This window comes from Brevibacillus borstelensis, from assembly GCF_037834415.1.
GTDB classification, from domain to species: Bacteria; Bacillota; Bacilli; order Brevibacillales; family Brevibacillaceae; genus Brevibacillus; species Brevibacillus borstelensis_A.
Window position 1 is genome coordinate 1 of sequence record NZ_JAUMSJ010000029.1, and the last position, 56,646, is coordinate 56,646.

Annotated in this window: 56 protein-coding genes, 2 pseudogenes, 1 riboswitch and 1 other annotated feature (1 of these 60 only partly in view); of the genes and pseudogenes, 14 read left to right on the forward strand and 44 right to left on the reverse strand. The window is 53.3% G+C overall.

Going from position 1 to position 56,646, the window contains the following annotated elements; all coding sequences use genetic code 11:
- Window positions 1-76 precede the first annotated feature (76 nt).
- The gene (lepA, locus tag Q3F21_RS19520; protein WP_340256828.1) at window positions 77-1,894 is read right to left on the reverse strand and encodes a translation elongation factor 4; all 1,818 of its coding nucleotides are present in this window, start codon (window positions 1,892-1,894) and stop codon (window positions 77-79) included.
- A 254-nt stretch (window positions 1,895-2,148) separates the two neighbouring features.
- Between lepA and Q3F21_RS19525 the strand changes: the two genes are divergently transcribed.
- Window positions 2,149-2,598, forward strand: coding sequence for an HIT family protein (locus Q3F21_RS19525; protein WP_340256831.1), 450 nt, complete (start codon window positions 2,149-2,151; stop codon window positions 2,596-2,598).
- Window positions 2,599-2,677: 79 nt separating this feature from the next.
- Here Q3F21_RS19525 and Q3F21_RS19530 read toward each other — a convergent pair whose 3' ends face one another.
- From Q3F21_RS19530 to Q3F21_RS19560, 7 genes are all read right to left on the reverse strand, one after another.
- Entirely contained in the window at window positions 2,678-3,703 is a 1,026-nt protein-coding gene (locus tag Q3F21_RS19530) for a hypothetical protein (RefSeq protein WP_340256835.1), read from the reverse strand.
- Window positions 3,682-4,221, reverse strand: a complete 540-nt coding sequence (locus Q3F21_RS19535; RefSeq protein WP_340256837.1) for a sigma-70 family RNA polymerase sigma factor — start codon at window positions 4,219-4,221, stop codon at window positions 3,682-3,684. The genes Q3F21_RS19530 and Q3F21_RS19535 overlap by 22 nt, the downstream gene beginning before the upstream one ends.
- A 50-nt stretch (window positions 4,222-4,271) precedes the next feature.
- Complete coding sequence (locus tag Q3F21_RS19540) at window positions 4,272-5,321, reverse strand: methyltransferase domain-containing protein (RefSeq protein WP_340256840.1); 1,050 nt, start codon at window positions 5,319-5,321, stop codon at window positions 4,272-4,274.
- Window positions 5,318-6,130: a heme ABC transporter ATP-binding protein gene (locus Q3F21_RS19545; protein ID WP_340256843.1), complete on the reverse strand. Its 813-nt coding sequence runs from the start codon at window positions 6,128-6,130 to the stop codon at window positions 5,318-5,320. Before Q3F21_RS19545 ends, Q3F21_RS19540 begins: the two co-directional genes overlap by 4 nt.
- Window positions 6,127-7,134, reverse strand: a complete 1,008-nt coding sequence (locus Q3F21_RS19550) for a FecCD family ABC transporter permease (RefSeq protein ID WP_340256981.1) — start codon at window positions 7,132-7,134, stop codon at window positions 6,127-6,129. The genes Q3F21_RS19545 and Q3F21_RS19550 overlap by 4 nt, the downstream gene beginning before the upstream one ends.
- Window positions 7,135-7,326: 192 nt before the next feature.
- Window positions 7,327-8,367: an ABC transporter substrate-binding protein gene (locus tag Q3F21_RS19555; protein ID WP_340256846.1), complete on the reverse strand. Its 1,041-nt coding sequence runs from the start codon at window positions 8,365-8,367 to the stop codon at window positions 7,327-7,329.
- Window positions 8,368-8,551: 184 nt separating this feature from the next.
- Window positions 8,552-8,763, reverse strand: a riboswitch (cobalamin riboswitch).
- Between the two features lie 17 nt (window positions 8,764-8,780).
- Complete coding sequence (locus tag Q3F21_RS19560; protein ID WP_340256849.1) at window positions 8,781-9,878, reverse strand: M24 family metallopeptidase; 1,098 nt, start codon at window positions 9,876-9,878, stop codon at window positions 8,781-8,783.
- Window positions 9,879-10,003: 125 nt separating this feature from the next.
- Between Q3F21_RS19560 and Q3F21_RS19565 the strand changes: the two genes are divergently transcribed.
- Window positions 10,004-10,804, forward strand: a complete 801-nt coding sequence (locus tag Q3F21_RS19565; RefSeq protein WP_340256852.1) for an alpha/beta fold hydrolase — start codon at window positions 10,004-10,006, stop codon at window positions 10,802-10,804.
- A gap of 39 nt (window positions 10,805-10,843) precedes the next feature.
- Here Q3F21_RS19565 and Q3F21_RS19570 read toward each other — a convergent pair whose 3' ends face one another.
- Together Q3F21_RS19570 and Q3F21_RS19575 are read right to left on the reverse strand one after the other, a co-directional pair.
- Window positions 10,844-12,220: a lanthionine synthetase C family protein gene (locus tag Q3F21_RS19570; RefSeq protein ID WP_340256855.1), complete on the reverse strand. Its 1,377-nt coding sequence runs from the start codon at window positions 12,218-12,220 to the stop codon at window positions 10,844-10,846.
- 29 nt (window positions 12,221-12,249) lie between these two features.
- Window positions 12,250-15,483: a thiopeptide-type bacteriocin biosynthesis protein gene (locus Q3F21_RS19575; protein WP_340256859.1), complete on the reverse strand. Its 3,234-nt coding sequence runs from the start codon at window positions 15,481-15,483 to the stop codon at window positions 12,250-12,252.
- A 118-nt stretch (window positions 15,484-15,601) separates the two neighbouring features.
- On the opposite strand from Q3F21_RS19575, the gene Q3F21_RS19580 reads away from it, so the two are divergent.
- Window positions 15,602-15,736 carry an FDLD family class I lanthipeptide gene (locus Q3F21_RS19580; protein WP_340256862.1) on the forward strand — a complete coding sequence of 45 codons (135 nt, stop codon included), beginning with the start codon at window positions 15,602-15,604 and terminating at the stop codon, window positions 15,734-15,736.
- A gap of 147 nt (window positions 15,737-15,883) precedes the next feature.
- Here Q3F21_RS19580 and nikC read toward each other — a convergent pair whose 3' ends face one another.
- The 8 genes from nikC to gpr form a co-directional block, all read right to left on the reverse strand.
- Complete coding sequence (nikC, locus tag Q3F21_RS19585; protein ID WP_340256865.1) at window positions 15,884-16,777, reverse strand: nickel transporter permease; 894 nt, start codon at window positions 16,775-16,777, stop codon at window positions 15,884-15,886.
- A gap of 12 nt (window positions 16,778-16,789) precedes the next feature.
- Window positions 16,790-17,800: an ABC transporter permease gene (locus Q3F21_RS19590; protein WP_340256868.1), complete on the reverse strand. Its 1,011-nt coding sequence runs from the start codon at window positions 17,798-17,800 to the stop codon at window positions 16,790-16,792.
- Between the two features lie 81 nt (window positions 17,801-17,881).
- Window positions 17,882-19,531: an ABC transporter substrate-binding protein gene (locus Q3F21_RS19595; RefSeq protein ID WP_340256871.1), complete on the reverse strand. Its 1,650-nt coding sequence runs from the start codon at window positions 19,529-19,531 to the stop codon at window positions 17,882-17,884.
- A gap of 102 nt (window positions 19,532-19,633) precedes the next feature.
- On the reverse strand, window positions 19,634-20,605 hold the full coding sequence (locus Q3F21_RS19600) for a dipeptide ABC transporter ATP-binding protein (protein ID WP_340256874.1): 972 nt from the start codon (window positions 20,603-20,605) through the stop codon (window positions 19,634-19,636).
- A gap of 24 nt (window positions 20,606-20,629) precedes the next feature.
- On the reverse strand, window positions 20,630-21,595 hold the full coding sequence (locus tag Q3F21_RS19605; protein ID WP_340256876.1) for an oligopeptide/dipeptide ABC transporter ATP-binding protein: 966 nt from the start codon (window positions 21,593-21,595) through the stop codon (window positions 20,630-20,632).
- A 226-nt stretch (window positions 21,596-21,821) separates the two neighbouring features.
- Window positions 21,822-22,127, reverse strand: a complete 306-nt coding sequence (locus tag Q3F21_RS19610) for a DUF3679 domain-containing protein (RefSeq protein WP_340256878.1) — start codon at window positions 22,125-22,127, stop codon at window positions 21,822-21,824.
- A 6-nt stretch (window positions 22,128-22,133) separates the two neighbouring features.
- Window positions 22,134-23,312 carry a stage II sporulation protein P gene (spoIIP, locus tag Q3F21_RS19615; protein WP_340256880.1) on the reverse strand — a complete coding sequence of 393 codons (1,179 nt, stop codon included), beginning with the start codon at window positions 23,310-23,312 and terminating at the stop codon, window positions 22,134-22,136.
- 196 nt (window positions 23,313-23,508) lie between these two features.
- Window positions 23,509-24,615, reverse strand: coding sequence for a GPR endopeptidase (gene gpr / locus Q3F21_RS19620; RefSeq protein ID WP_340256882.1), 1,107 nt, complete (start codon window positions 24,613-24,615; stop codon window positions 23,509-23,511).
- Window positions 24,616-24,773: 158 nt separating this feature from the next.
- Between gpr and rpsT the strand changes: the two genes are divergently transcribed.
- Window positions 24,774-25,049 (forward strand): 30S ribosomal protein S20, encoded by a 276-nt coding sequence (rpsT, locus tag Q3F21_RS19625; protein WP_003390724.1) that lies wholly within the window; start codon window positions 24,774-24,776, stop codon window positions 25,047-25,049.
- A 147-nt stretch (window positions 25,050-25,196) separates the two neighbouring features.
- Here rpsT and holA read toward each other — a convergent pair whose 3' ends face one another.
- The 4 genes from holA to Q3F21_RS19645 all read right to left on the reverse strand — a co-directional run bounded on the left by holA (window position 25,197) and on the right by Q3F21_RS19645 (window position 30,373).
- The gene (gene holA / locus Q3F21_RS19630; RefSeq protein ID WP_340256885.1) at window positions 25,197-26,240 is read right to left on the reverse strand and encodes a DNA polymerase III subunit delta; all 1,044 of its coding nucleotides are present in this window, start codon (window positions 26,238-26,240) and stop codon (window positions 25,197-25,199) included.
- Between the two features lie 254 nt (window positions 26,241-26,494).
- Window positions 26,495-27,391, reverse strand: coding sequence for a hypothetical protein (locus tag Q3F21_RS19635; protein WP_340256888.1), 897 nt, complete (start codon window positions 27,389-27,391; stop codon window positions 26,495-26,497).
- Entirely contained in the window at window positions 27,391-27,936 is a 546-nt protein-coding gene (locus Q3F21_RS19640; RefSeq protein ID WP_340256890.1) for an RNA polymerase sigma factor, read from the reverse strand. Before Q3F21_RS19640 ends, Q3F21_RS19635 begins: the two co-directional genes overlap by 1 nt.
- A gap of 52 nt (window positions 27,937-27,988) precedes the next feature.
- Window positions 27,989-30,373: a DNA internalization-related competence protein ComEC/Rec2 gene (locus Q3F21_RS19645; protein WP_340256893.1), complete on the reverse strand. Its 2,385-nt coding sequence runs from the start codon at window positions 30,371-30,373 to the stop codon at window positions 27,989-27,991.
- A 238-nt stretch (window positions 30,374-30,611) separates the two neighbouring features.
- Between Q3F21_RS19645 and asnB the strand changes: the two genes are divergently transcribed.
- From asnB to comER, 3 genes are all read left to right on the forward strand, one after another.
- On the forward strand, window positions 30,612-32,537 hold the full coding sequence (gene asnB / locus Q3F21_RS19650; RefSeq protein ID WP_340256895.1) for an asparagine synthase (glutamine-hydrolyzing): 1,926 nt from the start codon (window positions 30,612-30,614) through the stop codon (window positions 32,535-32,537).
- Window positions 32,538-32,797: 260 nt separating this feature from the next.
- Window positions 32,798-33,619, forward strand: a complete 822-nt coding sequence (locus Q3F21_RS19655) for a helix-hairpin-helix domain-containing protein (protein WP_340256899.1) — start codon at window positions 32,798-32,800, stop codon at window positions 33,617-33,619.
- 67 nt (window positions 33,620-33,686) lie between these two features.
- Window positions 33,687-34,547 (forward strand): late competence protein ComER, encoded by an 861-nt coding sequence (gene comER, locus Q3F21_RS19660; RefSeq protein ID WP_340256901.1) that lies wholly within the window; start codon window positions 33,687-33,689, stop codon window positions 34,545-34,547.
- Between the two features lie 55 nt (window positions 34,548-34,602).
- Here comER and leuS read toward each other — a convergent pair whose 3' ends face one another.
- From leuS to Q3F21_RS19740, 16 genes are all read right to left on the reverse strand, one after another.
- The gene (gene leuS, locus Q3F21_RS19665) at window positions 34,603-37,020 is read right to left on the reverse strand and encodes a leucine--tRNA ligase (protein WP_340256904.1); all 2,418 of its coding nucleotides are present in this window, start codon (window positions 37,018-37,020) and stop codon (window positions 34,603-34,605) included.
- 104 nt (window positions 37,021-37,124) lie between these two features.
- Window positions 37,125-37,432 (reverse strand) — a binding site (T-box leader).
- A gap of 52 nt (window positions 37,433-37,484) precedes the next feature.
- Window positions 37,485-38,222, reverse strand: a complete 738-nt coding sequence (locus Q3F21_RS19670; RefSeq protein WP_340256908.1) for a class I SAM-dependent DNA methyltransferase — start codon at window positions 38,220-38,222, stop codon at window positions 37,485-37,487.
- A gap of 5 nt (window positions 38,223-38,227) precedes the next feature.
- A complete protein-coding gene (gene rsfS / locus Q3F21_RS19675) occupies window positions 38,228-38,584 on the reverse strand; it encodes a ribosome silencing factor (RefSeq protein WP_340256910.1) in 357 nt (118 codons plus the stop codon).
- A gap of 11 nt (window positions 38,585-38,595) precedes the next feature.
- Window positions 38,596-39,174 carry a bis(5'-nucleosyl)-tetraphosphatase (symmetrical) YqeK gene (gene yqeK, locus Q3F21_RS19680; RefSeq protein WP_340256914.1) on the reverse strand — a complete coding sequence of 193 codons (579 nt, stop codon included), beginning with the start codon at window positions 39,172-39,174 and terminating at the stop codon, window positions 38,596-38,598.
- Window positions 39,158-39,754: a nicotinate-nucleotide adenylyltransferase gene (locus Q3F21_RS19685; protein WP_340256918.1), complete on the reverse strand. Its 597-nt coding sequence runs from the start codon at window positions 39,752-39,754 to the stop codon at window positions 39,158-39,160. Before Q3F21_RS19685 ends, yqeK begins: the two co-directional genes overlap by 17 nt.
- A gap of 2 nt (window positions 39,755-39,756) precedes the next feature.
- A complete protein-coding gene (yhbY, locus tag Q3F21_RS19690) occupies window positions 39,757-40,047 on the reverse strand; it encodes a ribosome assembly RNA-binding protein YhbY (RefSeq protein ID WP_340256921.1) in 291 nt (96 codons plus the stop codon).
- An 83-nt stretch (window positions 40,048-40,130) separates the two neighbouring features.
- The gene (locus Q3F21_RS19695) at window positions 40,131-40,982 is read right to left on the reverse strand and encodes a shikimate dehydrogenase (protein ID WP_340256923.1); all 852 of its coding nucleotides are present in this window, start codon (window positions 40,980-40,982) and stop codon (window positions 40,131-40,133) included.
- Window positions 40,983-41,042: 60 nt separating this feature from the next.
- A complete protein-coding gene (gene yqeH, locus Q3F21_RS19700; protein WP_340256926.1) occupies window positions 41,043-42,161 on the reverse strand; it encodes a ribosome biogenesis GTPase YqeH in 1,119 nt (372 codons plus the stop codon).
- Window positions 42,158-42,682 (reverse strand): YqeG family HAD IIIA-type phosphatase, encoded by a 525-nt coding sequence (locus Q3F21_RS19705; RefSeq protein WP_340256928.1) that lies wholly within the window; start codon window positions 42,680-42,682, stop codon window positions 42,158-42,160. The genes yqeH and Q3F21_RS19705 overlap by 4 nt, the downstream gene beginning before the upstream one ends.
- 127 nt (window positions 42,683-42,809) lie before the next feature.
- The gene (locus Q3F21_RS19710) at window positions 42,810-42,980 is read right to left on the reverse strand and encodes a hypothetical protein (protein ID WP_340256930.1); all 171 of its coding nucleotides are present in this window, start codon (window positions 42,978-42,980) and stop codon (window positions 42,810-42,812) included.
- 52 nt (window positions 42,981-43,032) lie between these two features.
- On the reverse strand, window positions 43,033-43,206 hold the full coding sequence (locus tag Q3F21_RS19715; protein ID WP_340256932.1) for a hypothetical protein: 174 nt from the start codon (window positions 43,204-43,206) through the stop codon (window positions 43,033-43,035).
- A 102-nt stretch (window positions 43,207-43,308) separates the two neighbouring features.
- A complete protein-coding gene (locus Q3F21_RS19720; RefSeq protein ID WP_340256934.1) occupies window positions 43,309-43,494 on the reverse strand; it encodes a hypothetical protein in 186 nt (61 codons plus the stop codon).
- A 26-nt stretch (window positions 43,495-43,520) separates the two neighbouring features.
- Window positions 43,521-44,573, reverse strand: coding sequence for a DNA polymerase IV (dinB, locus tag Q3F21_RS19725; protein ID WP_340256936.1), 1,053 nt, complete (start codon window positions 44,571-44,573; stop codon window positions 43,521-43,523).
- A 169-nt stretch (window positions 44,574-44,742) separates the two neighbouring features.
- Window positions 44,743-45,183 (reverse strand): peroxiredoxin, encoded by a 441-nt coding sequence (locus Q3F21_RS19730; RefSeq protein WP_340256938.1) that lies wholly within the window; start codon window positions 45,181-45,183, stop codon window positions 44,743-44,745.
- 68 nt (window positions 45,184-45,251) lie between these two features.
- Entirely contained in the window at window positions 45,252-45,986 is a 735-nt protein-coding gene (locus tag Q3F21_RS19735; protein WP_340256940.1) for a gamma-glutamyl-gamma-aminobutyrate hydrolase family protein, read from the reverse strand.
- Between the two features lie 15 nt (window positions 45,987-46,001).
- Window positions 46,002-47,642 carry a peptide ABC transporter substrate-binding protein gene (locus Q3F21_RS19740; RefSeq protein WP_340256942.1) on the reverse strand — a complete coding sequence of 547 codons (1,641 nt, stop codon included), beginning with the start codon at window positions 47,640-47,642 and terminating at the stop codon, window positions 46,002-46,004.
- A gap of 114 nt (window positions 47,643-47,756) precedes the next feature.
- On the opposite strand from Q3F21_RS19740, the gene Q3F21_RS19745 reads away from it, so the two are divergent.
- Complete coding sequence (locus Q3F21_RS19745; protein ID WP_340256945.1) at window positions 47,757-48,563, forward strand: serine hydrolase; 807 nt, start codon at window positions 47,757-47,759, stop codon at window positions 48,561-48,563.
- Between the two features lie 66 nt (window positions 48,564-48,629).
- On the opposite strand, the gene Q3F21_RS19750 is transcribed toward Q3F21_RS19745, so the two are convergent.
- The 6 genes and pseudogenes from Q3F21_RS19750 to Q3F21_RS27500 all read right to left on the reverse strand — a co-directional run bounded on the left by Q3F21_RS19750 (window position 48,630) and on the right by Q3F21_RS27500 (window position 53,468).
- The gene (locus Q3F21_RS19750) at window positions 48,630-49,184 is read right to left on the reverse strand and encodes an ECF transporter S component (protein ID WP_340256947.1); all 555 of its coding nucleotides are present in this window, start codon (window positions 49,182-49,184) and stop codon (window positions 48,630-48,632) included.
- A 166-nt stretch (window positions 49,185-49,350) separates the two neighbouring features.
- Window positions 49,351-50,673 (reverse strand): phytoene desaturase family protein, encoded by a 1,323-nt coding sequence (locus Q3F21_RS19755; protein ID WP_340256983.1) that lies wholly within the window; start codon window positions 50,671-50,673, stop codon window positions 49,351-49,353.
- A 232-nt stretch (window positions 50,674-50,905) separates the two neighbouring features.
- Window positions 50,906-52,054, reverse strand: coding sequence for a virulence factor (locus tag Q3F21_RS19760; RefSeq protein ID WP_340256950.1), 1,149 nt, complete (start codon window positions 52,052-52,054; stop codon window positions 50,906-50,908).
- A gap of 167 nt (window positions 52,055-52,221) precedes the next feature.
- Window positions 52,222-53,094 carry a GNAT family N-acetyltransferase gene (locus Q3F21_RS19765; RefSeq protein WP_340256952.1) on the reverse strand — a complete coding sequence of 291 codons (873 nt, stop codon included), beginning with the start codon at window positions 53,092-53,094 and terminating at the stop codon, window positions 52,222-52,224.
- 21 nt (window positions 53,095-53,115) lie between these two features.
- Window positions 53,116-53,262: pseudogene (locus tag Q3F21_RS27495) on the reverse strand (DUF4931 domain-containing protein); the annotation flags it as partial.
- A gap of 23 nt (window positions 53,263-53,285) precedes the next feature.
- Complete coding sequence (locus Q3F21_RS27500; RefSeq protein WP_425341282.1) at window positions 53,286-53,468, reverse strand: DUF4931 domain-containing protein; 183 nt, start codon at window positions 53,466-53,468, stop codon at window positions 53,286-53,288.
- A 194-nt stretch (window positions 53,469-53,662) separates the two neighbouring features.
- Between Q3F21_RS27500 and Q3F21_RS19775 the strand changes: the two are divergent.
- The 6 genes and pseudogenes from Q3F21_RS19775 to Q3F21_RS19800 form a co-directional block, all read left to right on the forward strand.
- A pseudogene (locus tag Q3F21_RS19775) lies at window positions 53,663-54,366 on the forward strand (pirin family protein).
- A gap of 143 nt (window positions 54,367-54,509) precedes the next feature.
- On the forward strand, window positions 54,510-54,734 hold the full coding sequence (locus Q3F21_RS19780) for a hypothetical protein (RefSeq protein ID WP_340256985.1): 225 nt from the start codon (window positions 54,510-54,512) through the stop codon (window positions 54,732-54,734).
- A gap of 59 nt (window positions 54,735-54,793) precedes the next feature.
- Window positions 54,794-55,201 carry a zinc ribbon domain-containing protein gene (locus Q3F21_RS19785; RefSeq protein ID WP_340256954.1) on the forward strand — a complete coding sequence of 136 codons (408 nt, stop codon included), beginning with the start codon at window positions 54,794-54,796 and terminating at the stop codon, window positions 55,199-55,201.
- 74 nt (window positions 55,202-55,275) lie between these two features.
- Entirely contained in the window at window positions 55,276-55,434 is a 159-nt protein-coding gene (locus Q3F21_RS19790) for a hypothetical protein (RefSeq protein WP_340256957.1), read from the forward strand.
- A 248-nt stretch (window positions 55,435-55,682) separates the two neighbouring features.
- Window positions 55,683-56,189: a Gmad2 immunoglobulin-like domain-containing protein gene (locus Q3F21_RS19795; RefSeq protein ID WP_340256959.1), complete on the forward strand. Its 507-nt coding sequence runs from the start codon at window positions 55,683-55,685 to the stop codon at window positions 56,187-56,189.
- Window positions 56,190-56,546: 357 nt separating this feature from the next.
- Window positions 56,547-56,646, forward strand: partial view of a hypothetical protein gene (locus Q3F21_RS19800; protein WP_340256961.1) — the 5' portion only. 128 nt of this gene lie beyond the right edge of the window; 100 of the gene's 228 nt are visible here — the first part of the coding sequence; it begins with the start codon at window positions 56,547-56,549; its stop codon lies off the right edge, out of view.

The following is a 56,646-nucleotide window of genomic DNA, read 5'->3' on the forward strand; positions in this document are numbered from 1 at the left end:
AAGTCAAAAGACCTGACATCGCCGTCAGGTCTCGTATTCTGCAACATTTACAAACTGCAGGCCGGTTCGCTTCGGCCTATTTTTTGTCGTCCATGCGCAGGACAGCCATGAACGCTTCCTGCGGAACCTCGACGGAGCCGACGGATTTCATGCGCTTTTTCCCTTCTTTTTGCTTTTCCAGAAGTTTGCGCTTCCGGCTGATGTCCCCGCCGTAGCATTTAGCCAAGACGTTTTTGCGAAGCGCGCTGATCGTTTCCCGCGCAACGACCTTGTGTCCGATCGCAGCCTGGATCGGCACCTCGAATTGCTGTCTCGGGATCAATTCCTTCAGCTTTTCGCAGATAATGCGGCCGCGGTGGTAGGCACTGTCGCGGTGAACGATGAACGACAAGGCATCCACGACTTCCCCGTTCAGCAGAATGTCCATTTTCACCAGCTTGGACGGCTTATAGCCTGCCAATTCATAGTCAAAGGATGCGTAGCCTTTGGTGCCTGACTTCAACAAATCAAAGAAGTCGTACACGATCTCGGACAGCGGCATGTCGTACTTGAGCTGTACGCGGTTTTCTCCCATGTACTGCATGTCGAGAAAATCTCCCCGTTTGCCCTGGCACAGCTGCATGACATCGCCCACGTAATCCTTCGGCACCATTACGGTAGCAGACACGTACGGCTCTTCAATCATTTCGATCTTCTGAACTTCCGGCATTTTCGACGGGTTGTCGATCTCGATGACCTCGCCATTTGTCATGGTGACGCGGTAAATTACGCTCGGAGCGGTCGTGATCAGATCGATGTTGAATTCCCGCTCGATCCGCTCCTGAATGATCTCCATGTGCAGCAGGCCGAGGAAGCCGCAACGGAATCCGAAGCCGAGCGCCTGAGATGTCTCCGGCTCGAACTGCAGGGACGCATCATTCAGCTGAAGCTTTTCCAAAGCTTCGCGCAGGTCGTTGTAATCGCTGGTGTCGATCGGATACAGACCACAGAACACCATCGGATTGATTTTCCGGTAGCCTGGCAGCGGCTCTGCCGTCGGGCGGGCAGCATCGGTAATCGTATCACCGACCCTCGTGTCGCCCACCGTTTTAATCGAAGCGGCCACATACCCTACATCGCCTACGGTCAGTTCCTCGACCGGAGTCTGACGCGGCATCGATGCTCCTACCTCGGTTACATCGAAGGTCTTGCCTGTGGCCATCATTTTAATTTTCATACCCTTGCGCAGCGTACCGTTTACAACCCTCACGGAAGCGATCACGCCGCGGTATGGATCGAAGTAAGAGTCAAAGATCAAGGCTTGCAGAGGTGCGTCGGGGTCCCCTTCCGGAGCCGGCACCTTTTTCACCACCGCTTCAAGCACGTCTTTGATCCCGATTCCCGCTTTTGCGGAAGTTAGACAGGCATCGCTGGCATCCAGGCCGATGACGTCCTCCACTTCCTGTTTGACCCGCTCAGGCTCTGCGCTAGGCAGGTCAATCTTGTTGATTACGGGGATAATCTCCAGATTGTTGTCCAATGCCAGATAGACGTTGGCCAATGTCTGCGCTTCGATGCCTTGAGCCGCGTCCACGACCAGAAGGGCACCCTCGCAAGCAGCCAGGCTGCGGGAAACTTCATAGGTAAAGTCGACGTGTCCGGGGGTGTCGATCAAATGCAAAATATACTCTTCCCCGTCGTCTGCTTTATACTTTAACTGCACGGCATTCAGCTTGATCGTAATGCCGCGCTCTCTTTCCAGATCCATCGAGTCCAGAAACTGAGCTTCCATCTCCCGCTCTGACAATGCTCCTGTCAATTCCAGGATGCGGTCAGCCAAAGTCGACTTCCCGTGGTCGATATGGGCGATAATGGAAAAATTGCGAATGCGTTTTTGTCTTTCACGGCGATCCATGTGTTGTCAGTTCCCTCCCACGCCATCTGAACGTCGCCTGTTGATCCACCTTCAGACCGCGTTCCGAAAAAATACACTAACGTCAATTATATCAAAGCGTGGTTATGGGAGCAACAATTGCGAGCAGGGCGTTTCCCACGTTTTTTCGCAGCCTGTTCAAACGCAGGAATGACAGCAGAAGCAGCGTACTCCTGTGCAACGGATTTTCCCCTTGCCCTTTACGTAAAGAAGATTCAGAGAGGAGATAGGATGAAATGGATGGATACCGAGAAGCTGTCTCTGGAAACGGCACCGGACCAACTTTCTGCCTGGGTTGCAGGCTCGCTCATGCTCTGGACCACGTCCATACCGTCTACGAAGATGAATGGGTGCGTTGTATACTCGACATCGACCCTTTTCAGGAAGGGCATACGTTGATTTTGCCGAAACGGCATGTGGCCGAGTGGATGGAAATAGAGCCGGAACTGGCATTTGCCATAACAGAAGCAGTTAAAACGGTTTCAGCCGCTCTGACTGCCCTATATCGTCCGGATGGCATTACGGTTTGCCAGAACGGCGGCGTTTTTAGACGATCTCGGTCATTTTCATATGCACGTCATTCCCCGTTATCGAGGAGATGGATTCGCCTGGAGCGATCCGCTCCTGCCGCGCAACGCCGGAGAGCGGCTGGCGGAAACGAGAGAGAAAATGGCGACTGCCATTGAAAGGTTGGCTTAGATTACGGCCACATGACGCGCCACAACGTGCGCCGTGAGGGGCACGTTCTTTTATTACGGGCAGAAGCTATTGCCTGTTCATTTGATTCAACCGCTGCAAATATTTCTCGGGAAACATCTTCTTCAGACTGGTTTGATAGCGGCTTCCATCCTCTGGCATGCGGTGGCTGATTACCCGGTAATCGCCGCCTTTTCCAAGCTTCTGCTGTTCATAGGCGATGTCAAAGACCATCGGGCAGCTTAATCCCGGAGCTCCTTCCTCCGCCTTGCCTTCAATCCTCACCCAAGCGTAGACACGGCGTTCTTCTGGGACTTGGACCTCTACCCCGATCAGTTCAACCTTAACGTCGCGATCAGCCCCCAGCCAACCCAAGTTCCCTTGGGCTGTCTGCAAATACTTTGTGATCAGCGGAGTGACAAACTCGCGATTTTCGGGGGAGACACCCTTTTCGACTTGAACAAACACTTGACCAAAATGCTCGTCGCCCGAGAGCAGCTGCAACTTCCAAACACCCGGATCAGGCAGGGCAATGCTGGACGAAAAATGGCCATCCGCATCGTACTGGGGGCCCATTACTTCATAGGAACCAAGCTCGATGCGTTTGCCGTCTGTACTGTAGGCGACCAGTTCCACCTCTTTCGCAAACGAACCGTTCAACAGCCATGAAATTCGTTGAGCCTGATCCTCGTATAGCCCGAATTCATCAGGTATGAGGCGAACGGGCTTCTCTCCCAGGTAGCTGACAACCTGGTTGTCATCGTGGATGTCCGACCGTGGCGACGGCCGCCACAAATCAGGCGGATTTACGGCCGCGCCGGGAAGCCAGGGTTTTACCTGTGGAGGCTCACCAGCGTGCCTCTTGGGCACTACGACAGTGATTGCCGTTCCGAGCAGTACAAGCAGCAAAACAGCTGCAGCCGCCGATGTCCAAAGTCCCCACGGATTCCGTGAGATGCCCCTTTTTTTTCGCCCTGTCTCTTGCCCGATCGCTCGCTGGACTTTCTCTTGCATTTCCAGGGAGAAGGCAACGTCATGGAGTACGCTACGGTCCGCTCGCTCTTTCAATCCTTTCAGCCATTCGTCTCGTTCCATTCCCATCCCTCCCTGGTGTCCATTTGTTTTTTCAATTGCTGTCTGGCTCGGTGAAGCCTTGTCCGGACCGTCCCTTCGCTCACGCCCAGCACGTCGGCCACCTCGGCAATGGACAAATCCGCATAATAGTGGAGCGCTACCGCTTGACGATAGAGTGGCGGCAGTTGCAAGACAAGACGAACAAGCTCATCACGGGCAGCCCGCTCCAGCACCGTTCCTTCCGTCGACATTGTGCCAGCCTTTTGAATCCAGGCTTGCGGCAACAGATTTCGAAACGTCCACGACCGTAAATATCCCTTGCATTCGTTGACCGCAATCCGATAGATCCATGTATGGATGCTGCTCTCGCCGCGAAAGCGGGAGAGGTTGCGGTATACCTTCAAAAACACGTCCTGCGTAATGTCCTCAGCCAGGTCACGGTCTTTTACGATCAAGGTGACCAGACGAAGAACACGCGTCCCGTATTCCTGCATGAGTCGTTCCAAAGCAGCTTCCGCTGTCTGCTGAAGCTTATCCACGAAGACGCGCCCTCCTTCCTGATCTCACCCTTGTTAGATGCATAAGCCCGTTATTTGTTACAGCTTTTTTTCCGGACGATCAGCGTAATCCGGGCGGCTTCCTCTCTAGAGTCACCGCTTTCGCCAGAAAAAGGATATCCGCCCTCCGTCCACTTCTCCAAATCATACTCGCCTTTTGCAAGTTGCGATTGCCCGGAATGGCCGGATGGCGGCTCTTCTCCGTATTGGGTATAACTTGCCGGGTGGTCGGCCATGTAATTTTCGTGCATCCCCACTACATCGAAATGTTCCGACTCCAGCAGCAAGACCAGCTCGCCCGGCAGCATCAAGGCCATCTCGCGGTCCACCCGGCAGCGCGGCTGCTCTACTTCATCGATAAAGGTTTCGTAGGTGAGAGAGTAGCGGAAACGCTGCCGTGTATAAGATGTCTCGCCTTGTACCTGTTGGTAGACCATCTTGTCGGGAAACACCCATTTCCGCCGCTCCGTCTGCCACTTTTCTCCGGCGGGAGGCAAGAGCAGATCGATCGCCGCCAGCCCGTCCTCCTCCATATGCTCCCTGACCAACTGCAATACCCGCCTTTGCTCCGAGCGAAGCGTGAAATGCTGGAGGAACCCTTCGGTCAAAAGAACATGGGTGAAGGCGCGATCCAGCTGCAAATCAAGCGCCTCTTGTTCGACAATTGCAAGGAATGGCTCTTTCCCCTTGCCCAGTCGCCGCTTTTTTCTTTCCGCGATCTCTATCATGTCCGGACTGTTGTCTACTCCGCAGACAGAAATGCCGTGTCTGGCCAATTCCAGCGCGATCCTCCCCGTCCCTGTTCCCAGCTCCAGAACAGCGGCCGGCTGATCAAAAGCTTGTATCCAGTCTCGGTAAAAACGAATGCCCGCCTTACCCGCAAACTGGTCGTAGTACGCCGCTTCCAGCCCTTTGTACCGCGGGCTTGGCAGCCGCTCGTGCCTTCCTCCCGACAGGCCGCAGGTCGAACAGACAGAGCCGGCCAGCCGCTGAAACGGAATGCCCGGCGGGACGCCGTTTTTACTGTCACCCAGCCATTCATCATAGCGAAAGCCGCATACCTTGCAGGAAAACACACTCATCGGGCCGTTGACACCTCAGCTTCCTTCATTTGTTCGCGCATTTCCATAGCAGAGAAAAAAACGATGTGCTTCTTTCTCGTCTTCGGATGAATGTATACCTCTGTTTCGACACCGAATACCTCGCGAAGCATTTCGGGATGCATCACCTGTTCCGGCGTGCCAGCCGCTGCGATTCGCCCGTTCTGGATGACGTAAATCTGGTCGCAGTAAGCCGCAGCGATGTTCAGGTCATGCAATGCCGCAAGTACCGTCAGACGAAGCGACTTCAAGAGGTCCATAATTTGCAGCTGGTAGCGAATGTCGAGATGATTCGTCGGCTCGTCCAGCACAAGCAGCTTCGCCTCTTGCACCAATGCCCTGGCGATCAGCACTCTTTGTTTTTCCCCGCCAGACAGGGACAAAAAGCTGCGTTCGGCGAAATCTTGCATCCCCGTCCGAATCAGCGCCCTTTGCACGAGCCAATGATCTTCTTCTGTGTCCTGCTGAAATAATCGCTTATGCGCCGAACGTCCCATCAAAACGATTTCCTTGACAGTGAAGTCGAATTCTACTGTTCCTTCCTGGCGAACGACAGCCATTCGCTGCGCTGTCTCCCTAGGCGACAGCCGGTAAATGTCTTCCCCGTCCAATGTCACGAGACCCGCATCCGGCTTTTTGGCCCGGTACACGCTCTTGAGCAAGGTCGACTTTCCACTGCCGTTCGGACCAATCAGGCCAACGAAGGTCCCCGGCTTTGCCCGCAAGCTGACATGATCCAGGATTTCTTTGCCATCCAACGCAATGGAAACTTGCTCGGCAATCAGATTCACCTGCCTCCACCTCCAAACGAGTACGAACTTCGCAGCATCAGCCAGATAAAAAACGGGCCCCCGCACAACGATGTAATGATGCCGATGGGCAGTTCCTCGGGAGCGAACGCAAGTCTGGCCACGACATCTGCCCAGATGAGAAAGCTTGCTCCGAGCAGGGCGCTGACAGGCAGAACGCGGCGGTGATCGGTGCCGACAATGATGCGGACGATATGCGGCATCATCAGCCCGACGAAGCCGATCGCCCCGCTGATCGAAACGATCACTCCCGTCAGCAGCGCAGTAATGATCAGCAGCATTTTGCGGAAATGCTCGGTATTCACTCCCAGCGTGCTGGCTGTCTCCTCGCCCATCATGATCGCGTTGAGCGAGCGATAGTAAGTCAACAGCACGAGCATGCCTGCCAACACCACAACGCCTGGTATGGTCAGGTATTCCCATTTGGCTCCCGCCAGGCTCCCCTGCATCCAGAACAGCACGGTGCGGATGCCGTGCTCGTTCGGCGCTGAAAAGATGATCAGACTGGTAACCGCCGAAAGTACAGCCGAGACGGCTATGCCGGACATCAGCAGGCGCACGGTCGAGTTTTGTCCCCCAAGCCTGGAAAGCGTAAAGACGAGGACAATCGACAGAAGCGATCCGGTAAACGCTCCGAACGTCAAGGAATACTGTCCGTATAAACTGAATGCTCCAAAAAGAATCGCCAGTGTCGCTCCAACGGAAGCTCCCGACGATACACCGAGCAGGTAAGGGTCAGCTATCGAATTACGGACAAGCGCCTGGATCGTCACCCCTACCACGGACAAGCCCGCGCCTACGATCGCCGCAAGCAGGACGCGGGGAAAGCGAATCTGCCAAATGATCGTCTCCTCTGATTTGGACCAATCCGCATGCACCCAATCCCCGACCAACGGGAGGTGGGAAAAAGCAATCTTCCATATGGTACCAGGCTGAATCGAGACAGACCCGAGCATCACCGCCAGTGTCGTACTCGCGATCAGCATGAGCGCCAGCCCGAGTAAAACGGAGGCAAACCATCCCCTGGAACTCCTGATATCTCCTCTAGCGATATTGATTCCCCTCCGCCCAGAGCCATCCATGACGGAGGGACTCTCCAGTATTGTCCGCTTCACAGCTCTCACTCCTTCGGATAAATCAACAATGCAGGCCAAAGATAAATCGATGTGATCCTGCCGTTAAAATTTCTCCGGATAGAGCCCTTCGGCAAGAGTCTTGAGTGCGATTGGCGCCCGTACGCCTTCTGACGCAGCGGAGAGCGGCAGCACGATGAGACGGTTGTTTTTGATCGCCGGCAGCTCAGCCAGCTCCTTTTTCGTCAAAAGCAGGTTCCGTTTTTGCTCCACCGTTTTGTCTCCGTAGTCGACAACGACGATCACCTCCGGCTTGCGGGCAACGACTTCTTCCCAGCTTACGCTTGTCCAGCCTTTGGGGATGTCGTCAAAAATGTTTTTGCCTCCTGCCAGCGCAATCAGCTTGGTCATGTAGTTATTGGCAGCCGTGTACGGCTTGTCTTCTCCGTTGTCGTAGACGAAGACCGGAATCGGTTGCCCCACGTCTTTGAGGCGATCAGTGATCTGCCCGATCTCGTTTTTCATCCGTTCGATCAATTCATTCGCTCTCGGTTCGACTCGGAAAATGCGTCCGATCTTTTCGATGTCGGCATATACATCCTCAAGGCCGGGTGCCGTCATATTGGAAGATTGCTGCAAGTACGCCTGGACGCCCATTTTCTCCAAATCTTCGACGGTCCCGACCGCTTTGTCGGTATAGGCGCTCTTCCAGCCGGCGTACACGAAATCCGGCTCAACCGAAAGCAAAACTTCCTTTGACGGGTACTGCTTGGACAGCACCGGAATTTTTGCATACGCTTCTTGAAGCTCCGGCAAAATCTGATCATCGAGATAGGCTGTCCCCACCATCTTGTCGGCAAGTCCCAATGCCAGCATGATTTCGGTCGTATGCTGACTGAGCGATACGGCTCGTTTGGGCGCCTCCGCAAAGGCGAGCGTCCTTCCGTTGTTTTCAATCGTTACGGGGGACGAGGTACTTCCCTGATTTGCGGACTCTCCTCCAGGCGGCGTCTGAACTGGACTTGCTGCCGTAGTGTCGGCGGTTGGGGCGGAATTTGACGCAGCACCGCCGCATCCCGACAATGCCAGAATAATTGCCACCCCAGCGGAAAACCAAAAGCCCATACGTTTGTTGAAAGCTCTCATCCCAATTTCCTCCTCGTGTCATTTCGTTTCATCGTTTTCTTGCCTCGGCTCCCAATAAGAAAAGGCACCTCCCGACCTTGCCGGAAGATGCCTCGCAGGCAGCGGACAGAAGAAACAGGCAAAAGGATAGACCACTGGTATGGAGAGCCTTTTCTTCGTCACACTGTCCCCATCCTCGTGGGTCGATCGTGTATGCTTTATGGCAGGTCTCCTGGCTTGGGATCATCGCACCCTTGCTTCCTTCCCATCTCGCGCTGCGGCGGCGAAACAGTGGATAAATTTGCAAGGTCGCTCCCCTATACAGTGGCGGGACCGCGTCGGACTTGCACCGAACTTCCCTTTTAAGTGCCCGGGTAAAAAGCCTTCCCGGTTTACACCATAAAGCGTCTGTATTCAATTGATCGACGATTCTGTCATGGTTGCCCGATTACCGTCAATTCCTTCGGATACTGCGTCAGCACTTCGCATCCGTCCTCCGTGACGAGCACATCGTCTTCGATGCGAACGCCCCCTACCCCCGGAACATAGACACCCGGTTCGATGGTAAAGACCATGCCCGGACGAAGCACTTCCTGGTTTTGCCCGTGCACGGACGGATATTCATGAACATCCATGCCGAGGCCGTGTCCAAGACGGTGCATAAAGTACTCGCCGTACCCTCTGGCCTCAATCACACCGCGAGCAGTTTGATCGAGATGGGCGAAGGTTGCTCCCGGACGGACTTCTTTGATTGCCGCTTCGTTCGCCGCGAGAACGGCCGCGTATATTTCCCGGAGCTGGTCATTGATTTCCCCTACCGCAAAGGTGCGGGTGATATCGGATACGTATCCGTCTGCCAATACGCCGATATCAAACAGCAGAAGCTCGCCTTCCCGCACTTCCCGGCTTCCTGGATTGCCATGAGGCAAAGCCGATTTTTCCCCGGCCAGCACCATCGAGGCAAAAGACGGCCCTTCTGCCCCCAGGCGCTTCATCTCGTATTCCAGATCGGCGACGAGTTCCGTCTCGGTTACGCCAGGCTTGACCTTTTTCACAGCTCTATCAAGAGCGTCTTCGACCAGCTTGACCGCATGTTTGATCCGTGCCACTTCATCGGCGGTCTTGATCAGGCGCATTTCTCTGAGCGGCTCTTCGATATCGTCGTAGCTTTGGGCAGAAACGAGTGCGCTTATCGCCTCGAAACGATCTACGGTCATGTGGCATTTTTCGAGTCCGAACTTCTTCACCCCGGCCGGAAGCGCTTGTTTCAGCACTTCATACGGGTTATCGGTATCAGTATGGGTGAGAATATGTTTGACGCTGGATGCCTCTGCGGCAGCTTCACGGTCCAATGCCGGCACGATCAGGGAAGGTTCCCCGGCAGCCGGGATGACGAGGCCCATGAACCGCTCGTGCGGCTCAGTCAAAAACCCGGTCAGGTAGTAAACGTGCTTTGGCAATGTAATCAAAGCCGCGTCTAACCCTTCTTTTTGCAAATAGGCAAGAATGCGTTGGATGCGTTCCTGATACAAACGGGTCAACCGCCTTTCTTTGGGTATCATACTGCGAGGATACCATTTCCCTGCCAAAAAAAGAAGCGAACGGATGAAAAAATGATACAAGACCAAGGACAAGCTAAAGGAGAGGTGCATCACTAGTGATTGAAAAACCGATTGTCGCATCCGCAAACGGCTCCAGGCTGGCTGTGCAAATATACGGCAGCGGCCAGCCGCTTGTATGTATTCATGCTCCCGGCATCGGGATGATCAATTTCTCCCGTTTGGCGGGATTGGCCGAGCACTTTCAGCTCATCCTGCCTGACCTTCCCGGTCACGGGGCGAGCGCTCCGCTTCCTATCCCCTTTACGATGGCTGATCTCAGCGAGACGCTGGAGGAAACGGTTCACGCTCTCGGTCATAAACAGGTGGTCGTAATGGGCTATTCCCAGGGAGCTCCCCTCGCGCTGGAATGGTGCCTGCGCCATCCAGGCTCAATCGCCGGCCTCGTATTAATCAGTGGTTTTTCCGAAGTGAACGAGTGGTACCTGCATTCCCGCTTTTATTTGGCCGAAGCGATTGCCAAGCTGGGAGGAGTCAGGCTGTTGGCCCGCTCGACGGCCGCCTCTCATCTGGACAAACAAGCGGACAGGGAACGGTGGATTGCGCATGCCAGCCGAACCGACGCCAAGTCTCTTCACCACCTGTACACGATTGGCCATCGCTATCGCTGCACAGAACGCTTGCATGAAATCACACGGCCCGTCCTGCTCGTCTATGGCCAGGAGGACAAGCACATGCATCCGTACGGAAAGCTTATGGAAAAACATCTGCCGCAAGCCCGAATGGTTGCGATCCCCGGAGTGAAACACCAGATCGTGACTCGAGCGGCAGAGCCTTTGGGTCACCTTTGCAAGGAATTTATCGGTTCTTTCTCCGTTTCGCCGTTTGATCCGACATAGCGATGAAGCACAGCGACAGCATGTCTTCAGCACGCGTGTTTATGTAAGCAAAAAAGCGCGTTCCCATCCCGGCGCCTCGTCTCGCAGCAGGCTGAGGAGCACAAGAGAGGTACCGGCCGCGCCATCGAGAAGTCCCGGGTAATGAAGCTGCCTGTCGCCAGTTGAGTTTCTCTGTACCTCGCAAAAACCAAAAGGGGCTTCTTTTGCGAACATGGCGATGACTTGTTCTGTCAGCCGGTCCCGTATTGCGCCCAGCTCTTCATCGCCGCTGTCCACGTACATCCGCTGGGTCATCAGCAAGAGACCGGCATAGCCGTGACAAATCGTCGGAGCGTATAGATTCCACAACTCCTGCGGACGACGAAACGTTCCGCGGTACGACTCCAGCGCGATCCGCTTCCACTCCGCCCGCCCGAGCGCTTCTCCTGCCAGCCAGAGCGCACGGGCAACTCCCGGCGTTCCGTAGCACCACGCCTCTCGGTGTACAAAGGGATCGATTTGTTTCACTCCCCGAACATTCTCCAGGCTGAGCTGAGGAGCCCAGAGAGCCCCGTACGCATCCGACTGCTTCCAGGCCAGCAGCCATTCCGCGATGCGCTGTATTGCCTCCCCCTGACCGTCTACCTCCACACCGCGCTGCAGAGCAATCGACAACAGGGCGAGCACCCCTGGTATGCCGTGGGAGAGGCCGCAGTTGAAGTTTCCTTGTGGGAATCTCGCTTTGTCTGCTCTTGTCGCCTGGTTTTCTTTGGCGATATGCCATGCCGGAACCGTCTGCCCTGACAATTCTTTTTCCCCCGCGACAATTAAAAGATAGGCGATCACTTCCCGCAAGAGCTTTTCCATTCCTGGCTGATCCAGCCGAAGCAGCAAGTAACGGGCGATTCCTGCCGCGCCATTGATCACGTCATAGTCGCCCATCACAAGTCCTGTCTGGGCCCTCTGTTTTGCTCCAAGAAGAAACTCGGGCAGTCTTTTTCCCAGCTGCTCCTCCAATTTTTGCAAAAAGAGCTGATAACGGGTGCCTTGACGCGACAGCAGATGGACAGCGAAGCAAATGCCGGCAAGGCCTGTCCACAAACCGAGTCCTTGGATGCCTGCACGCTGCAATTCCTGCTGGACTGCTGTCAGCAACGCGTGCCCTTTTACATCCCAGCCATCGTCCGGATCGCCTTTGTCCAGTTCAGCATAAAGCAGACTTATCCCCGTGTAGCCGCTAGCCAGAGACGCAGGATGAAACAAGCCATGCTGCGTTCCACCGCTTTCCAACCCGTTTTCCGGGCTTTTGGCGAGCTTGGCCGTGTACTCAATATCCTGCAATCGAGCAGCTACCTCAAGCACTTGCCTTTCTATCGCTTCCCGCATCTGCGGAGCCGGGACAGGCATCCAGCCGGGCTTTGACTGTTCCATTGGCATGAACATCCTTCCTCCTCTCGTTGCGGCGATCAAGCCCGGCCTCCGCGAAAATGTGTCAATCCGTACAGTGTATGCCTGGCGAGAGCCATAACCTTTCGCTCACTCTCCCGGTCTGTGCCGAACAGGCGATTTACGTTCATATGGATCACACTTGCCAAAATGTTGTCCGGTGTGTTGGAAAGCTCGCCGCTCGCGTAAGACTCCCGAATTTTTGCGGCAAACGGAAAGAGCGCGGTCTTCCTTTCCTGAAGCAGCGGCAAAAGCATTCGGCCGTCGGGATGCTCGGCAAGGCCTGCCCACGCTCCTTCCGCATTTCCCAGAGTTAGATACAGCCGCCGAGCTGTCCGGAATTCCTGTTGATATGCCTTCTTTTCATAACGCCGCTCAAACCAGTCCAGCTGCTGGGCAAACGACAGGCCGAACTGCTCCGCGATATCCAGTACGCTTATGACCCCTAACAGGGTGAGATCAAGTCCGATGTTCCGGCCGCGCTTCAAGGCAAGCATGTGGCTGACTGCCTTGCTGTCCGCCGCAAAGACGTCTTCCGCCAGCGTTATCAGAGCAGGGCCGCCATACCTTCCGATTTCCGGCTCGTACGTGTCGATAACCAGCCTTGTCAGCATCCCGGCTTGCTGCAAGCCGCGGGCCCACTCGTGAAGCTCAGGCAACAGTCCGCTTGCCAGCCGCGAAGGCTCCCCGCGAAACCGCAAGCGAACATGTGAATCCGGGTCCTTGTACCGCATAAAGAAGCTGGCGTTTGCCAGTCCTTTTCTCTCCATATCGATACAGAACTGCCTTAACGGAAAGCCGATGCATTCCTCTTCCCGGCTTTTGCAGCCGTACAGCTTGGCATAGAGCCACTCTCCGCCTGGCAAATGAATGCGATCAGGACCTTCAGGCATTCGGCTGGTCAAAATACTTGGCCGTTTTTTCTCCCTTTCCAGTTGCCGCTCTGCTTCTCGTACAAGCGGTATGGCCAGCTCCATCCAGACAGGTCCGTCCGGCGTTTGCGCCAGATGCTCTCCAGACATGACCGGATTCTCTGTCAGTACGAGGGATTCTCCGGAATTCATTTGCGCGAATTCGCGATGCAGCATATCCAGATGCAATGGATGCCCCAGATCAAGCAAAATGCGGTTGTCCCCCTCTGTGAGAAATACATGCCGGGGAACCTTCCACTTGTCCCGCCATTCTTGTACGGCATTCTTCCACGTTTCTGTTGACATCCCCTCGGCAAACGGAACCGTATGCTTGTAAACGCGCCATCTGGCTGGCGACAGGATCGTCTTCCCATAGCGTATTCTCGGTACATACGGGGACTGCTCCAAGCTCCCCCAAGAGAAGCTCCCCCAATTTCCCTGCCGCTCCTGCCCGATTTCCCGTAAAAAGCGATAGACAGGCGGCGTGTTTCGGAGTGTGAGCATATGGCCTGTCGTCGGAATAACTTCTTTTCCGAGCGACACAGACTTGAGGTAAAGGGAATCCAAAGTGGCGCCTACGAGCAGGTCGGATAGCGGCAATAGGTTCTCTTTCGCTTGCTTCCCGGGATTTGTCCCAAGAACAATCTCATAAGGACGTATATTGGGAGACAGCGTAACATTCGATAATCGATCATGGGCCGGCAAGTACGAAATTTCCGCATGAATCGGTTCCGGGTCGAGCGCCTGTTCGGCCGCGTGGACCTCACGCAGTTGGTCCAAAAACGCCTCTCCGAAAAGATCGGCAAAACGGCCGAATGTTTTTCCGGCTCCATTGGAACCCGGATTGGTCCCGACGATCAGGCGAAAGTCTCCCCGGTCCAGTCCCTCCCTGTTTTTCACGGAAAGGGTCGCGTACAGCTCCAGAGATTTGGGAAACATCTCTGGTTCCCACCCGCCAGGCGCCATGGCTTCCACGAGTTCATCCGTCAATTCGACTTCCTGTCCGCCTTCCATCTGTGCGCTCAGGAGCATGTTCAGCAGCAGAGCACTTCGCTTGGTCGCCTTTCCCCCTCCCGATTTGTTCTCGGCCCTCAGCTGATACTCATCCAGGCTGCCTAACCCGAGGTCTTCGTCCAACAGCAGCAGCAAAGGAACCTCCCGGTGAATCCCATACCTCTCGATAAAGTCGGCATGCAGTTCCTTCAGAAATGAAGGGCGGTCCGCGCTTGCCGACAAGCGGCAAAGGACTTGGACGGCACGGGCAGCTTCACGGGCCACTTCGCCCGGCAGCTCGACCTGCTCAGCCGACAGCTGCAGGTCAACCTGCAAAGGATGTTCCACGGCGATGATCTCCTGCATTCTGCGGGACGCCTCCCGATACATCCCAGTCCCATCCCCAAGCCGCATCTGATCGTAGGCATCCAGCAAGGCAGCGATCCCCCGCAGCTCCTGTTTCAGCCCGTCTATTCCCTGGACAGGCTCCAAACGATCGAGCACATAAGCAAACGGGCTGGGATGGGACAGCGGAGGTCTCAGCTCGCTGATCAAATACTCCTGCTGAAACAGCTGCCACAAAAAATGGCGAATCTTTTCGACAGGTGTTTCCGGATGATCAAGCTCGATCTTTTTTTGCAGAGCGAGGTAGGGGATCATGTCTTTTGCCTCTTCCAGCACCTTGCGAACGACCGGAGACGCTTGAATAGACGAGCTCAGACTTTTCTTCCGCCCTGTTCCCTCCTGCGGTCCGGCGTTGATCAGATACGACAGCTTGGCCCGCGAACCTGTCAGGTAAACAGCCGGATTCGTGCGCACCTGCAGCTGTTCAACCACTTCGGGCCGGCTCTCGAGTGAGCGGATGAGCGACATCAGCCATTCCATGTCGGGGCGGGTGCGCTTGTTGTGTTCGCGAAAAGAGCGAAGACGGATACAGCCTGGGCTTTGTTCTCCCCACTTTCCGCTGGCCACGCCGGAACACAGTCCAAATGGGGTCGGACGTGTGATCATGCGGATCACATAACGCATAAAGCTGCGGACTGTCTGGTTCCGCTTCCGTGACTCCCCAGGATGCGACAGGCTTGCCAGCGCCTCGAACAGATTGGGAGAGGCAACGGCAATGGCTTCTCGCACCGCGGGATGGCGGGAGAGCGCTTCGAGCATGGCGATCGTATCCTCGTGCCGCTTGTCAAGGTTGCCTTCGCCTGTAGAAAAAAGACGTCCGTACCATTCTGCGGGCAATAACGGCGTCCGCAGCATAAAGAATGGGAACGGCCTGTAAACGGAGAAAGAATCCTGATTCTTTGCCGCTTGTTCCTTCACAGCTTGGCGTTGGAGATAGCTGCTCATCGTTGCCTCCTGTCCGGGTATTTTTTCCAGAAAGATACTTTCTCTATTGATTTTTGAATAGTCGAAATAGTATGATATGTATGTAGTGTAATTATATGGTAGAGAGGATGAAAATTCAATGAGCAAAGACATGTTTGACCTTGATCTGCAAGTAGCAGAAGTAGACTGTTCTTCTTCCAGCGAGGAGGCGGCGACGTTCACCTGCCATACCTACAACTGCAATTCCTACACGGACTGCATCCTCTGCAGTTGAAGCTTCTGCCAGGTCCAGCACTTATCCACCTGTGAATCGGCATCGACGACAGGAAAAACCCCGAATCAAGCCACCTCCTTGATTTCGGGGTTTTCAGTTGTTGACTCATGGAAGCATCATCTGTCAACCACGAGTCGATTGGCTCTGCTAGTTTTTCATCCTCGGATCAAGGGCATCGCGAAGGCCGTCACCGATCAGGTTAAAGCCAAGTACAGTCAACATGATGGACAAGCCCGGAAAAATGACGGTCCACGGCGCTTTCTGAATATATTGGCGGGAGTCGGAGAGCATCAATCCCCACTCCGGCTGTGGCGGTTGAGCTCCCAGGCCGAGAAAACCCAAGGCCGCAGCTTCAATGATCGCAGTCGCTATCCCCAGCGTACCCGTCACGATGATCGGCGCCAGGCTGTTGGGGAGTATGTGCTGAATGATGATATGAGAATGCTTCGACCCGATGGCTTTCGCGGCCATCACGTATTCCTCTTCCTTCAGACTCAGTACCCGCGAGCGGACAAGCCGGCCGTATGTCGGCACGTTTACTATGGCAATCGCGAGCAAGGCGTTTTCCAGGGATGGCCCGAGAATGGCGACAATGGCAATGGCCAACAGTATGCTGGGAAACGCCAGCATAATGTCAAACAGCCGGGAGATGAGCGTGTCGATCCACCGTCCGTAATAGCCAGCCAACAGTCCGAGGAAGGTCCCTGCGACGACGGAACCAATCACCGCAAACAGCCCGACCCGAAGGGAAATCTGCGCGCCGTAAATGACGCGCGTAAAGACGTCGCGTCCATTGTAGTCCGTTCCAAACCAGTGTTCGGCAGACGGAGGCAGGTTCTTATCTACCAGTTCTCCTTTGTCGTACTCGTAAGGGGTGATAACGGGAGCAAGGATTGCCAGCAAGACGAAGAAAAGGATGATGCAAAATCCAATAATCGCCATCTTGTTCTTGCGAAGGATCCTCAAAGCGTCCCGCCACGGAGATGAGATCGGCTCATCCATTCTCTTGACCGGTACCGTTTGCACATGGGTTTCTGCCATCTTACTGCCTCCTCAACGGTATTTAATACGCGGATCGACGTAAGCGTACAGGAGGTCGACCACCAGGTTTATCAGGACGAAAATCGTTGCGATGATCAAAATTCCTGATTGAATGACGGGATAATCCCGGTTTCCGATCGCCGTATAGATGTATCTCCCTACACCCGGCCACCCGAAAATCGTCTCTGTTAACACCGCGCCGCCAATCAGGAGGCCGACTTGCACCCCCACAATCGTAAGCACGGGAATCAGCGCGTTTTTCAAAGCGTGCTTGTACACGACAAAAAACTGCCCAAGCCCCTTGGCTCTTGCTGTCCGGATATAGTCGGATCGCATCACTTCGAGCATGCTGGAGCGGGTAATCCGTGCAATAATCGCCATCGGAATCGTTCCCAGCGCCACACCCGGAAGAATCAAGTGCTCCACCACATCGCGAAAATGATCCCAACGTCCGGCAAGAATCGTATCGATTATATAAAAATGCGTAATCTCAGCTACCGGATCACGCGGATTGTCACGTCCAATAGAAGGCAACCACTTCAATTCCTGGGCAAATACCCATTGTTCCATCAAACCCAGCCAAAATACCGGCATAGAGACTCCAATCAAAGCGATCAACATGCAAATGTAGTCAAACCACGAGTTTTGTTTCCATGCGGAAATGATTCCTGCATTCACTCCGATAAAGACTGCGAACAGCATGCTTACCAAAGTCAGCTCAAACGTCGCTGCCAAATAAGGTCCCATTTCTACTGTAATTGGTGCTTTGGAGTGCAAGGAGACCCCCAAATCCCCTTTTAGAAGATTCGCCAAGTAATGAAAATATTGCGTATACCAAGGATTGTTCAGCCCCAGCTGTTCCCGTAAATCTGCAAGAGCTTGCGGACTTGCCTTTTCTCCCAAAATCGTCAGTGCCGGGTCTCCCGGGATGGCGTGAATAATCGCAAATACAATGAGCGACATGCCCAATAGCACTGGAATCAGCATCAACAATCTTCTAACGGTGTAGGCCAGCAATGCCATCTCCTCGCTTTCCTTGCGTCGTCCGTCGTTGAACAGAAAAGAAAGGGCAAGAAGAAAGGGTCCTTCTTACCCTTGCCACGCTTACTGAATGTCTACTTTTTCTACGCTTTCGCTGCCTTTCGGATGAGGCTGGTAGCCGGTAACACCCGCTTTGGCGGCAATCGGCGGTGTAGAGTGAGCGATCGGAACGAGAGGCGCGTCGTTGAAGATCAGCTCTTGTGCCTTTTTATACAGCGTTTCACGCTCTTTCTGGTCAGTCGCCGACTGCGCTTTCAACAGAATTTGGTGAACCTCTTCATTGGAGTAGCGAGGAATATTGTTTCCGTTGATTGTATTCTTGTCGAGCAGCGTGTACAGGAAGTTGTCCGGGTCGCCGTTGTCGCCCGTCCAGCCGAGCAGACACATCTCGTACTCGCCCTGTCTCGTCTTCTCGAGATAGGTGGCCCATTCCATCGTGACGATTTCGGCTTGGATGCCGATTTTTTGCAAGTTCTGCTGGATCGCCTCCGCCATCTTTTTGCCGTCCGGGATATAGGGACGAGGCACTGGCATGGCCAGGAACTGCACCTTGAAGCCATTCGGGAATCCGGCTTCCGCGAGCAGCTTTTTCGCTTCATCCAGGTTGTATTCGCGGTCTTTGATCTGGTCGTTGTACCCCCACAGGCTCGGCGGCATCGGGTTGGTAGCCGGTTCGCCAAGGCCGCTGTAGAAGGCTTTTACCATCTCGGGCTTGTTGATCGCGTGGCTGATCGCTTGGCGCACCTTCGGATTGTCAAACGGTTTTTTCTCCGTGTTGAACGCGAGGTAACCGACGTTCATCGAAGGACGCATGATCAGCTGCAGGTCCTTGTTCTCTTTTACCGCTTCGGCATCGTCCGGATTCAGGCCATCCATCAGATCGATCTCTCCGGACGTAAGCGCAGTCAGACGGGCTGTATTTTCCGGAATGACCTTGAAGATGACTTTGTCCAGCTTTGGATACTCCTTGTTCCAGTAGTCCGGGTTTTTCTCCAGCGTGATGATGTCATTGCGCTTCCAGCCGGCAAACTTGAACGGACCGGTGCCTACAGGCTCATCTCCGAGCTTGCCTCCTTCAATCGCTTTCGGCGAAGCGATGGCAAACGGCGACATTCCGAGGTTTGCCAAAAATGGCGCTTGTGTCCGGTTCAAAATGAATTGAACCGTGTGGGAGTCGACAACCTTGACTTCTTTAATCACGTGATCCGGATCTCCCTTGTATCCGCCGAACATGTCAGTGTAGTAGGGGAATCCCTCTGGATTGTGGTATTTGTTGCTCTTGTCCATCCAGCGGTCAAAGTTGAACTTTACGGCTTCGGCATTGAAATCGTTCCCGTCATGGAACTTCACGCCCTGGCGCAGCTTGAAGGTATAGGTCAGGCCATCCTCGGAAATCTCCCAGCTCTCAGCCAGTCCGGGAATTACCGTGGTGTTCGTATCCTCATAGCTAACCAGCGTTTCATAAATGTTCTCCGTCACCTTGAAAGTCTCCCCGTCCGTCTCCCGGATCGGATCAAGAGTTTTCGTATCCGCGCCCCGCCCGATGATCAATTGCTTCGGTCCGTTTTTGGCGGGTTCCGTTGCCGGCGGTGTTTGCTGCGCTTGCCCCTGATCGGTCGGCTGCTGAGCCGGCTGCGAGCTTGAGCACCCGGCAAGCGCCATGGAGAGCGCGAGCAGGCTCGTCATCGCTGCGGTAAGCACCTTCTTCTTCATGGATGAGTTCCCCCTTTTTCCATTTTTCCGCGTTTTCTCCTCTGCTTTTTCACTTAACGTTGTCTTGCATCCCCCCTTTAAAAGGAACTCGGCTAGGCAGCGTCAGGTGTTGTACAAGTGGCACGCTACGAAGTGGCCTCCGCCGACGTCCCGAAATTCCGGGCGAACCTGCCGGCACTCGTCCGTCGCATGCGGACACCGCGTATGGAACGTGCATCCTGCCGGCGGGTTGGCTGGACTCGGCACATCTCCCTGCAGGATGATTCGCTCCCGCGCCGCATCCGGATCAGGAGAAGGGACCGCTGAAAGCAGCGCACGCGTGTACGGATGCAGCGGATTGCGATACAGTTCTTCGCTTTTGGTCAGCTCTACCATCCTGCCCAAATACATCACTCCGACGCGGTCGCTGATATGCCTGACGACACTCAGGTCGTGAGCGATGAACAGATAGGTCAGCCCCAAATTCCTTTGCAAATCCTGCATGAGATTGAGCACCTGGGACTGAATCGAGACATCCAGTGCGGAAACGGGTTCGTCGGCCACAATCAGCTTGGGATTGAGCATCAGTGCCCGGGCAATGCCGATCCGCTGACGCTGGCCGCCGCTGAATTGGTGAGGATACCGCGTCGCGTGGTAGCTGGACAGGCCTACTACTTCGAGCATTTCCGCGACCCTCTGTTTTCGCTCGGACGCAGAGCCGATCCCGTGCACCTGCAACGGCTCTTCCAGAATCTTTGCAATATTGTGACGAGGGTTCAGAGAAGCAAACGGATCTTGAAAAACAATCTGCATGTTGCGCCGCATCTTCCGCAGCGCTTCTCCCTGCAAGCTCATAACGTCTGTTCCGTCAAACAGCACTTCTCCAGAGGTAGGCTCGATCAGACGCAAAAGGGAACGGCCTGTCGTCGATTTTCCGCAGCCGCTCTCCCCGACCAGGCCGAACGTCTCCCCTTTTTTCACGGTAAACGACACGTCATCCACAGCTTTGACGACGCCCACCTCTCTCCCGAATACGCCGCCTGTGATCGGGTAGTATTTTTTCAGGTTCTTGACGATGAGTAGATCTTCAGCCACCTGCATGCTCCTTTCGGGATTTATTTACGCCATCCAGCAGCGGGCTCGATGGTTGGCTCCTACTGATTGCAGCTCCGGCATCTGCGTGCGGCACTTGTCGTCCGCCTGCTCGCAACGCGGCGAAAACCTGCACCCGACCTGTATCGAGCCGGGGAGCGGGACGTTTCCGGGGATGGAATAAAGCCTATCCTGAGACCCTTCCAGCTTGGGCAAGGAATTCAGCAGGCCGATCGTGTAAGGATGCTTCGGTTGCTTCAGGATCGTCCGGACATCGCCTTCCTCCACCACATTTCCTGCGTACATGACGACAACGCGATGACACATTTCCGCTACCACGCCCAAATCGTGCGTTATCAGCAAAATGGCTGTTTTTGACTCTTCGTTCACATGTCTCATCAGGTCCAGAATTTGCGCCTGAATCGTGACGTCCAAAGCAGTAGTTGGTTCGTCTGCGATCAGCAGCTCCGGATTGCAGGCCATCGCCATCGCGATCATGACGCGCTGGCGCATTCCCCCGGAAAGCTGGTGCGGATATTCGTGCACAATCCCTTCGGCCCTGGGAATGCCTACTTTTTTCAGCATCTCCACAGCACGCTGAAGCGCCTCCTTTTTGCCGATCTTCATATGCAGGCGAATGGCTTCCCCAACCTGGTCGCCTATCGTGTAAACAGGATTGAGCGAGGTCATCGGCTCCTGAAAAATCATCGCGATCTCGTTTCCGCGAATCTCCCTCATCCTCTTTTCGCTGGCCAAAACAAGGTCTTCCCCTTTAAATTTGATGGAGCCGCCGACAATCTTTCCCGGCGGGTTCGGAACCAGCTGCATGATGGAAAGGGAGGTTACGCTTTTTCCGCACCCGGACTCGCCGACGATTCCGAGCACTTCTCCCTTGTTTACGGTAATGGTGACACCATCGACCGCCGGTATTTGCCCGCGGTCCGTAAAAAAGTGCGTTTGCAGGTTTTCGATTTCCAGTACAGGCTGTGACATGCAGGTGCACCTCTCTAACCTATATATTCCATGGGACAAGATGACTAACTGTCAACATTATGCCATTGATCCAATTTTTTGGCAACATATTAAATTTGGAAAATTACAATTTAGCTAAACATATAAAAAATTATCGGCAACAGAACCGAATGAAGAAAAGCCCGCTCGGCGGGCCTGTATGCATCGTCTGGTTTTATCTTCCAATCTGTTTGTCCGTAAACTACTCTTATGGGTCAAAAATACTGGCCATCCATTCGATCACAACCCTGGCGCCATCTTTTACGATCTGCCCCAAAGATTGTCCCGCATTGCTCATGTAGTTGACCACCTGACCAGGGGCCGCCTGGACCTGCTTGCCCATCACGGCGATTTCCATTTGTCCATTATCTATCTTTTTGATGGAAAAGGTTTGCGGCTGCTGCTCCGGCATTCCGCTCACCTTTTGAATGCCGCGCTCCGCCGTTTGCAGGCCCAGCACCACTCCGATCAGCAGGACGATTAACAGTCCTGTCAGCCTTACCGTCACATTCATTCCCACTCACCCTTTCGCGGGCGGCCCTGATTCGGGCTTCGTTACTTTCTCCGCCTGCCAATAGTACTCCGCGAATACGTCCGCAATCGCTTCTGCCGTATTGAGCGACTCTTGCAGCGTATTTTCCGTGCCTCCGATCTCTATTAACAGACTTCCCGGCGAAATGGACTGATTATACTCGCCGTGATCCGTTTTTGCCCCTTTTTCCAGTTTTCCGCGCGATAAACCCGGATACTTCTTCTCCATGAGCTTGTGAAGAGCGTCGGCAAAAGCTTCGTTCTTCTCGTAGTTTTTGTTGCGCTTGCCGACGACGAACAGCGTTCTCGCGTACGTTTTTCCGTTGATGGTCACGGTTGTTTCCTTGCGCGGCAGCGTGTCGCGATGGAGGTCGAAGAAATAGTGCAGCTCCCGGTTTTGTTCGGTTGCCGCCCGTATCGCTTGCAGGGATTCCGCATAGGAATGCGTGTAGTCCCTCCCTTTATCCAGCAAGCGCTGATAAATGTCATCCCGATTCACGTCCGCCCCGATCCCGAGGTCATTCAGTCTTTCAGCGAGATGCTTCCCTACCAGCGATATATTCCGTGTTGGGTGGTTGACGGATGTCCCCACCTGCTTTGCCTCGCTGAGCCATGACTCGCGGTTGTGGGAGTGGTATACGTATACAATCTTTTTACTGCCTGTCGTCGGTCTCGCGGCAGGCTCTTTTTTATCGTTTTCCGCTGGCGGCGCACTCGCTTCTACCGCAGGCTCCGATCCGGCGGCCAGTGGAGTGGCGTCAATCACCTGTTTTGGCGTCGGCGGATACTCGGCATAGTGATCGGCAAGGGCCGTTCCCTTTTCTGGGGCAAAGCGGGGAGCATCTTCCGTCAGCAAGCCGGGGATCTCTCTGCCCAGCAAGCTCCGCAAATCGCCCGGATTGATACTGGTCGCGAGCTGAAACATGAAGCCCGTCACGCTGTTTGTCCCTCGGTCTGTCGAGGCGTGGACCGTATCCGTCAAGGCAGGAATCTCCTGGCCCATCCATTTGAGCATGTGCAAACTGGACACGTGCGCAGCAGCCTGTTGAACAGCTGACGATGCGATCATGACGCGGTTTCCGCTCAGTGACATAAGTCCAGTCACCACAAAGAGAAAGGCGGTTACTATGGAAAGAATGATAAATTGGCGCTGAATTAGGGGTGCCATCTGTCTCCTCCTCATGCTGTGGCGTTGACAAATCTGGACGACCTTCCCGTCGACCGCTTGTCTATGCTTTAGCCTATGAGCGTCATAGAGACGATAGAACCCCTTCCTAGCTTTTCTCTCAAACTTGTCTGCTCACATTTTTGCGGAGATTTGTTCTGTCGAATCGCTTGGGTACTTGCAACTGCGATGATCCCTTTTAATGCGTGTAAGCTCCACTGTTTTGCCTGTCCACAGCGCGGTGCAGAGCACGGTTCAGGCCGGTTGCGATGACGTTGGCGGCCCCTTCGATAAATTCGTCTACCTCTTTCGGCGTCACTACCAAATCCTGACCCAGGGGACGCAATACTTCGTGGATCAACTGCCGCTTTTCCTGCTCCGGGAGTGAACCTACCAATCCCATGAAGGTCTTCCGCTCCTCCATGTCCGGCAAGTCCTCCTCGGTGTACGGCTCCTTTCGCTCCGGCAGAGTGCTCATCGCCAGCTTGTTGAAAGCACGGTTGCTCTCCTTCATGGATTGTCCAAAATGCCCCAGCAAATAAGTGATCGCATCGTTTACAATGGTCGAGGCAAAAACAACTGTCGGGACACCGATCGCGATCACCGGAACGCCAAGCGTCTGCTTGTCGATCGCCTTCCGCTTGTTGCCCACCCCTGATCCCGGGTGAATGCCCGTATCGGAGATTTGAATCGTGGTATTGACCCGATGCAGCGCACGGGAAGCCAAGGCGTCAATGCAGATGACGAAGTCGGGCTTGCTCTTTTCCACCACGCCGAAGACAATTTCGCTCGTCTCGATTCCGGTAATACCGAGCACCCCTGGCGACAAGGCACTTACCTCCCGATACCCTTCCTCGACCGATTCAGGCGCGAGCGTAAACAGATGACGCGTCACCAGCAGGTTTTCCACGACCAACGGCCCCAGCGCGTCCGGCGTCACATTCCAGTTCCCCAGTCCGACGACAAGCGCCTTTTTGTCCTCTGTAATCCCCAGACGATCGAGAAAGGCGGCAAACTCTTTCGTAAAGCGCTGTGCAACCTGTTCCTCAACGGCTGTGTCGTTATCTCTCAGCTTTGGCACTTCGATAGTGATGTAGTGGCCGGGCAGTTTTCCGATGTGTCTTCCTGCCTCTTCGTTTTCAACCTGCAAGCGGGTCACTTTGATCCCTTGTTCGCTTTCATTTGTTTCAATGCGCACCCCAGGGATCACATCGGGGGCGTTCTGCTGCTCCTGTACAAGCTCATGGGCTTCCAGCGCAAGGTCTGTCCGTATTGCGTACCTTGACAAGTCAATATTGTGTTCCATCTCCGCACACTTCCTTTCCCCATTTTGTTCCTGCTACTAGCTTGCTTGAATCATCAATTTTTATTCCGAATCCTTTCTTGCAAATGGGTGGACTGCATGCTAGAATATGTTTTGTTGTATGTATTGCACGCCCATGGTCGTCTAAGGAGGTGACACACATGCCAAACATTAAATCCGCGATTAAACGCACCAAGCAAATCGAAAAGCGCCGCGCACAACGTGCTTCTCAGAAGTCCGATTTGCGTACTGCCGTGAAAAACTTTGAGAAAGCGGTCGCTGCTCAAGATGTAGATTTGGCGAAATCCACTCTTCTGGTGGCTGTGAAAAAGCTGGACAAGGCCGCTACGAAAGGTCTCATTCATAAAAACGCAGCAAACCGTCAAAAGTCTCGCTTGATGAAAAAGCTCAACGTTCTGTCTGCTCCTGTAGCGTAAGCGACGTTGAACCGGAAAAACCCGCGAACATTTCGTTCACGGGTTTTTTTATTTGGAAGCGTGCAGCTTGATCGGCCTGTCACTGAAGCATTGGCTTTACGTCTGAAAGATGCAGACAGCTTATTGGAAGGCAAAAAAACCAAACGGTCATGGCCGCTTGGTTTTCATCCGTTCCTCATAGACGCGGGTCATAAACAGCTCTAGCGCAAGCTGCTTGTCTACCTGGCCTGACTTCATCCGGAAATCTTCCTCCGCTAAAACTGCCAGGAGCCTGCGAAGCGCTTCTTCCGAAAAAAAGCGAGCCTGCTCCCCGGCTTTCTTCACCGCGTACGGATGAACTTTCAGCATCCCGGCCAACTGCTGCTGGGTATAACCTTTGGGCGCCCACTGCCTGACGTGAAGCAGCAGACGAAATTGCCTGGCCATCAGAGCGAGCAGGCGAATCGGCTCGTCACCGGTCTTCAAACAGTCGTACAGCATGCGCAGCCCCCTGTCCAGCCTGCCCGTAGCTATCTGTTCGATCAAGGCGAAAACATCCTGCTCCAATGTCCGGGACGCCAGCTTCTCGATCACTTCTTCTGTAATCGCTCCGCCCTTGCCGACGTACAACGACATTTTTTCCAATTCTTTATCAAGCAGGCGCAAATCTCCGCCTACACGCTCCGCCAGCTTGGCTGTCAGCGTCCGTTCGATGCTTGCCTCGTATTTTTTGGCTTGACGCTCTATCCATGCGTACAAATCCGCATCCCGCAAATACGGGAACGGGATGACCCTCGCTTTTTGCTGCAAGCTTTTCACCAGTTTCTTGCGCTCGTCCAGTTTATCGGCATCCGTGCACAGAATCAGTGTCGTGTACGACGGCGGCTGCTCCAGATAAGGAATCAGTACGTTGGGATCGCTCTCCTGCTTAATCTGCGGCTTGCTGCCTGTCAAAAAGTACGCCTGTTTGGCGATTACCAGGCGATGCTCCCCCAGAAAGGGCAGCGTTTCTGCATCCTGCAATATGTACGGCAAGGATGTCTCCGTGCAGTCATACAAGCTCATATTCAGGTCCGCGTATGCCGGGTCGATCATTTCCCGCTTCGCTAATGAGATGAATTCCTCCGCGAGAAAGGATTCGGGTCCATGCAGCACATAGATCGGAGCGAACTGTTTTTGTTTGATCTCCCGAATTGCCGAAAGAAGCGGCATGATGTCCCCCCCCTCAGGTCGTGTTCCGTGTAATTATAGCACAGCACGCGCAGCTGCAAACGAAAAAACCGCGACCATAAGGCCGCGGCTTTCTTCCGTTGGCACCTCTATGTAAACGTTCTGGGGAGAAGCCCCGGGATACCTTCTCCCGAAACGGTAAGCAGGGGGTGCTTGATACTTTACTATACGCACCCCTTGCCGGATCGGTGCCAGTACACTCGTCATCATCCACCTTCATCACGGCGGACCCGAATTTAATCCTCATCGTCTTCCTTCTTGCCTTTGCCTTGCTCCTTGTCTTGATGATCACCCTGGTCATCGTCATCGTCTTTTTCCTTTTTCTCCTGCTTTTCTTTTTCCTTTTCTTTTTCTTTTGCTTTTTTCCTCTCTTCCTCGTCCGGCACGTCCACGCCGTACGGAAAGACAAGCTTGTCGTCCTGGCCTTTCACTACCGGCTTCGGAGGAGGCTTGGGCACGTTTGGATCAGGTTTTTGCGTATGCGCAGGAGTCTGTTGCTGCGGTTGTTTTGTTTGCGTTGTCTCTTGTTTTGGCGTCTGCCTTTTAACCGGTTGTTGTTTCTTCTTGGGCGGCTCCTTGTCCTCCACTGGTACGATAGGTTGAGATGGATTATTGCTGCTGGGAGGAGGAGTAGGCGGGCCGACTATAGCCGGTTTGACCTCTTCGGGAGGTTGGACCGACGTTCCATGCCGGAAGTCGTCTTCCTCCGGGGGACTAGACGGCCCCCCCATGACTACAAGGCCGATCAACAAACTGGCAGCAACAACACCGCTTCCGATCCGCGCCGTCCAAAGGGTGACGCGGTTCCACTTTCGCCGTTCATGAACGGGTGACGTTTTTGCTGTCAACTGCTTTGGTTCCAGCTTTGGCAAAATCTCCTTTTGCGAGCCGGATGAGGCAGCCGGCTGGACCTTCTCAGACTCCAGCTGCGGCAAAATAGAGTCGACAATGCTAAACCTAGGTGTAACAGGGGGAAGCTGCTCCAACTGCTCGGATACTTCTTTCAAACGGTCATACATGAGCTGCATGCCCGGCTTCTTCAGGAGTATATCGTGAAGCTGCCGCATTTCTTCCGATGAGAGGTCTCCGTCCAAATCCCGCTGCATGCATTCCCAAATTTCTTCGTCGGTCATCAACCTATCCCCCCTTTCTCGTAGTCGTACAACAGCTCCTGAAGCTGTTGTCTGGCCCGAAACAAGTACGACTTGACAGTGTTTAGCGGCAATTCCAACGCTTCCGCAATCTCCTGATAAGAGAAGTCCTCCAGGTAGCGCAGGACGACTACCATTCGGTACTGCTTTGGCAATTTTTCAATTGCTGCTTGTATATCTTGCGACAAACTGTTGAGAAGGATTTCGTCTTCCACGTTGTTACGATCAGGAATGATCAACTCGTGCTCGTCAATCGAGACCGTCTCTTTCTTCGCGCGAAATTTATCCATGCAGACATTGCTCACAACCCGCTGTACCCATGTGGAAAATTTCGCCTTCTCCTGGTACGTATCTATTTTACGATAAATCCTGATTAGAGCTTCTTGTGCGGCATCGAGAGCATCCTGTTCATTGCCTAGGATGTAAAAAGCGCTACGGTAGACAGAGGTCTCAATTGTTCGGAGGAGCTCAACAAGCGCATCATGATCCCCGGATTGCGCTTTCCTGATTAACTCTGCTTCTCCCATATTCTCCTCTCCCTCCTACAGACGGGGCGCTGTGAAAAAAGGTTGCAAGTATTTATTTATCGGAAATTTGTGTCTCCCAATAGATGGAGTCTTTCCGGATCACAAGTGTGATCGCTCCCTGCAGATCGGTTCGAAATACCTTTGCCCCCGCTTCCTGTAATCTAGTAAGCACCGCAGGCGAGGGATGCCCGTAACGGTTTTTTTGGCCGGCAGAAATGACGGCGTTTTTCGGTTGTATAGCAGCCAGCAAATCGGCAGAAGTGGATGTTCGACTGCCGTGATGGCCTACTTTCAAGACGTCTGCCCGTGGAGACAGCTTCCCCGCAAGCAGCTCGTGTTCCCCTCTTTCCTCCAGATCGCCGGTGAACAGCACAGTCGTACCGTAAGCGGTGAGCTGGAGCACGACAGAAGCGTCGTTTCCCGACTCCCTACCGTTCCCATCAGGATGAAGCCAGACCCACTCCACCCCTGGAGCATCCGCCCAGGCCAGACCAGGCTTTCCTGTCAATATCGGGATACGGCGCTCCCGGAAGCGGGTGATCAACTTCTCTTCTTCTTCACGGGGAGATGAGCCATTAATTAGTACGGCACCAATCGAAAAACGCGATACGAGTGCTCCCATCCCTCCGATGTGGTCGTGATCCCCGTGCGTCATCACCACATAGTCGATCCGTTCTATTCCCCTTGCCCGTAAAAACGGGGCTACAACATCTTTCCCAACTTCAAACGGATCGCGTTTTTCTCTCCAGGAGCCCCTGTTCGGATACACTGGGGTCCCTCCCGCATCAATTAAGTATACCTTCTTTTTACCAATCTCGACAACGATAGAATCCCCTTGTCCCACATCCAGGAAGGTAATCCTGACTTCTCCAGCTCCCGAAAACGGCTGTCTGGCCAACCCGAGCAAGAGGACAAAAACTGCGGCATAGAGCAACAGATCCCTTCTCCGGTGATAGCCTAAGTTCCATAATACAGGGATTGAAATCAAATGGACTGTATAGGCGATCAACCACCACAAATCCGGATGCGGCCAATAAGAAAACGGCACATTTGTCTGATGAAGTCGAAACAAGGGATCGTGCAGCCACTCCAGTATTCGCGATGCCAGTCCTGATGGAATGACCGCCAGTGATGGATGCAGAAGGCTGCCCAGCAGAGCCGCGTACCCTGCAGGCAGCACGACGATAGAGAGAATCGGGACGGCAATCAGATTAACCAGCCAGGAAATAGAGTGTGACTGATGAAAGTGATAGAGCAAAAAGGGGAACGAAACAGCCTGGGCAGCAAAGGTGACGCCAAGTGCGGCACTTAGCCAGGGGGGACCGAACCGTACGCACGCCTGACTGATCGGGACATAGATCAGCAAGCCTAGTGTAACGGCAAAGGAGAGTTGAAACCCGATGTGCCACAACTGGTAGGGATTGAAAACAAGCATTGCGATCAAGGCCCAGCCCCAGAGCTCTTTTCCGTCCATCCTCCGGCTCATCGACTGATACAACAGGCCAATACCTCCCATGATCCCGGCACGGACAGCTGAAGCGCTGGCTCCGACGAGAAGAACATATCCGGCGAGCATGCAGGCAGTGCAGATAAGGGCCGTTTTCCGCGGAACCCCCAGACGCTCAATCCCCCACAGGAACATCCCGCTGACGAGCGTGACATGCAGGCCGGAGATGGCCAGAACATGGCTGATTCCCAAATTGGCGTACATCTCCTGCGTATCTGGCGAAACTCCGTCTGTGACCCCCAAAAGCAATGAGCTCATGTAGCCCGCTATTTCCCGATCCCCGAATACCTGGTTCAGCCGCTCCCGGGCGTTGGTTTGCCAGTGGTGAAACAACCCCATCACCCCGGTCTGGCCCGCTTCCCTTACGAGTTCCCCGTATTCCGCGTCCCCTGTGACATAAATACCCTGCCAGCGAAGATATCGCTCGTAGTCAAAGGCATGTGGATTGCGGGCGGGTGCAGGCAAGCTCAAACGCATGCTGCCGGAAATCCGGTCGCCGGAAAGCCATTTTTCGACTGCAAGCGCTTCGCGCTCTTTTTCCAACTTGACGCGAAAGGCAATCCGTTCCGAATCGGGCAGGTCCTGCATTGTTTCTTTGCGGAAGCCGACACTCTCCACCAAAAGAAAAAAGCGCGCCGAATCGCCGTCCCGTTTCACAGGCGTAGCGATCTGTCCGCGAAAGTGAATCAGTGCCTCTGGTGCAGCCGGGACACGCAGATACGATTGGTTCAAACCGTCGTAAAAATGAAAATAAAATCCGCTTCCCAAGAAGATCAAGCCAGCAAGGCTCAGCCTTTTTCCGACTTCCCTGGGAACAAACGCGCACACCGCCGCGAGCACTCCCGCCATTAGAAACAGCCAGGCCATCTGCAAATAGGCTCCCGCCAGCAACCCTGTCAAAAAAGCCAAACCAGCCCCAAACGCAGTCAAGTAGTACCCCTCCCCTAAGAAACGTCAGAGCAACCAGTGTACGGTGCTTCCCGGGGACAAAAAAAGCAAACTGGTTTTCTAACGGAAACCGCCCTCCCGATTCCCGCGTTTTATTATCCGAAAAGCGTCTGTTCCAACGGTTCGCACAGCTTGTTGGGCAATTGGAAAGATTGCTTTGCCCGTCAATCCGTGATAGAGTTAGCTAGAGCAATCTGAGTGAGAGGAAGAGTCATTTCATATGTGTGGAATCGTATCACTCTACAACAAACGGCAAGCGCCCGTCCAGCAAGAGACGATTGGCGCCATGACCCGTGTTATCCTGCACCGCGGTCCAGACGATGACGGTTTTCATCTGGAAGACAACATCGCACTGGGCTTTCGTCGTTTAAGCATCATTGACGTGGAAGGCGGCCATCAGCCGCTGTTTAACGAGACACGAGACATTTGGATCATCGGCAACGGCGAAATCTACAACTACAAGGAATTGCAGCAATGGTTGAAGGAGTGCGGACACGTATTCCATACGGATTCCGACATCGAGACGATCCTGCACCTGTATGAGGAAGTCGGAACCGACGCTCCCAAGCACCTGCGGGGCATGTTTGGTTTCACGATTTATGATTCACGCAATAAACGCCTGTTCGGGGCGCGCGATCATTTCGGCATCAAGCCTCTCTACTATGTCGAAACGGAAGATTCGATTGCAGTGGCAAGCGAAATCAAAAGTCTTTTGGAGCTTCAGGGTGTCAAGAGAGAAGTAAACACGACAGGCTTTTACCATTACTTGACCTTTCAATACGTGCCTGATCCAGAGACGATGTATCAGGGCATCTACCGGATCCCGCCCGCTCATTCCTTCGTCATTCAAAACGACAGGATCCAGCTGGAGCGTTATTGGGACGTAGAGTTCAAGCCGGATGAGAGCAAGCCTTTTTCTTATTTTGTGGAAGGAACTCGCAGCATCATGCTGGAGTCGGTCGACAGGCATCGGGTCAGCGAAGTACCCCGTGGAGCCTTTTTGTCCAGCGGCGTAGACTCCAGCAGTATCGTCGCGATGCTGCGGACATTCGAGAATGTCAAGACCTTTTCCGTCGGTTCCGACATTCCGGGATACAGCGAATTAGACTACGCCCGCAGAACAGCGCAATATTTAGGAAGCGAGCATCATGAACTGGTCGTGAATGCACAGCGTTACATGGACGAGTTGCCCAGACTCATCTGGCACCAGGACGAACCAGTGGCCGACCCCTCTGCGATCCTGCTGTATTTCGTGGCGCAAATGGCCAGCGAGCATGTCACCGTCGTTCTGTCCGGCGAGGGCGCAGACGAATTTTTCGGCGGCTACAACATCTATCGGGAGCCGCATTCCCTGCGGATGTTCTCCCACATGCCTGACTGGATGAGAAGCTCTGTCCGCTTTTTGGCAGAGAAACTCCCTGACCAGGTAAAAGGAAAAAATTTCCTGATTCGCGGCTCCAAAACAGTGGAGGAACGCTTTTTTGGAAACGCGCTGATCTTCAGTGAGGAAATAAAGGAACGTGTGGTAACCGAGGACATTTTGCATACGGAGTCGTATCGCACCCCTTGGTCCGTCACAGAAGAAATTTACAAACGTGCGCAAGTCCTGGACGATGTTACCAAGATGCAATATCTGGACATCCATACATGGCTTCGCGGCAACATTTTGATGAAGGCCGACAAGATGACGATGGCCAACTCTCTGGAGCTTCGTGTGCCTTTCATCGATACAAAAGTGTTTGAATTTGCCGCTACCATCCCGACCAAATATAAAATTGCCAATGGCACTACAAAGCATGTCCTGCGCGAAGCGATGAAGGACTTTTTGCCCCCGGAAATCAAGACGAGGAAAAAGCTTGGCTTCCCTGTACCTACCCGTTATTGGCTGAAAAACCAATTTTACAAATGGGCCAAGGAGCTTATTTTTGAGTCAAAGGTAGATCACTTGATCAACAAGGCCTACGTCCTCTACATGCTGGATGAACACCGTGAGGGCAACGCCGACTACAGCCGGAAAATCTGGACCATCCTGATCTTCATGCTGTGGCATCAGATCTTTATCGAACAAAAACACCAATTTGGCCCATACGTAAGCCCAAGCGTGGAGATTCGCAAAAAAAAGGACTCTCTGGAGAGAATCGGCTGACAGACTCAGACTGATTGCGGCAGGCAGAATGCTTGTGTCTGCGCACAATTGCTTGAACTCCCGCAGCCGCCACGATATTCAAGATATGACAGGCTTCGCTCGTCGAATGACGGGCGGGCCTTTTTTCTTTTGTGGCCGCCCGCTCGATTTCACGGAACAACGTTCTGTCTTGCAAAAAATTTGCCGACCCCCGCTGTCATTTCGTAGGATGCCTGTAGATGCAGGCAGGCTATCCTGCTTGCTCAAATGGAGGTGCTTGCATGCTGTACGACTTGTGGGAACGATATCGCCGATGGATTCTCATCTGTGCCGCCTTGGCATTTGCGGGCGTAAGCTATTGGATCTACCTAGCGCAACAAAATCCGGCCCAAGCGGGCAGCCCGTTTCACGAGGTCGCAGCGGCAAGCGAATCGGTCATTTCGCCTGATGCCCAAACGGCTGCTTCTCCCATTGCTTTCGAACCCCTGCAGAAAAACGGGACCACCCCGGAAATGGGGAGCCGCACAGAAAACACTCAACATCAGAATCCTTCACCCGCTGCGTCCGGCAATGCTTCCTCCGATGCTAGCGGCAGAGCGGGTACTTCTTCCCCTCCCCTCCTCTATGTGGATGTAAAAGGGAAAGTAAGGAATCCAGGACTGTATGCTCTGGAACCAGGTTCGAGAGTAGCAGACGCAATCGAAAAGGCCGGCGGGAGCTTGCCAGAGGCCGATGTCGAGCGAATCAACCTCGCGGAAAGCTTGACCGATGGCAGCGCGATTCTCATTCCGTCAAAAGGAACCGCCTCTGCATGTGCCGAGCAGGACATCGCTTCCGCTGTCACTTCCTCCATCCCATCCCCTGCATCTGCTCCCGCCTCAGGAGGCAAAGCGCCATCCGCTGCCGTCAAGGGGGTCAACATCAATACGGCCAGCCTGGAGGAATTGATGACATTGCCGGGAGTCGGCGAATCCCGGGCAAAGGCTATTATGGAATACCGGGCAAAAAAAGGAGGCTTCCGCTCTCCTGATGAGCTCAAGCAGATCAGCGGCATAGGGGCGAAAATCTACGAGCGGATGAAAGATCAGATCAGGATTCAGTAAGAGCGGGCATGAACGTACACGTCATCTCATAGAATGGGGGGAGAATGAGTAGAGGGAGGAAATTCCTATGGAAAGGATCGGCGTAGTTGGAACAGGCAGCATGGGAAGCCTGTTGATCGATGCCCTGATTGCGTCCAAAGCCTTGTCTCCCAGTCAGATTATCGCTTACAACCGGACGATCGCCAAAGCAGAAACGGTTGCCGGCCGCCACCCCGGTCTTGTCGTCGCCGCATGCAATGCTCAAGTGGCCCAGGAAGCCGCTGTTCTGCTGTTGTGTGTCAAGCCGTTGGAATACAGCAAAGTCTTGCTGGAACTTCGCGATTGGCTGACATCCGACCATATTTTGATCACCATCACGAGCCCCATTCAGCTGGAACATTTGGAGTCGCTTGTTCCCTGCCCGGTTGCCAGAGTAGTGCCCAGTATTACCAATGCTGCAGGAAGCGGTGTCAGCCTATGCGAATTCGGCAAGCGGATCACCCCTGAGTGGAGAGAGAGAATTCTCTCCCTATTCACTGCCATCAGTCAGCCGATAGAGGTACCCGAACCATTTTTGCGAGTCGCCTCCGACATCAGCAGCTGCGGGCCGGCTTTTCTCAGTTACATTCTGCGCAATATGATCAATGACGCGATGGAGGAAACCGGCATATCGGAAGAGGCAGCCTCCCATTTGGCCATGCAAATGGTAATCGGAATGGGAGAGCTCTTTAAAAAGGAGCTGTTTTCTTTTGCTTCTCTTGAAAAGCGCGTTTGCGTGCCCGGGGGCATTACAGGCGAAGGCCTTATTGCGCTTCAGAACGGCATTCCCGGTGTTTTTCGCGAGGTTTTCAAACGCACCCATACTAAATTTGCAGAAGACTTGGAAATGGTAAAGATACAGTTGCAGACGGTCCCGACAATGGGGGGCCCCGGCCACCCTGCGCCTTGAGGGCATAGAAAAAGGAACGGAACCGTATCGGCCGGCTCCGTTCCTCTTCCTTATATTAACGAACGACGATGTTTACCAATTTTCCTGGTACAGCGATTACTTTGACGATCGTCTTGCCTTCGATCAGCTCTTTGATCGTTTCGTTGCTTCCTGCCATTTCTTCCATCTGTTCTTTGGTCGCATCAGCGGGAATGAGCAGTTTTTCCCTGTTTTTACCGTTAATCTGCAGGACGATCTCTACTTCATCCTCCACCAGCTTCGACTCGTCGTATTTAGGCCAAGGCTCGTAAGACAGCGTTTCGTTGTGGCCCAACTTTTCCCACAGCTCTTCGCCGAGGTGAGGGGCAATCGGAGCCAGCATCTTCACAAAGCCTTCCATGTAGGCTTTCGGCAAGGCGTCTGCACGGTACGCTTCGTTGACAAAGACCATCAACTGGGAAATCGCGGTATTGAAGCGAAGATTCTCGTAATCCTCTGTCACCTTTTTCACAGTCTGATGATACACTCTCTCAAGCGCTTGCACATCAGCCTTTGGAGAGATTTTCGGGTTCAACGCGCCATTGTCATCTACGAACAATCTCCATACGCGGTCGAGGAAGCGGCGGGCGCCGTCCAGTCCTTTTGTCGACCAAGCGATAGAAGCGTCGAGCGGACCCATAAACATTTCGTACAGACGCAGTGTGTCAGCCCCGTGGCTCTGGACGATTTCATCCGGGTTGACGACATTGCCCTTGGATTTGCTCATCTTCTCGTTGTTTTCACCCAGAATCATCCCCTGGTTGAACAGCTTCTGGAACGGCTCCTTCGTCGGCACTACGCCGATATCATAGAGGAATTTGTGCCAGAATCGGGCGTACAGCAGATGGAGAACAGCGTGTTCCGCACCGCCAATGTAAATGTCGATCGGCAGCCATTCCTTCAGCTTCTCCGGATCGGCCAACGCTTTGTCGTTGTGCGGATCGATAAAGCGCAGGAAGTACCAGCAGCTTCCCGCCCACTGCGGCATCGTGTTGGTTTCCCGACGGGCTGTCATTCCCGTTTCCGGATCGATCGTGTTTACCCACTCGCTGATATTGGCAAGCGGCGACTCGCCTGTTCCGGACGGCTTGATTTCCTTTGTCTTCGGCAGGACGATCGGCAGCTCAGCTTCCGGAACAACCTTCATCGTTCCGTCCTCCAGATGGAGGATCGGAATCGGCTCTCCCCAATAACGCTGACGGCTGAACAGCCAGTCGCGCAGGCGGAAGGTGACTTTGCGTTTTCCTTTGTTGTTTTCCTCCAGCCAGTCGATCATTTTGGCGATTGCCTGTTCCTTGTTCAAACCGTCCAGGAAGCCGGAGTTGATGTGCTCTCCGTCACCGGCATATGCTTCTTTGGATATATCTCCGCCGCGGATTACTTCCTTGATCGGCAGGTTAAATGCTTTCGCGAATTCGTAGTCGCGCTCATCGTGGGCTGGAACAGCCATCACCGAACCGGTACCGTAACTGATCAGAACGTAGTCGGCAATCCAGATCGGCAGTCTTTCCCCATTCACCGGGTTGATTGCATACGCCCCTGTGAACACGCCTGTTTTTTCCTTGGCGAGATCCGTCCGTTCCAGGTCGCTTTTCCGCTTGGTTTGCTCCAGATAGTCCGCAACAGCCTGTTTTTGCTCCGGCGTCGTAACTTTTTCCACCAGCTTGTGCTCGGGAGCAAGCACCGCAAAGGTAGCGCCGTACAATGTATCCGGACGGGTTGTAAAGACAGTAATGGTCTCATCATGGCCGTCAACGGCAAAAACAACCTCGGCACCTTCGGAACGCCCGATCCAGTTGCGCTGCATTTCCTTGATGCTCTCCGGCCAGTCAAGCTCCTCCAGATCTTCCAGCAAGCGATCAGCGTACTTGGTGATTTTCAGTACCCACTGTTTCATCGGACGCCGTTCTACAGGATGTCCTCCGCGCTCGCTCTTCCCGTCGATGACTTCTTCATTGGCCAGCACAGTACCCAGTGCGGGACACCAGTTGACGGCAACTTCGTCGATGTAAGCCAAACCGTGCTCGTACAGCTTGGTAAAGATCCACTGCGTCCATTTGTAATAAGCAGGGTCTGTCGTATTGATTTCGCGATCCCAGTCGTAAGAGAAGCCCAGCGATTTAATCTGACGGCGGAACGTATTGATGTTGCGCTCCGTAAACTCGGCAGGGTCGTTGCCCGTATCCAGCGCATACTGCTCGGCAGGCAGTCCGAACGCATCCCACCCCATCGGATGCAGCACATTGTAGCCTTGCATCCGTTTCATCCGGGACAGAATGTCTGTCGCCGTATAGCCTTCCGGGTGTCCTACGTGCAGACCGGCCCCCGACGGATACGGGAACATGTCAAGAGCGTAAAACTTCTTCTTGCCCGGATCATCCAGCGTCTTGAAGGTTTTATTCTCTTCCCAATGCGTTTGCCACTTCTTTTCGATTTCCTGATGATTGTAAGCCATGATTCGCACTCCTATCGTAGATTCGTGAAAACAGATGCTTCTCCCCCTGAAAAAAGGGGGCACTCAATGAAAAATAAAAACCTCCCGCCCCAAATCGCGAAACGAAAAGGGACGAGAGGATTGTATAAGCTCCCGCGGTACCACCCACATTGGTGAACAGACGACACACAGAGTATTGCTTTGCTTCATGTAAAGCAGAAGCGACAATCCCTGATGCTTGCAATCGTAAGCTCACCCGCTTGAAGATCCGTATCGTGGATAAGACGCTCCCCCTTACGCAACCATCTTTCGCTTGGCAGTCTTCAGGCAGAGTGCTTCGAGGCGAGTTCGGAAAGGAACGGGTTGACTTTCACCTGCCGTCAACTCTCTTTTGCCGTATCGCTTTCGTACTACTCCTCTTCAACGCATTCCTTATTTGCGGTTGTACCTTCGATTATAGACAATCAATGCCAATGATGTCAACGCTACGGACGACGTGCAGTGAAAAACAAACGCTCGCTTGTCTCTTGCGGCAGTTGACCGCTGAAATCGGCTGTTATTTCCACATCGACAAAGCCGGTCTCCATCAGCCAGCGAGCGAGGTCATACGGCTGATAGGCACGCTGTTCATGAATTTCCTCGATACGTTCGTACAAACCGTTTTCCTGTCGCAGAAAGAAGGTCAGTTCATGCGCTACTTCCAGCCGCAGCGGGTCGCAAAAACATTGCCAAATGTACGAAACTTCCTCCTCGACCAAGGTAAAGGTCTGGTCCCCAAAACCGTGCAGGATTTTGTATGGGCTGTGGACGTCAAACAAAAAGGTGCCGCCTGGATGCAGATGTGCGAAGACGAGTGAAAACGTCTGTTTCACATCTGCTTCTTCCGTCAGGTAGCTGAATGAGTCGCAAAAGGACAAGACACTGTCAGCCTTGGGCAGTTCCAGCTCGCGCATGTCCTGCTCCACCCATTTGATCTGGACCTGCTCCCGCCTCATCTTGTCGTATGCTACGGCAAGCATGTCGGCCGACAGATCGACGCCTGTTACCCGATATCCTCTCTTGGCCAGAGGAATGGCGATGCTACCGGTCCCGCAGCCGAGGTCAATGACTTGACGCGGCTTCCCTTTTCTGGTCCAGACACCCTCTGCCCATTCGAGCCACTGATCGTAAGGGGAGTCGGCCATCAGCCTGTCGTAGACGACCGCCATTTGCCCGTACGCCATCTGCCTCAGCCTTCCTCTCCAAAGCGGACAACAGGAGCCTCGGCCCACAGCCTCTCGAGATTGTAAAACTCGCGGTCTTCGCGATGGAACACATGGATGACGACATCCTCCAGATCAACCAGCACCCAGCGCCCTTCGTCCGCACCCTCAATGCCCCGAACCTTGTAGCCGTTCTTGTGCGCCTGATCGCGTATTTCCGCAACGATCGCCTGTACCTGCCGTTCGTTGTTCCCGTTGCAGATCATGAAGTAATCCGCAATGACGGACAGCTTGCTGATGTCCAGGATGATCAGATTTTCCGCCTTCTTGTCTTCCGCCGCCTTTGCCACCAGTCTGGCCAGGGCTTCTACTGTTTTAACCATCAAACTCCTCCTCATGTATCCAAGCCGGATACGAGATCGTTATATGCCAACAGTGTCAATGGATACACTGCTTTTTTCTGCTGGATCAAATGTTGGATCGTGCTGCCCAGAGCGTGGGCCAAAGCCTTATCCAGATCCTGTCCGGACAAGCCGCGAATCGTCTCGACACCGGTGAATGACCGGTTTGGTTCTATATAGTCTGCCACACAAATGATCTTTTCTAACAGCGTCATGCCAACCCGCCCCGTCGTATGGTAGCGAACGGCCTGAATGACAGCCGGATCGGAGATGTTCATCTCCGTCTGGATGACGATAGCTCCCGCGAATGAATGCCACAGCTCTTTGTCCCCGTTCAGCAGCTCGGCAGGCAGATCGTGACGGATCAGGACGTCACGCATCCTTTCCACCGGCCAGCATTTGCAGTAGTCGTGCAAAAGGCCAGCCAGCTCAGCCTGATCGGGGTCAGCTCCGTACTGAAGCGCCAGCTGTCTGGCTGTTTCTGCCACCCCGAGCGTATGCTGATATCGCTTTTCATGCATCTGGGCGCGCACCTGGCCAAGAAGCGCTTCCCGGTTATTCAACCAACTCATATAGTCCGTGCTCCTTTATATAACACTCGACAGCCGGGGGGACGAGGTAGCGGATGCTTCTTCCCCGGGCTGCTTTCTCCCGGATCAGCGTCGAAGATATATCCCAAGCCGGCATCTCCACGAAAGTGACAAAATCGCGATAAACCTTCTCTTCCAGCTTGATCCCCGGCCGCGAAAGACCGATGAAGCGTACCATTTTTAGCAGGTCGTCTATTCGATGCCACTGCGGGAGAATTTTAACCATATCCCCGCCAATGATAAAAGAAAACCGGCAGTCCTGATGGACCGAAACGAGATTTCGCATCGTATCGAAGGTATAGGACGGGCCGCTCCGCCTCAGCTCGAGATCGCTCGCCCGAAAAGCGGGATGGTCGGCCACAGCCAGTTCTACCATCCTCAGCCGATGGCTCGCGGGGGTCAGTCCTGCCCACTGCTTGTGCGGCGGAATATGCGTCGGCATAAACCAGACTTCATCCAGCGCCGCCTGCTCCCTCGCTTGCTCCGCGGCTAGCAGGTGACCGGCATGGATGGGATCAAAGGTGCCCCCCATAATCCCTATTTGCTTTTTTTGCTCTCCCATGGCTAAGGAAGCTGGATCGTCTTATTCTCCCTGGACTCCTTGTACAGCACGACCGTATGGCCAATGAGCTGCACCAGCTCCGCTTCCGCTCCCGCCGCCAGAGCTTCCGCTACTTCATGCTTGTCGTCCAGATTGTTCTGCAGAATGGCCACCTTGATCAGTTCACGGGCTTCCAGCGCCTCTTTGATCTGATTTGTCATGTTTTCGTTGACGCCGCCTTTCCCCACCTGAAAAATCGGGGCAAGGTGATGGGCCTGTGCCCGTAAAAAACGTTTTTGCTTGCCGGTCAGCATGGACATATCTCCTTTTGTGTAAGTCTGTTGCTCCAGAGTTGTTTTTGCTTTTGTCTTGCTCGCTTGGCCCGTGTAACGCACTGTCAGTTTGCTTTGCTCAACTGCTCCAGGACGATTTCCCGCATCGTCTCTGCAGGGGCGGCTTCTCCCGTCCATAATTCGAAAGCCAATGCCCCCTGATTGACGAACATGCCAATGCCGGAATGAACCTGCGCACCGCGGGATTTCGCGACCTTCAAAAGACGCGTTTCCAACGGATTGTAGATCAGGTCGCTTACGATCAGTCCGGAATGAAGCCATTCCTCCTGGACCGGCATCTCATCCACCTGCGGATACATGCCAATCGATGTGGTGTTGATCAGCAGGCTGGCATCCTCAATGGCAGCCTTGCCGTCGGCCGGATCAATGACCACTGTCGGGACGATCGTTCCGACATGTTCCGCCAGAAGCGTCGCCCTCTCGCGGGAACGGTTGATAATCCGGATCTCCCGTACCCCTCGCTCCGCCAGCGTAAACGCGACCGCACGTGCAGCGCCGCCAGCGCCCAGCATGGTTACGGTCTGCTGCTCAAGTACAAGTCCTGTCGTCTCTGCCAGCGAACGAACGTAACCAGCGCCATCCGTGTTGTAGCCGATCAGATAGCCGTCGCGATTCACCACCGTATTGACTGCTCCGATGCGCTGAGCAAGCGGGTCGATTTCATCCAGCATCGGCATGATCGCTACTTTGTGCGGGATGGTCACATTTACGCCTTTTATCCCGAGAGATCGAATCCCTGCCATCGCTTCAGCCAAACGTTCGGGTGCCACATCAAAAGCCATGTACACAAAGTCCAGACCTGTTTTTGCAAACGCTGCATTGTGCATCAGCGGCGATTGCGAATGCGAGACCGGATGACCGAACAAACCGACCAGCCGTGTTTTGCTTGTTATCATGAAGCCGTTCCTTCCCCTCTGCTCTCTCTATCCAGCTTATGGCAAGACAACCAAAACGCGTCAAATCAACGCTTTTCGCATGCCTACACTGACGCCTTTCGGTGCGTGCACGACAACGCTTGCCTCTTCCTTTCCCTGCAGGCTCACCCAGCCCAGACCTGAAATGACCAGATCGGTCGTACCCGTCGGACGAATCTTAACCGATTGTTTGACGAATGCGGGCAGTTGTTCTGCCGCCTCGCGTCCAGTCGGCGGAGCAAGCATTTCCCCGTAGTGCTTTTGAAATACTTCGTCGGCATTTTCCAGCTTGGTGCGATGGATATAGATATCATTGGTCACATACACAACAAACGGCTGCCGGGAGCCGCGCACAAAGTCGATGCGGGCCAAACCACCCAAAAAGAGGGTCTGCCCGTCGTTTAATTGATACACTTTGGGATTGATTCTAGATGCAGGCGTAATTTTTCGCAAGTCTTGCGGCGTGACCATATGACCGATCTGATCGCGGTTGATAATTCCCGGCGTATCGAAAATAGAGCGGCCGTCCTCCAGCGGAATCTCGATCTTGTCCAATGTCGTCCCCGGGAACGGTGATGTTGTAATTTCCAGATCGGCCGAACCGTAATCGTGCAGGATGCGGTTGATCAACGTGGACTTTCCGACATTCGTCACACCGACGATGTAGACGTCACGTCCCTTCCGCAGTTCTCCAATCCGTGCCAGGAGTTCATCGATATGAAGCCCTTTTTGGGCGCTCACCAGAACGACATCGGCAGGCCTGAGCCCGCGCTCCTTGGCTTCATGCTGCATCCAGTTGCGAACGCGGTTCAAATTGATATTCTGGGGCAGAAGGTCTACTTTGTTGCCCACCAGAAGAATCGGGTTGTTCCCGACAAAGCGAGGCAATCCGCGAAGCCAGGAGCCATGGAAATCAAAAATGTCGACAACCATGACGACGAGGCTCTGGGTCGATCCGATCCCGTCGAGAATACGGAGAAAATCGTCATCTCCCATTCCTACAGGGGCTACTTCATTATAGTGTTTGATTCGGAAACAGCGTTGGCAAATGACTGTTTCTCGTTTTAGCGCTGAAGCAGGAGCGTATCCAGGCCGCTTTTGATCCTCGGTCTGAATCGCGATGCCGCATCCTGCGCACGCCCCCAAGTTTTGCTCCATCATGCTTTTGTCTTCCACGAAATCATTCCCTTTCTACGCATCCAATACAGAGCCGCACGCTCCATCCTGCGGTTGAACCGCGTCCAAAAACCGTCCGTCTGCGCTACCGGAACGACGAGGATCGTATGAAATCCCAGCCGGTTGCCGCCAAGCACGTCGGTAAACAACTGGTCCCCGATAACGACTGTCTCCTCAATCTTGACGTTCATCTCGGCAATGGCTTGCAAAAATGCCCGATTGGTCGGCTTGCGGGCCGCAGAGATATATCGCACGCCAAGAGGCGTACAAAACTTGTCTACCCGCTCCCGGTTATTATTGGATACTACGGTTACCTGAATCCCTTCGTCACGGAGGCGTTTCAGCCATTGTTCCACTTCCGGGGTCGCATACGGCCTGTCCCACTCCACCAGAGTGTTATCCAGGTCCGTAATGACGGCCTTGATCTTTTTATCCCGCAGTAGATCTATATGAATGTGGTGGATGGATTCCACGTACTGATCCGGCATCAGCTTTTCAAGAAACACGAGGCACCTCCAAACAGTGTGTACGAGAACCGCGATTTCGGCACCTACTATACCATAATCAGCCACTCCCTTGCAAAAGAAAAAGAAGAGGCCAATGGCCCCTTCTCGCTTTGCTTCCGGAAATTGGTCAAACTCGGTTGTTGCGCCGTTTTTTTGCGAGGATGGTGACATCAGCCTGATTCGCCGCCAGAGCATTTCCTGTACGAGAATTGGCTGTTGCCGCTTGCTCGATTTTGACGACGATGACTGTGTTCTTGCCCGCCTTGTATTTGTACGTCCTGACGTTATTCCGTTGCATGGGTACGCACCTCCTTGGGAATAGATGTACCGGTACAAACCTTTCCTACTCCTTACAGAGGACCATTCGGCAGTCTTTTGACCTTGATGTTGAAAATGCTTGCATCCGCCTGGTTAATAGCTGCTGCATTTCCGAATTGGGAGCTGGCGCTTGCACTTTGGAAAATGACCACTTTGCTTTTCCCTTTTTTCGGCCACTTCCCGAAATTGTTTGCCGTTTTTCGCATGTTTCGTACCCCCTTTCGATCTAAGGATGGTACATACTATGACGAACCCGACCGACCCGAAGCCACATTTCTCCCCTATCATTCGCATATTTTGCTAGAAACTCAGGCTCCTGTTTCCTTTTGTATCAACCGCTGTACCTGCTCTTTGGGCTCCCAACATGGAAATCGATAGGAAGGCTTCGTCTCGTAGGTGAGCCGCGTGCATCGATAGACAATGCCGCCTGCGCCCTTTTCCACACGGAAATGGACGCAGGTGGCACAGCAATGAAACCTGTTTGCACCTGTCATTTTCGCATTTTCCCCTCGTCTGCTTATCACCAATCTGCTTTCCAGGAAAACATGCTGAGCTGTTCGTATCTTTCCTCATGTGGCGCTGCAAAATTGGAAAATCCGACTCCGACCAGCCGGACACCAGGGCTATAATCAAAGGCATCCAGGAGCTCCTCCAACAAATCGCTCCAGGCTGCGCCGTCCTCTTTTTTTCGCTGCTTGCTCCTGATTGTGAAATCGGCATACTTGATTTTAAGCGTGATCGTCTGTGGGACGACACCTTCGTCACGAATGTCCTGCTCCACCTCCTGCAAGAGCGAGAAAGCTACCGAGGCGATGGCTTCCCGCTGATTCAGATCATAGGACAGCGTCGTTTCCCGGCTAAGCGATTTGGGGGAACGCTCTGTCACGATCTCCCTGTCGTCCTCGCCCCGCGCTCGGAAATACAGGGCATGCCCAAGCTTTCCCAGCATGTTTACGGCCTCCTCCAAAGACAGGCGCCAAAAATCTTCAACTGTATAGATCTCTTTTTTCGCGAGCAGCTCCTGCGTTTTTTTGCCGACGCCATGCAGTGTTCCAATCGGCAGATTGCGGAGAACCTCCAGCGATTGCTCAGGGCGAATGACTACGAATGCATCCGGTTTCTTCAAGTCGCTGGCGATTTTGGCGAGGGACATGTTGTAGGAAAGACCGACGCTGCAAGTAAGACCTGTTTCCCGGCGAATCCGCCGCTTGATCTCCCGGGCGACCGGAATGGCGTTCGGGTATGTAGACACATCCAGATACGCTTCGTCCAGCCCAACTGTCTGATAGCGATCGGTAAAAGAGGAAAAGACAGCGCGAATCTCGGCAGACTTCTCTACGTACCGCTCGTAGCGGACAGGCAAAAAAATCCCCTGAGGACATTTCTTCCGGGCCAAAGCGACTGGCATTGCGGAACGGACACCGTATTTTCTGGCTTCGTAGCTGCAGGTAGATACAACGCCCCGGTTGCTCGTACCGCCTACGATAACGGGAAGGCCGCGGTATTCCGGCCTGTCAAGCTGTTCGACACTGGCAAAAAACGCATCGATATCGACATGCATAATTTTTTTCATCGATATGACCACCAAACATACATTCTCATCATCATTATCGCCGCTTCTTCGAACGGATGCAAGCATGCGCTGCCAACTGTCCCTCTGGCGCCAACGCGAGCTGTTCAGTGCCTGTTTGATGATTTCCGCCTCATCCTGAAGCGCCCCAAGCACTTCATCAACTATTTGCTTACGGGTTCTGGTTTACGACCTGGAGCAATTCGGTCACCGGAGGATTTCCTTTTTTTGCGTACACAATGGTGCCCTGTTTATCGATGACGTAAACGATTCGCTGTTGAAACAGGAAACCGAGAATTTTCCCTACTTTGTATGCTTTTCGTATCGCTTGGTCCTCGTCTGCGATCAGGGGAAAATCGTATCCGAACTTGCCTGAAAAGGCCTGGTGGCTCGTCAGGTCCGCCGGATTGATGCCGATCACCACCGCGTCCGCCGCTTCCAAATCACTGTACCGATCGCGGATCGCGCAAAGCTGCTTCGTACAGATCGGCGTTTCATCGCCCGGATAAAAAATGAGGACCAATTTTTTCTTTCCAATCAACGTCTGAAGATCGATCCGCCCTTTTGTGCTTTCGGCAGCAAACAAGGGCGCTTTCGTTCCTATTGTCAGCATAGCGACACCCCCATCACAGTATACCTGAAAAAAAGACCGCCCCCCATAACCGGTGAGCAGTCATTTCTTTACCGCGATTGCATTTTGAGTTGCTTGCATTTGCCAACGAAGGCTTCGGCAATTTTCAGCATATTGTCGTCATGGGCCCACATCCGCTCTGGATGCCATTGCAGCCCTACGTGCAGCCCGTCGAGGCTTTCGATGGCCTCAATTACCCCGTCAGCCGCGACTCCTGTCACCCGAAAGCCAGGAGCCACGTCCTTCACCGCCTGATGGTGGGAAGTATTGACGAGAATCTCTGTTTTGCCCAGCGCGTCAGCTACGACGCCAGGCTGCAGGGTCACTTTGTGCGCTCCGTATTGGCGGGAACCTTTTTGGGCGTGTTGGAACGCGTCTGGCACTTGACTCGGAATATCCTGAATAAGCGTTCCGCCTGCAGCGACGTTGAGAATTTGCATGCCGCGGCAGATTCCCAGGATGGGCTTCTTCATCTCCAGCGCAAGTCTAATCACTTCCAACTCTGCCAGGTCCCTTTCGTACTCTACCTCACCCAAACCTTGCAAAGGCTCTTCCCCGTACAGGTGCGGAGCCGGATCATCTCCTCCCGTCAGAATCAAACCGTCCAGCGATTCGATCATGGCCCGAAAAGGAGCGTCTTTCACAGTCAAGAGCGGGAAAATGTACGGAACGCCGCCAGTATGGGCTACGCCGTCCACATATCCGGAGCCGACATAGAAATACTGATCAAGGTTGTTGTTTGGAAAGAACATCTTGGTACATGCCACGCCAATAATCGGTTGCACGAAAGTCACTCCCTGCTATTTCTTTTCATTCGATGCGTATTTGAAGTCGATGAAGCCCAATGCGTCAACGACGACATCTTTTACACTGTCCTGCTTCACCCATGTGTACGTGAAGTAGTAGATCGGCAATGCCGGCATTTCATCCATCACAATGGCATCGGTCCTCTTCAGATTTACGTTGCGTTTGGCTTCGTCTCCTTCTTGGGCGGACTTAGCCAGCAGATCGAGGAACTCCTTGTTTTCCCATTTGGACGTGTTCAGACCGCCTTTGAACACTTCCAGGAAGTTGATTGGATCGTTAAAGTCGCCAATCCAGCTCGCCCGGCCGATATCGAAGTTGCCCGCTTTCATCTGTTCACGGTGAACTTTGTTCTCTTTGTTTACCAGCTTCACTTCGATGCCGAACGCTTTTCTCCACTGATCCTGAATAACAGTCGCAATGCGTTGGTTCACTTCTGTCGTATTGTAGGCGATGGTCAACTCAGGCAGCTCGCTGATACCGAGCTCCTTCATGCCCTGCGCCAACAGTTCTTTTGCCTTTTCAACATCGTTGTCCTTAAAGTAGCCTTCCGGTTTGAAAGCCATCGTCGGAGGCAGGATTCCCATGGCAGGCGTGCTCTTGAACGGAACGACGCTCTCGGCGATTTCCTGACGGTTGACCGCGTAGGCAAACGCCTGGCGGATGTGCTTGTTGTTAAAGGGCGGCTTGGTCGTGTTGAAAATGTACCAGTACGTCCCTGCTGTCGCCTGCGACTGCATTTTGCCGGAATCCTTCAAGGAGTCGAGCGCGTCGAGCGGCAGGTCTCCGAGCGGTGAACCAGCCCAGTCGAGTTCGCCCTTTTCAAACATAGCCAGCTCGGTATTGGCGTCCTCGATCATGTTGACGGTCAGCTTGGACAGCTTCACGCGATCCTTATCCCAGTAGCTTTCATTCTTTTCCAGTTCAATCAAGGATTTGTGCTCCCACCTCTTGAGGACGAACGGACCGTTCCCTATGTAGGTTTCGGGTTTTGCCGCCCACTCCTTGTTGCCCTCGACCACTTTTTTGTTTACAGGAAAGTAAGTGACGGAAGCTACAAGCTGAGGGAAAAACGGAGCCGGATTTTCCAGCGTGACCAGCAGCGTTTTCTCATCGGTCGCCTTGACGCCGACATCCTCCGCTTTGGCCTTGTTGGCGTTGTAAGCCTCACCGTTTTTCAGGTAATACATCTGGTAGGCGTAGCTGGATGCAGTCTCCGGGTTGAGCACACGCTTCCAGGCGTACTCGAAATCTTGTGCCGTCACGGGGTCGCCGTTGGACCATTTGGAATCCCGCAGATGGAATGTATACGTCAGGCCATCCGGAGAAACCTCGTATTTTTCTGCTACGGACTCTTTGATTTTTCCGTCTGCATCGAGACGTAGCAAACCGTCAAATGCTGCACGGGCAATAGACATGGAAGGAATATCCTCGGCCAAGCCCGGATCGATTGTATTTGGTTCCCCTGTGTTCAGGTTGACCCGCATCTCCTGTGGTGCAACCGTCTGTTCTTGCGGTGCTGCCGGCGTCTCCGCAGGTTTTTGCTCTGCGGGCTGGTTCGTTTGACCCCCACAGCCTGCAAAGGCCAAGCTGCTTAGCATCACAAAACAGAGCGACATCTTTTGAAGCGCTTTCATGGAACCCCCCCTTTTTGAAACTTTTTTTCTTGATTATACGATGCATGATTAAATAATATTATCTTACGAAAATTTTGTCTACAACTATGTAAAGTGATAAAGGAGCTGGTCATGATGCTGTCGTCACTTGGAAACGCTATCAACGCATTGCTCGAAGAAAATGGAGGGCAGTGGGGAATCTATCTGGAAGATTTACAGACAAACGAAGTTTGGGGCAAGGGGCAGGATGACCGCTTTTACGCGGCGAGCGTGATCAAGGTTCCAATCATGTCCGCTGTGTTTGCCGAGGCTTACGCAGGCAAGTTTGCGCTGGATGACAAGCTCACCCTCAGAAATGAGGATCGGGTCGGCGGAGCGGGCATCCTGCAGCACATGACTCCCGGCACAAAGTGGAGCATCTACGATCTGACCACCCTGATGATCATACAGAGCGACAATACCGCGACCAACATGCTGATCGACCTTGTCGGTTCTGAAGCGATTCGCTCTGTCATGAGCAAAACAGGCATGGCCAACAGCCAATTTTACAACAAGCTGATGATCGTACCCGCGGAGCTGGAAGGCTACAACGAAGTAACAGCCGCTGATCTCGGCAGCCATCTTCGCCATTTGGCTACAGGAAATATCGTCTCGTACAACAGTTGCCTGCACATGATCAACATCATGAAAAAGCAGCAGCATCGGGACCGCATTCCTTATCACTTGCCTGATCCGGACGGCGAAGTGATCGGCATGCTTCCGAAGTGGGAGCTGGCCAATAAAACGGGCACTGTCACCCGCACCTCTCATGATATCGGGGTGTTGTACATCGGCAATCATACTGTGACCATCTGCCTGCTGTCCAAAAACATAGATACGGTTCCAGCCAATCGCGTGATGGCCCAGATCGGCCGCATGGTCTACGATCTGTACGCCAAGTAGAAAAAGAGCCTGTCCGGTTTATTGGGACAGGCCCTTGCTTGTGTGATCGGATTTTTGTATCAACGCTTACCCATTTATACGGAAGTCCTCAGCCTTCCTTTTGACGATGGCGGTAATAATCGGAAGACCCAGCAGCAAGATCCAGAGCGAATTGACAGCTGCAGGCACAATTGCCCAGTGGAGGATGGAAACATCCGGACTCCCTGTCAATATATCAAAAAACGCCGCCCCCGCGAGGCCGATCAAATTGCCTGAGATTCCCCACAATGCCAGCCAGACGTAATGACTCTGAGACATTTTTCCGCTGTTCAGATCAAATTCCTTATGCAGAGAGGCAAAGCCGGAGAACAGTCCGATAACGCCATTGCCGATAATCCAGCTTATCCACAGCTGTCCGGAGAGAACGTCTGTAAGGAGCGTACCGAACGCTCCGAGCAGGAATCCAGTCAACGGGCCGAAGCAGGCCCCAGCAATGGTAAGGATGACGATCGCAGGACGCAAGCTGCTTCCTGCTATCGGGATGTAGTCGGTAATGTAGCTGAGAAAGCCATATAGAATTACTCCCAGTCCGATTACTCTGACTCTTTCGGCCTTTCTCGTGATGGTAGGACGGAAGTCCATCGCAGGTGGCTCCTTTTTGTAGTCTCTGGACATCCTCAACATAGCATCCGAAAGCCTTGCTGTCAAAACGGAATATTCTGGTTATGGCTATTCCTTTATGAATAAGAAAAGGCGTCCTTCCCGTCGCAGGAAAAAACGCCTTGCTTGTGACTGTGCTGGCTAGCAGTTATTTGGAAAGGATCAGCTTGCTCACTTCGTAAGCACTGGAGAAAGACAACTCGGACAGCTGTCCCTGGCCTTGGCACCAGTCACCGGCAAAAAACAGATTGCGGTAATCCGGCAGACTGATTGGCAGCGGCTCTTGGTTCATCGTCCACTTGATTTCCTGAACGACTGCACGCGTGGAAACGCGCGGAACCACAAGTTCCTCCCGCCAGCCTGGAAAGTGCTTGTCGTACAGCTGCTCAATCTCCAGCTTGCGCTGCTCGACAATTTCCTTTACGCCCACTTCCGACTGACGCAAATAGGCAGTCGCTTGCAGCAGTTGGCCGCCTTCTGGCACGCAGGACTTGTCGTAATGCGAAATATCCGTGATAAAAATGTTGTTTTGCTTATCGTAAATATAAGTGTAAGGGACATCAATGCGCTGCTTGAGTCCGACATCGTACACGACAACAACCGTCGGTTCGTATGTGGCGTATTGAGCGATGGCATGCTCCAGCTTCGTATCCTTAAACACCTTTGCCATCTCTTTTGGAGGAATGCAGCTGATGAACTCTTCTCCGGTAAATTCCGCTTCCGGCGTGACAGCGGCAACTACCTTGTCATCTTCGACGCGGAAGGATTCCACCTTTGTCTTGGTCATGATCGTGCCATTATTGGCTTCGATGACACGGACAAATTCCTCGATGAGTGCCTGCCAACCGCCGCCGATGTAGGCAACCGGCTTGTTCGTCGTAAAGATGCGGCGATAGTAGGCGAAGAACACATCAGACGGGATTCTCTCCGGTTCGCGGGTAAAGAAGTTGGACGATGCCAGTGTGAGCATCATTTCTTTTACGTCCTCACTCACATTCTGCTTCTCCATCCACTTCTGGATGGACAGGTGAGGGTGACCCGTTTCCATCTTCAACATGGTTTTCAAAATTTCAAAGGTAAACAGAACTTTGTCAAATCCCTTGACCAGCTTCGTCCGGAACAATCCTTGCACATTGGCCGGAACTTCAGTCAGGTCGTCTCCCAAATCATAACGGGCTTTGTTGGGATTAAAATCTTGCCAGTCAATGTTCAAACCCAATTCTTTTTCAAACGTTTTCAAAACCGATGTGTCACGTCCGTAAATGGCATGTGCACCGAAGTTGAAGTTAAAGCCTTTGATCTTCAGCGTGACGGCACGGCCGCCCAGGGCACCGCGCTCCAAGAGCGCTACCTTTCTGCCCTTGGAAGACAGATAGGCTGCAGCAGAAAGACCGGCGAGCCCCCCGCCAACGATGACGACGTCATAGTGGTTCGTTGTCATAACAATCTCCCTTACATACTCACGATGTATGATACCTCAATCATCCTATAGGATAAGGGAAACACAAGGTAGAAGTCAACCATAAATGAACTGTGTCTATTGTTATACTGGAGATACCATTTTTTGCCTTTCCGTCATTTCCCGATTGGCCTTCTGTTCCCATTGAGCCTATCTTATTATGACCAGAAAATGCACGACAATTACCCCTGGCTGCGCCCATCGTTCCGAGCGATTGACAGGGGTAAAGGCTGCAATTTTCGTTTCAGGAGCCCTGCTGTTCGTTTCTTCTCGTCATTTGCTGCCAGACTGTTCCGCTCGCCGCTTCCCCGCGCTCGATACGCTCTACAGCCATCTGGATTTGCAGGCGAACTTCAAATTCGGGATCATCCTGCGCCGCTCGCAAGGCCTCCAGCGCCGAGTTGTCGCCGACCTCGTAAAGAAAGCGGGCTGCCCGCCAACGAACGAGCTTGTTTGGGTCCTTCAGAGCTTCGCACATCGCTTCACTCGCTCTCGGATCGCCCAGATCGGACAAGGTATCTCCCGCTGTCCTCCGAACCGACACAGAAGGATCGCGCAGCGCTTCATAGAGCAGCGGGAATACCTCATCGCCTCCTGCCATCCCCAGATAGACGACAGCCAGTCTGCGAATGGAGCCCTTTTCGTCGTGAAGCGCCTTTCTCAGAACAGGCACGTCTTCCGCTGTTGGCTCCATGCGATCGAGCGCAGCATACCGCTTTTGCCAATCTGGATCATCCAGCATCTCAAGGGTGACGATCTTTTTGACCCGTTCAGGCTGGACTGGAGCTTCTTCTCCCGCTCCCAGCTGCAATGCCTGCTGCACGAGCTCTTCCACCCGTTCCGGCGGATACGCAGCATCCACCTCGCTAGCCACTTCCTCCCCAATCTCGCGCAAGTCGCCGTAGCGAACATCCTGCTCTACCCATTTTCGTTCCATGATGAGATTCGGGGAGGCCGAACCTGCCTTTACTGCCGCCGCACCAAAGCGTTCTGGCAGGGCTGCGCGTATCTGCTCTGCTCCCATCGTCACTTTGACCTGCATGGGAATGCCGCGAAACATCTGCAAATACACCTGTGCCTCTCCCCATGCTTCTCCAGCTCCGTCATTTGCCCAGGAAGGCATGGAGGTATCTGCTCCCGCTCCGAACACTTCCCTGGCACGGGTCAAAATTTGCTGCCAGTCCGCTTGAGACTTTCGTTCCAAGGCATAAAAATCAGCCGTATGAAAAATCGAGGTTACGCCCTCAATGGCAAGCAGCTGCTTGACCAGTTCAGGCATTTGCGTCCCCGTCTGCTTGTTGTATACCCGCTGAACGCCATCAGGCAAGCGCGCGTCCACATTCAGCTTCATCACGTTTGGACTGGGCGTCGGTTCTATCGACAACAGTTTCATCGAGTCACTCCTTTTATTGCCTATTCTCTCGTACCGTTATGGTAACATGTACGGGGCATCCATGCCATTTTTCAAGTGCAGCGGAGGCAAAAAGGCCCGGCAGACAAGGGACAAGCCAAAACCAGCTGCCTTAAACCAGCTCTTGGCAAAGGCTTGTCTTTTTCCATTCACAACGGGTGCCGATAGTAATCATTTGCAGATTTGACCCGAAATCCGCAAGACTCATACAGGGATAGCGCATTGCTGTTTTCCGTGGCTACCTCCAAAATTATTTTTGAGAAGCCTTCGGCGGACAAAAGATCGATCGTCTTGGCCAACGCCTCTCTCCCGTACCCTTTTCCCTGGTGATCAGGATGAACCGTAAACCCGAAGATAAAAGCATGGTCCGGCTGTTGGGATACGCTGATCCTTCCAATCGGCTCGCTTTGATCATCCACGATCAGGTACGTCGTTTGTTTCGGATCTTGCTCCATACGCTCGGACATCTCTCTGGCGCGCGTTTCATCCATCTGAAACCCTGCGATGCTAAGCTGGATCAAGGTCTCCAGATCGTTTGGGGTTGAGCGCCTCAGCTGGATTCGCCCATTCAAGACTGGCGATTTTTGGCCGGCCTCTTCCCGCTCCATCCAATATTCAGAAAAACGATACTGAGCCGACGCTTTCTCCATATACGATTTTCCTGCCTCAGACCCTCGCTGGACAATGAACAACAGCTGTGGAATCTTGCGTGACCGGCATTCTTCTTCCATCAGCTGCTGCAGGCAGCGGAAAATGCCTTTTCCCCGGTAATCGGGGTGGACCATGCCGCTCACCTCCGCTTCTCCCTGATGAAAAACGTACAGCCCTCCGTATCCGACGAGCTTTCCTTGGTCGTAGCAAAAAAAATCGTTCGTGTCCGTACCTGGACGATTCTCCAGCATGTCCAGATTCAGCTTCAGATCGATCTGGTCAAAGCGATTGCAGACATCAGCCAATTCCCGGATGCAGCCCAGTTCCTCGGCTGTCGGTTTTGATTTGGCGAGATAGGTGAAGGTCGTCATTTGGGGCCTTCCTTTCCGTTCCTAGAAATAGTGGCGCCGAAGCTCTTGCACTACCTCCTCGAGGTTGTTTCCCACCTGAGGAATCCCGTAGCCGACGTAGAGCGGCGAGGCGACAAACCGCGGGACGACCTTGACGATAATCTGTCCGTCCCACTGGTAAAAAAACAAACAATGACACATCTTTCAGGTAATCAAACTGATCCAACCCGACGATTTGCATATGCGGGTGGCGGATCCTTCATCTCCCCTCTTCGCTCCAGAATGCCGTCCAGCTCTTCTAGACGGCAGAATGGACAAGCTGCTACCTGGTTCCTGATGTTTTCCGGCTTTTGTCGACCGATGTGCATGTCAAAATGCAGATGAGTCTGCGACATTTACTTGGGGCCTCCTTCAATCGTTGGTCCTTCCAGAACAATTCCCCATCGAAAAAGTGCATTCCTCCTTTTTCTGGCACTTGCCTTAACTCTACAAAAGTAAGTTACTTGAAGTATGATATAAGCGTGAAGCGTGATGAACATCCCGTAATCAACGCATAGTATAAAAAACACTTCATTAATGGAGGTAACGCATGATCGACATACGCAAGGCATCCACTCGCTATTCCGCCAACCACGGGTGGCTGCAAAGCAATTTCAGCTTCTCATTTGCCGAATACTACGATCCCGCCAATATGGGATTCGGTCCGCTGCGCGTTTTCAACGACGACTTCGTTCAGCCTGAAAGGGGATTCGGACGCCATCCCCATCGTGAAATGGAGATCGTCTCTGTCGTTTTAAAGGGTGCCCTCGCTCACCAGGACAGCACGGGTACACAGGAAGTCATCCGGCCCGGGGAAATACAGCGAATGAGTGCCGGTACCGGGATCATCCACTCGGAGATGAATCCCTCAAGCAGCGAGGAAGTCAACTTTTTGCACAGCTTTGGTTCGAGCCGGCTGAATACGGACTGACTCCGTCGTATGAACAGATTGCATACGACCAGGACAAGCTGTTGAATCAGCTCCTTCCCGTCGTCTCCCCTGAGGGCGGCTCCGATATCGCTCGGATTCATCAGGATCTGACTTTGTACCTGTCCAGACTGGAGGCGGGCCAGACGATTCATTTCCGCCAAAAAGACGGACGCCGCATTTACGTATTCGTCATAGAAGGACAACTGCAGCTAAACGGGGAAGCCACGCTCGCGAAACGGGATGCAACGAGAATTACCGAGATGCCCGAGCTAGGCCTTTCCGCAACTGCGGATACGTTCTTCATGCTCATTGATTTGCCGTAAAGCATGCTGGAAACCGCGCAAAAAAGATCACTTTCACTCTAAAAAATGGGTGCAGTGATCTTTTTTTATCTCATTTTCATCCGTTACACTTACGGGAGTGACTTCGGAAAAGGAGTTGGCCGTGCATGGAGAAAGTGCCGTTTATGGAAAAATCGTTTTACTATCCAGTCAGTTGGCGCGAAGCGCAGCAGTATAAAAATCAGCTGGATCAGGAAGGGATTCCCTATGCGATTCAGTCTCCGATCGACCTTCCCGGACTGGAGGAGGGCAAGCTGGCGATCGTGTTTCCATCAATACCTCTGCGGGTTTACGTTTGGGTGCGGGCGCTGTTTTATCGGGATGGCCTCCGCTATCCGGACTTCTCGTGATGCAGTGACATTTTGCCATGAATTCTTTATACTGGTATGCATGTAAGGTGGTGATACCTGTGAAAAGTATAAAACCTGGCCGCGGTCCGTCTGCCATGGGGGCAGCCGGCAGCATTTTCGCCGTAATCTTCGGTATATTTTGGACGATCATGGCATTTGTCATCACCCAGGATTCCCCGTTTCCCGTCGTAGGGATACTGTTCCCCGCCTTTGGGCTTTTATTTATCGGGATGGGGATCGCGCAAGCTGTCTACCATTACAAAAATGCGACTGGCAAAGAGCGCATGTCTTTGTACGACATCACTGAATCCAACGAAGAGGGCGACCCGTTGAACCGCCATTACGGTTCCACGGCTCCCGCTCCACAGCATAGTGCCGGACGATTTTGCCCCTATTGCGGCGAACAGGTCGAAGCGGAGTACCGCTTTTGTCCGAAGTGCGGGAAGAGCATCGGCACGTCCGGTTAATTCCTCTGCTCCCTCCCAAGCCCGAATAACCTGAATCTCTTCATGTCATTCTAAGGAAAAAGGAGGGTGTACCCGTGGATTCCAACAAGACACGTCCAGAAGCGGCACCATCTGTCGCTCCGGGAATGAACACACATGATCAGCTGGAAGAGAAAGCATCCGCGGAAGAGGTGAAAAGCGGCGATTATACGACTGTTACCCGCCTTTTCCTCGATCGCACGCCGGATGAGTAACTGCTGCATATATTGTACAGAAACATGTTTGCCCTTCAGATACCGTTCCGCCACCTCCTGTGCTATAATGGATGCGGCGAAGTTTTGGCTCCCTCGCACAGGGAGCTGTTTTTTTGTGTGTTTTTGACTGCAGCCGCCTTTATATAGCGAGTTTGCTCTTTTTGCCAAACAATGATAATGTAACGGAAAACTCGTCTCCTTCGTCCTATAGTGGCAACAGACTTTCAAGACACAACTGGAGGGTAATCATGAACAAACTTTTGTCAATCGCACTGATCGCCGTGTTGCTCGCAGGATGTGTTTCTTCCAAAGATACTCCTTCCGCTGGCCCGACACCGAATCAGCCGCCTGCCACGGAACAACCGGCAGAGCAGCCTTCGGATTCCGCGCAACCGGAAGCGCCGCAGCCTGACGATTCCACTCAGCCGACAGACGACCAAAATAAAAAGGACGAGACTTATCAAAACGATATTTTCCAAGTAGCCTCTGTAGAAAAAACCGGAGAGGACACGTTTACAATAAAAGGGAAAGCCCGTGTATTCGAGGGCAATTTTCAATACGTGGTGGAAGACGGGCACAACGAGTTGGCCAAAGGCAGCGTTCAAAGCTCAGCAGGCGCTCCCGAGTGGGGCGATTTCCAATTCACGGTAAAAGTAAAAAAGGACCATCCCAATTCGACTCTGACCCTTGTCTTGTTTGAATCCAGTCCCAAGGACGGCAGCCGGAAAATGGAACTGCCGATCGCGTTGCCCTAACGAGGCTTATACACCCCCGCCCAAACCCGTTATGTACAATTGACGGGTTTTTCGCATACTTTGCCTGTTTTTTGCCGGATGCATGATCGGACGGGAATATCCTGAACCGATAATAGGAGGCCCTTCGCCCATTCCGATCAACAACGGCGACTTTTGCGGTCGACTCTTTAGACTCTTTTGAAGAGCATTTTAGAAGCATCGGAGTACAATTCATTCGAGAGCCGAGAGAAGTCCCTACCGGGAAGAACATGACTGTTCAGCATCCTGACGGTACAATCGTCGAATACGTTGAGTTCCGGCGCAGCTGACCTAATAGTTCCTCCCCGCTCCGGCATATACTAGCTGATGAGGAGCGTGATGACGTTGGAAAACAAGTCTGTCTACTACGTAACCAGCTGGGACGATGCCGCTGTCTATTCACGTGCGTTGGAATCCATGAATATTCCGCACGCCGTTG

Bases quoted from the DNA above. Each gene is read 5' to 3' on its own strand.
- lepA (WP_340256828.1), bottom strand. From the start codon at position 1,894: ATGGATCGCCGTGAAAGACAAAAACGCATTCGCAATTTTTCCATTATC.
- Q3F21_RS19525 (WP_340256831.1), top strand. From the start codon at position 2,149: ATGGATGGATACCGAGAAGCTGTCTCTGGAAACGGCACCGGACCAACT.
- Q3F21_RS19530 (WP_340256835.1), bottom strand. From the start codon at position 3,703: ATGGAACGAGACGAATGGCTGAAAGGATTGAAAGAGCGAGCGGACCGT.
- Q3F21_RS19540 (WP_340256840.1), bottom strand. From the start codon at position 5,321: ATGAGTGTGTTTTCCTGCAAGGTATGCGGCTTTCGCTATGATGAATGG.
- Q3F21_RS19550 (WP_340256981.1), bottom strand. From the start codon at position 7,134: ATGCTGATCGCGAGTACGACACTGGCGGTGATGCTCGGGTCTGTCTCG.
- Q3F21_RS19555 (WP_340256846.1), bottom strand. From the start codon at position 8,367: ATGAGAGCTTTCAACAAACGTATGGGCTTTTGGTTTTCCGCTGGGGTG.
- Q3F21_RS19570 (WP_340256855.1), bottom strand. From the start codon at position 12,220: ATGCCAATGGAACAGTCAAAGCCCGGCTGGATGCCTGTCCCGGCTCCG.
- Q3F21_RS19575 (WP_340256859.1), bottom strand. From the start codon at position 15,483: ATGAGCAGCTATCTCCAACGCCAAGCTGTGAAGGAACAAGCGGCAAAG.
- Q3F21_RS19580 (WP_340256862.1), top strand. From the start codon at position 15,602: ATGAGCAAAGACATGTTTGACCTTGATCTGCAAGTAGCAGAAGTAGAC.
- nikC (WP_340256865.1), bottom strand. From the start codon at position 16,777: ATGGCAGAAACCCATGTGCAAACGGTACCGGTCAAGAGAATGGATGAG.
- Q3F21_RS19590 (WP_340256868.1), bottom strand. From the start codon at position 17,800: ATGGCATTGCTGGCCTACACCGTTAGAAGATTGTTGATGCTGATTCCA.
- Q3F21_RS19595 (WP_340256871.1), bottom strand. From the start codon at position 19,531: ATGAAGAAGAAGGTGCTTACCGCAGCGATGACGAGCCTGCTCGCGCTC.
- Q3F21_RS19605 (WP_340256876.1), bottom strand. From the start codon at position 21,595: ATGTCACAGCCTGTACTGGAAATCGAAAACCTGCAAACGCACTTTTTT.
- Q3F21_RS19610 (WP_340256878.1), bottom strand. From the start codon at position 22,127: ATGAATGTGACGGTAAGGCTGACAGGACTGTTAATCGTCCTGCTGATC.
- spoIIP (WP_340256880.1), bottom strand. From the start codon at position 23,312: ATGGCACCCCTAATTCAGCGCCAATTTATCATTCTTTCCATAGTAACC.
- gpr (WP_340256882.1), bottom strand. From the start codon at position 24,615: ATGGAACACAATATTGACTTGTCAAGGTACGCAATACGGACAGACCTT.
- rpsT (WP_003390724.1), top strand. From the start codon at position 24,774: ATGCCAAACATTAAATCCGCGATTAAACGCACCAAGCAAATCGAAAAG.
- holA (WP_340256885.1), bottom strand. From the start codon at position 26,240: ATGCCGCTTCTTTCGGCAATTCGGGAGATCAAACAAAAACAGTTCGCT.
- Q3F21_RS19635 (WP_340256888.1), bottom strand. From the start codon at position 27,391: ATGACCGACGAAGAAATTTGGGAATGCATGCAGCGGGATTTGGACGGA.
- Q3F21_RS19640 (WP_340256890.1), bottom strand. From the start codon at position 27,936: ATGGGAGAAGCAGAGTTAATCAGGAAAGCGCAATCCGGGGATCATGAT.
- asnB (WP_340256895.1), top strand. From the start codon at position 30,612: ATGTGTGGAATCGTATCACTCTACAACAAACGGCAAGCGCCCGTCCAG.
- Q3F21_RS19655 (WP_340256899.1), top strand. From the start codon at position 32,798: ATGCTGTACGACTTGTGGGAACGATATCGCCGATGGATTCTCATCTGT.
- comER (WP_340256901.1), top strand. From the start codon at position 33,687: ATGGAAAGGATCGGCGTAGTTGGAACAGGCAGCATGGGAAGCCTGTTG.
- leuS (WP_340256904.1), bottom strand. From the start codon at position 37,020: ATGGCTTACAATCATCAGGAAATCGAAAAGAAGTGGCAAACGCATTGG.
- Q3F21_RS19670 (WP_340256908.1), bottom strand. From the start codon at position 38,222: ATGGCGTACGGGCAAATGGCGGTCGTCTACGACAGGCTGATGGCCGAC.
- rsfS (WP_340256910.1), bottom strand. From the start codon at position 38,584: ATGGTTAAAACAGTAGAAGCCCTGGCCAGACTGGTGGCAAAGGCGGCG.
- yqeK (WP_340256914.1), bottom strand. From the start codon at position 39,174: ATGAGTTGGTTGAATAACCGGGAAGCGCTTCTTGGCCAGGTGCGCGCC.
- Q3F21_RS19685 (WP_340256918.1), bottom strand. From the start codon at position 39,754: ATGGGAGAGCAAAAAAAGCAAATAGGGATTATGGGGGGCACCTTTGAT.
- yhbY (WP_340256921.1), bottom strand. From the start codon at position 40,047: ATGCTGACCGGCAAGCAAAAACGTTTTTTACGGGCACAGGCCCATCAC.
- Q3F21_RS19695 (WP_340256923.1), bottom strand. From the start codon at position 40,982: ATGATAACAAGCAAAACACGGCTGGTCGGTTTGTTCGGTCATCCGGTC.
- yqeH (WP_340256926.1), bottom strand. From the start codon at position 42,161: ATGATGGAGCAAAACTTGGGGGCGTGCGCAGGATGCGGCATCGCGATT.
- Q3F21_RS19710 (WP_340256930.1), bottom strand. From the start codon at position 42,980: ATGCAACGGAATAACGTCAGGACGTACAAATACAAGGCGGGCAAGAAC.
- Q3F21_RS19715 (WP_340256932.1), bottom strand. From the start codon at position 43,206: ATGCGAAAAACGGCAAACAATTTCGGGAAGTGGCCGAAAAAAGGGAAA.
- Q3F21_RS19720 (WP_340256934.1), bottom strand. From the start codon at position 43,494: ATGACAGGTGCAAACAGGTTTCATTGCTGTGCCACCTGCGTCCATTTC.
- dinB (WP_340256936.1), bottom strand. From the start codon at position 44,573: ATGAAAAAAATTATGCATGTCGATATCGATGCGTTTTTTGCCAGTGTC.
- Q3F21_RS19730 (WP_340256938.1), bottom strand. From the start codon at position 45,183: ATGCTGACAATAGGAACGAAAGCGCCCTTGTTTGCTGCCGAAAGCACA.
- Q3F21_RS19740 (WP_340256942.1), bottom strand. From the start codon at position 47,642: ATGAAAGCGCTTCAAAAGATGTCGCTCTGTTTTGTGATGCTAAGCAGC.
- Q3F21_RS19745 (WP_340256945.1), top strand. From the start codon at position 47,757: ATGCTGTCGTCACTTGGAAACGCTATCAACGCATTGCTCGAAGAAAAT.
- Q3F21_RS19750 (WP_340256947.1), bottom strand. From the start codon at position 49,184: ATGGACTTCCGTCCTACCATCACGAGAAAGGCCGAAAGAGTCAGAGTA.
- Q3F21_RS19760 (WP_340256950.1), bottom strand. From the start codon at position 52,054: ATGAAACTGTTGTCGATAGAACCGACGCCCAGTCCAAACGTGATGAAG.
- Q3F21_RS19765 (WP_340256952.1), bottom strand. From the start codon at position 53,094: ATGACGACCTTCACCTATCTCGCCAAATCAAAACCGACAGCCGAGGAA.
- Q3F21_RS27500 (WP_425341282.1), bottom strand. From the start codon at position 53,468: ATGTCGCAGACTCATCTGCATTTTGACATGCACATCGGTCGACAAAAG.
- Q3F21_RS19780 (WP_340256985.1), top strand. From the start codon at position 54,510: ATGGAAAAATCGTTTTACTATCCAGTCAGTTGGCGCGAAGCGCAGCAG.
- Q3F21_RS19795 (WP_340256959.1), top strand. From the start codon at position 55,683: ATGAACAAACTTTTGTCAATCGCACTGATCGCCGTGTTGCTCGCAGGA.